The 57,671-nt window shown below is 56.3% G+C and carries 45 protein-coding genes and 1 pseudogene (1 of these 46 running past the window's edge); 22 read left to right on the forward strand and 24 right to left on the reverse strand.

All coding sequences use genetic code 11. The features are described 5' to 3' along the window. Positions 1-289: 289 nt before the first annotated feature. The 4 genes from hemG to pepQ are packed head-to-tail and all read right to left on the reverse strand — an operon-like array spanning position 290 to position 4,284. A complete protein-coding gene (hemG, locus tag C3451_RS18935) occupies positions 290-835 on the reverse strand; it encodes a menaquinone-dependent protoporphyrinogen IX dehydrogenase (protein WP_063139149.1) in 546 nt (181 codons plus the stop codon). A 10-nt stretch (positions 836-845) separates the two neighbouring features. Beyond that, on the reverse strand, positions 846-2,297 hold the full coding sequence (gene trkH, locus C3451_RS18940; RefSeq protein WP_022649737.1) for a Trk system potassium transporter TrkH: 1,452 nt from the start codon (positions 2,295-2,297) through the stop codon (positions 846-848). Between the two features lie 41 nt (positions 2,298-2,338). Then, positions 2,339-2,953 carry an IMPACT family protein gene (locus C3451_RS18945; RefSeq protein ID WP_015572737.1) on the reverse strand — a complete coding sequence of 205 codons (615 nt, stop codon included), beginning with the start codon at positions 2,951-2,953 and terminating at the stop codon, positions 2,339-2,341. Then, a complete protein-coding gene (gene pepQ, locus C3451_RS18950; RefSeq protein ID WP_022649738.1) occupies positions 2,953-4,284 on the reverse strand; it encodes a Xaa-Pro dipeptidase in 1,332 nt (443 codons plus the stop codon). Before pepQ ends, C3451_RS18945 begins: the two co-directional genes overlap by 1 nt. 190 nt (positions 4,285-4,474) lie before the next feature. Here pepQ and fadB point away from each other — a divergent pair, with 190 nt between their 5' ends. Then, positions 4,475-6,664: a fatty acid oxidation complex subunit alpha FadB gene (gene fadB, locus C3451_RS18960; protein ID WP_023307160.1), complete on the forward strand. Its 2,190-nt coding sequence runs from the start codon at positions 4,475-4,477 to the stop codon at positions 6,662-6,664. Positions 6,665-6,673: 9 nt separating this feature from the next. Continuing rightward, positions 6,674-7,837 carry an acetyl-CoA C-acyltransferase FadA gene (gene fadA / locus C3451_RS18965; RefSeq protein WP_063139151.1) on the forward strand — a complete coding sequence of 388 codons (1,164 nt, stop codon included), beginning with the start codon at positions 6,674-6,676 and terminating at the stop codon, positions 7,835-7,837. A gap of 189 nt (positions 7,838-8,026) precedes the next feature. Here fadA and glyS read toward each other — a convergent pair whose 3' ends face one another. From glyS to C3451_RS18980, 3 genes are all read right to left on the reverse strand, one after another. Continuing rightward, positions 8,027-10,096: a glycine--tRNA ligase subunit beta gene (gene glyS / locus C3451_RS18970; RefSeq protein WP_022649741.1), complete on the reverse strand. Its 2,070-nt coding sequence runs from the start codon at positions 10,094-10,096 to the stop codon at positions 8,027-8,029. 9 nt (positions 10,097-10,105) lie between these two features. Beyond that, a complete protein-coding gene (glyQ, locus tag C3451_RS18975; RefSeq protein WP_003860141.1) occupies positions 10,106-11,017 on the reverse strand; it encodes a glycine--tRNA ligase subunit alpha in 912 nt (303 codons plus the stop codon). A gap of 160 nt (positions 11,018-11,177) precedes the next feature. After that, entirely contained in the window at positions 11,178-11,483 is a 306-nt protein-coding gene (locus tag C3451_RS18980) for a YsaB family lipoprotein (protein WP_017693801.1), read from the reverse strand. A gap of 184 nt (positions 11,484-11,667) precedes the next feature. Here C3451_RS18980 and C3451_RS18985 point away from each other — a divergent pair, with 184 nt between their 5' ends. After that, the gene (locus tag C3451_RS18985; protein WP_045622141.1) at positions 11,668-12,663 is read left to right on the forward strand and encodes an acyltransferase; all 996 of its coding nucleotides are present in this window, start codon (positions 11,668-11,670) and stop codon (positions 12,661-12,663) included. Between the two features lie 52 nt (positions 12,664-12,715). Here C3451_RS18985 and xylB read toward each other — a convergent pair whose 3' ends face one another. Then, on the reverse strand, positions 12,716-14,170 hold the full coding sequence (gene xylB / locus C3451_RS18990) for a xylulokinase (RefSeq protein ID WP_045622143.1): 1,455 nt from the start codon (positions 14,168-14,170) through the stop codon (positions 12,716-12,718). Between the two features lie 59 nt (positions 14,171-14,229). Further along, the gene (gene xylA / locus C3451_RS18995) at positions 14,230-15,552 is read right to left on the reverse strand and encodes a xylose isomerase (RefSeq protein WP_045622160.1); all 1,323 of its coding nucleotides are present in this window, start codon (positions 15,550-15,552) and stop codon (positions 14,230-14,232) included. 371 nt (positions 15,553-15,923) lie between these two features. Here xylA and xylF point away from each other — a divergent pair, with 371 nt between their 5' ends. The 4 genes from xylF (at position 15,924) to xylR (ending at position 20,902) form a co-directional block, all read left to right on the forward strand. Next, positions 15,924-16,916 carry a D-xylose ABC transporter substrate-binding protein gene (gene xylF, locus C3451_RS19005; RefSeq protein ID WP_022649746.1) on the forward strand — a complete coding sequence of 331 codons (993 nt, stop codon included), beginning with the start codon at positions 15,924-15,926 and terminating at the stop codon, positions 16,914-16,916. Between the two features lie 72 nt (positions 16,917-16,988). Next, positions 16,989-18,530, forward strand: a complete 1,542-nt coding sequence (locus C3451_RS19010) for a xylose ABC transporter ATP-binding protein (RefSeq protein WP_045622145.1) — start codon at positions 16,989-16,991, stop codon at positions 18,528-18,530. Further along, positions 18,508-19,689: a xylose ABC transporter permease XylH gene (gene xylH / locus C3451_RS19015; protein ID WP_063139152.1), complete on the forward strand. Its 1,182-nt coding sequence runs from the start codon at positions 18,508-18,510 to the stop codon at positions 19,687-19,689. The genes C3451_RS19010 and xylH overlap by 23 nt, the downstream gene beginning before the upstream one ends. A gap of 34 nt (positions 19,690-19,723) precedes the next feature. After that, positions 19,724-20,902 (forward strand): D-xylose utilization transcriptional activator XylR, encoded by a 1,179-nt coding sequence (xylR, locus tag C3451_RS19020; protein ID WP_038416899.1) that lies wholly within the window; start codon positions 19,724-19,726, stop codon positions 20,900-20,902. Positions 20,903-20,937: 35 nt separating this feature from the next. Here the strand turns inward: xylR and C3451_RS19025 are convergent, their stop codons facing one another. Next, entirely contained in the window at positions 20,938-21,762 is an 825-nt protein-coding gene (locus C3451_RS19025; RefSeq protein ID WP_072050127.1) for a protein bax, read from the reverse strand. A gap of 313 nt (positions 21,763-22,075) precedes the next feature. Here C3451_RS19025 and C3451_RS19030 point away from each other — a divergent pair, with 313 nt between their 5' ends. Next, the gene (locus C3451_RS19030) at positions 22,076-24,106 is read left to right on the forward strand and encodes an alpha-amylase (RefSeq protein WP_045622148.1); all 2,031 of its coding nucleotides are present in this window, start codon (positions 22,076-22,078) and stop codon (positions 24,104-24,106) included. A gap of 242 nt (positions 24,107-24,348) precedes the next feature. After that, positions 24,349-25,602 carry a valine--pyruvate transaminase gene (avtA, locus tag C3451_RS19035; RefSeq protein WP_045622149.1) on the forward strand — a complete coding sequence of 418 codons (1,254 nt, stop codon included), beginning with the start codon at positions 24,349-24,351 and terminating at the stop codon, positions 25,600-25,602. 7 nt (positions 25,603-25,609) lie between these two features. Here the strand turns inward: avtA and C3451_RS19040 are convergent, their stop codons facing one another. Both C3451_RS19040 and C3451_RS19045 read right to left on the reverse strand, forming a co-directional pair. Beyond that, complete coding sequence (locus C3451_RS19040) at positions 25,610-26,065, reverse strand: 4Fe-4S dicluster domain-containing protein (RefSeq protein ID WP_045309001.1); 456 nt, start codon at positions 26,063-26,065, stop codon at positions 25,610-25,612. A 93-nt stretch (positions 26,066-26,158) separates the two neighbouring features. Beyond that, positions 26,159-26,977 (reverse strand): helix-turn-helix domain-containing protein, encoded by an 819-nt coding sequence (locus C3451_RS19045; RefSeq protein WP_045622150.1) that lies wholly within the window; start codon positions 26,975-26,977, stop codon positions 26,159-26,161. A gap of 225 nt (positions 26,978-27,202) precedes the next feature. Between C3451_RS19045 and C3451_RS19050 the strand changes: the two genes are divergently transcribed. Together C3451_RS19050 and C3451_RS19055 are read left to right on the forward strand one after the other, a co-directional pair. Beyond that, entirely contained in the window at positions 27,203-28,603 is a 1,401-nt protein-coding gene (locus C3451_RS19050; RefSeq protein WP_022649754.1) for an MFS transporter, read from the forward strand. A gap of 10 nt (positions 28,604-28,613) precedes the next feature. After that, positions 28,614-30,563 (forward strand): glycoside hydrolase family 127 protein, encoded by a 1,950-nt coding sequence (locus C3451_RS19055; protein ID WP_045622152.1) that lies wholly within the window; start codon positions 28,614-28,616, stop codon positions 30,561-30,563. Positions 30,564-30,695: 132 nt separating this feature from the next. On the opposite strand, the gene aldB is transcribed toward C3451_RS19055, so the two are convergent. Next, entirely contained in the window at positions 30,696-32,234 is a 1,539-nt protein-coding gene (gene aldB, locus C3451_RS19060; RefSeq protein ID WP_045308994.1) for an aldehyde dehydrogenase AldB, read from the reverse strand. Positions 32,235-32,400: 166 nt separating this feature from the next. Here aldB and C3451_RS19065 point away from each other — a divergent pair, with 166 nt between their 5' ends. Then, positions 32,401-33,285 carry an ROK family protein gene (locus C3451_RS19065; protein WP_022649757.1) on the forward strand — a complete coding sequence of 295 codons (885 nt, stop codon included), beginning with the start codon at positions 32,401-32,403 and terminating at the stop codon, positions 33,283-33,285. A 3-nt stretch (positions 33,286-33,288) separates the two neighbouring features. On the opposite strand, the gene selB is transcribed toward C3451_RS19065, so the two are convergent. The 3 genes from selB to C3451_RS19080 form a co-directional block, all read right to left on the reverse strand. Then, complete coding sequence (gene selB / locus C3451_RS19070; protein ID WP_045622153.1) at positions 33,289-35,127, reverse strand: selenocysteine-specific translation elongation factor; 1,839 nt, start codon at positions 35,125-35,127, stop codon at positions 33,289-33,291. Beyond that, positions 35,124-36,509, reverse strand: a complete 1,386-nt coding sequence (gene selA / locus C3451_RS19075; protein WP_045622155.1) for an L-seryl-tRNA(Sec) selenium transferase — start codon at positions 36,507-36,509, stop codon at positions 35,124-35,126. The genes selB and selA overlap by 4 nt, the downstream gene beginning before the upstream one ends. A 103-nt stretch (positions 36,510-36,612) precedes the next feature. After that, the gene (locus C3451_RS19080) at positions 36,613-37,221 is read right to left on the reverse strand and encodes a glutathione S-transferase (RefSeq protein WP_015572763.1); all 609 of its coding nucleotides are present in this window, start codon (positions 37,219-37,221) and stop codon (positions 36,613-36,615) included. Positions 37,222-37,657: 436 nt separating this feature from the next. Between C3451_RS19080 and C3451_RS19085 the strand changes: the two genes are divergently transcribed. The 4 genes from C3451_RS19085 to C3451_RS19100 all read left to right on the forward strand — a co-directional run bounded on the left by C3451_RS19085 (position 37,658) and on the right by C3451_RS19100 (position 41,824). Further along, positions 37,658-39,565: a PTS mannitol transporter subunit IICBA gene (locus C3451_RS19085; protein ID WP_022649761.1), complete on the forward strand. Its 1,908-nt coding sequence runs from the start codon at positions 37,658-37,660 to the stop codon at positions 39,563-39,565. 87 nt (positions 39,566-39,652) lie between these two features. After that, positions 39,653-40,816 carry a mannitol-1-phosphate 5-dehydrogenase gene (mtlD, locus tag C3451_RS19090; protein WP_080339279.1) on the forward strand — a complete coding sequence of 388 codons (1,164 nt, stop codon included), beginning with the start codon at positions 39,653-39,655 and terminating at the stop codon, positions 40,814-40,816. Then, positions 40,813-41,403 (forward strand): mannitol operon repressor MtlR, encoded by a 591-nt coding sequence (gene mtlR / locus C3451_RS19095; protein WP_023298873.1) that lies wholly within the window; start codon positions 40,813-40,815, stop codon positions 41,401-41,403. Before mtlD ends, mtlR begins: the two co-directional genes overlap by 4 nt. 58 nt (positions 41,404-41,461) lie before the next feature. Then, positions 41,462-41,824, forward strand: a complete 363-nt coding sequence (locus C3451_RS19100; protein ID WP_022649764.1) for a YibL family ribosome-associated protein — start codon at positions 41,462-41,464, stop codon at positions 41,822-41,824. A 31-nt stretch (positions 41,825-41,855) separates the two neighbouring features. On the opposite strand, the gene C3451_RS19105 is transcribed toward C3451_RS19100, so the two are convergent. The 5 genes and pseudogenes from C3451_RS19105 to C3451_RS19120 all read right to left on the reverse strand — a co-directional run bounded on the left by C3451_RS19105 (position 41,856) and on the right by C3451_RS19120 (position 46,731). Continuing rightward, positions 41,856-42,950, reverse strand: coding sequence for a fimbrial protein (locus C3451_RS19105; protein ID WP_045622158.1), 1,095 nt, complete (start codon positions 42,948-42,950; stop codon positions 41,856-41,858). Positions 42,951-42,959: 9 nt separating this feature from the next. Further along, entirely contained in the window at positions 42,960-43,259 is a 300-nt protein-coding gene (locus C3451_RS24610; protein WP_240034219.1) for a FimD/PapC C-terminal domain-containing protein, read from the reverse strand. Next, positions 43,257-45,488 (reverse strand): annotated as a pseudogene (locus C3451_RS19110) (fimbria/pilus outer membrane usher protein); the annotation flags it as partial. The pseudogene C3451_RS19110 and the gene C3451_RS24610, both read right to left, overlap by 3 nt. Continuing rightward, positions 45,445-46,119, reverse strand: a complete 675-nt coding sequence (locus tag C3451_RS19115) for a molecular chaperone (RefSeq protein ID WP_022649767.1) — start codon at positions 46,117-46,119, stop codon at positions 45,445-45,447. The pseudogene C3451_RS19110 and the gene C3451_RS19115, both read right to left, overlap by 44 nt. Before the next feature lie 30 nt (positions 46,120-46,149). Further along, a complete protein-coding gene (locus C3451_RS19120; protein WP_003860173.1) occupies positions 46,150-46,731 on the reverse strand; it encodes a fimbrial protein in 582 nt (193 codons plus the stop codon). A gap of 1,099 nt (positions 46,732-47,830) precedes the next feature. Here C3451_RS19120 and lldP point away from each other — a divergent pair. From lldP to trmL, 5 genes are all read left to right on the forward strand, one after another. Then, positions 47,831-49,486: an L-lactate permease gene (lldP, locus tag C3451_RS19125; RefSeq protein ID WP_022649769.1), complete on the forward strand. Its 1,656-nt coding sequence runs from the start codon at positions 47,831-47,833 to the stop codon at positions 49,484-49,486. Continuing rightward, the gene (gene lldR / locus C3451_RS19130) at positions 49,483-50,256 is read left to right on the forward strand and encodes a transcriptional regulator LldR (protein ID WP_023298877.1); all 774 of its coding nucleotides are present in this window, start codon (positions 49,483-49,485) and stop codon (positions 50,254-50,256) included. The genes lldP and lldR overlap by 4 nt, the downstream gene beginning before the upstream one ends. Further along, positions 50,253-51,440 (forward strand): FMN-dependent L-lactate dehydrogenase LldD, encoded by a 1,188-nt coding sequence (gene lldD / locus C3451_RS19135; RefSeq protein ID WP_022649770.1) that lies wholly within the window; start codon positions 50,253-50,255, stop codon positions 51,438-51,440. The genes lldR and lldD overlap by 4 nt, the downstream gene beginning before the upstream one ends. Before the next feature lie 180 nt (positions 51,441-51,620). Next, positions 51,621-52,961 carry an aromatic acid/H+ symport family MFS transporter gene (locus C3451_RS19140; protein WP_022649771.1) on the forward strand — a complete coding sequence of 447 codons (1,341 nt, stop codon included), beginning with the start codon at positions 51,621-51,623 and terminating at the stop codon, positions 52,959-52,961. Between the two features lie 46 nt (positions 52,962-53,007). Next, positions 53,008-53,481, forward strand: a complete 474-nt coding sequence (gene trmL / locus C3451_RS19145; protein WP_022649772.1) for a tRNA (uridine(34)/cytosine(34)/5-carboxymethylaminomethyluridine(34)-2'-O)-methyltransferase TrmL — start codon at positions 53,008-53,010, stop codon at positions 53,479-53,481. A gap of 36 nt (positions 53,482-53,517) precedes the next feature. On the opposite strand, the gene ilvC is transcribed toward trmL, so the two are convergent. Continuing rightward, positions 53,518-54,993 (reverse strand): ketol-acid reductoisomerase, encoded by a 1,476-nt coding sequence (gene ilvC, locus C3451_RS19150; RefSeq protein WP_022649773.1) that lies wholly within the window; start codon positions 54,991-54,993, stop codon positions 53,518-53,520. A gap of 152 nt (positions 54,994-55,145) precedes the next feature. On the opposite strand from ilvC, the gene ilvY reads away from it, so the two are divergent. Continuing rightward, positions 55,146-56,036: an HTH-type transcriptional activator IlvY gene (gene ilvY / locus C3451_RS19155; RefSeq protein WP_017382574.1), complete on the forward strand. Its 891-nt coding sequence runs from the start codon at positions 55,146-55,148 to the stop codon at positions 56,034-56,036. A 45-nt stretch (positions 56,037-56,081) separates the two neighbouring features. On the opposite strand, the gene ilvA is transcribed toward ilvY, so the two are convergent. Beyond that, positions 56,082-57,626 carry a threonine ammonia-lyase, biosynthetic gene (gene ilvA, locus C3451_RS19160; protein ID WP_100148853.1) on the reverse strand — a complete coding sequence of 515 codons (1,545 nt, stop codon included), beginning with the start codon at positions 57,624-57,626 and terminating at the stop codon, positions 56,082-56,084. 2 nt (positions 57,627-57,628) lie between these two features. Then, positions 57,629-57,671: the final stretch of a dihydroxy-acid dehydratase gene (gene ilvD, locus C3451_RS19165; RefSeq protein ID WP_022649775.1), read on the reverse strand. It continues 1,808 nt past the right edge of the window; the window shows 43 of its 1,851 coding nt (coding positions 1,809-1,851); its start codon lies beyond the right edge, outside the window — the gene reads right to left on this strand; the stop codon is at positions 57,629-57,631.

The raw sequence follows: 57,671 nt of genomic DNA on the forward strand, positions 1-57,671 counted from the left end.
TTCATTTTTCGTCCGAGGACGTTAAGAATCCATGTCACTTTGAGTGCCCACACAGATTGTCTGATAAATTGTTAAAGAGCAGTGCCGCTACGTTTTCGCTGCGGCGCGGGGTGTGCATATTACGCTTTCCCGCTTCAGAGTCAAGCGTTTATTTTGCTTTTCTCTGCTGACCCGGCGGCTTGCGTGCCGTTGTTCCGTGTCAGTGGAGGCGCATTATAGGGAGTTCTTCTGAAGTGACAAGCACTAAATACAAAAAACTTTTCGTTCGCTCACTTTTCAAACTCAACGCTTATTTAAACCGCGAATCGTCCGTTAAACGTGCAATTTCACGGGCAAAACTGGCCACTTGATCCCAGTCGGTATAAACCACTTCTTTACGCGTATCCGTTTCCCCGCCCGTCATCTTCATGATCAGGCGGATCATAAAGCGGTCATACCAGCGGTAACGCGGGTAACGCAGCGCGCCCGCAAAGACAGAACAGATATCGGGCTGCCATGGCGAGCTCAGCAAAAACTTACGCGTATAGCTGTTAGTCTGCGGTGTACGCTTCTCTGCTTTACGGGCAACCAGGTTGACCGAGTAAAACGCGCCGGGCAGCTTAGCGAGCTCCGCCGTATGCTTTTTCACAAAGCGATCCAGCGCCGGATGGAAATGACCGTAACGAATTGAAGCGCCAATGACCACACGGTCGTAATCCTGCCAGGCAATCTGTTCAGTGCGATTCAGGTTCACCACATCAGAATAAATGCCCAGCTCTTTGAGTTCAGAAGCCAGATATGAAGCAATCTCACGCGTTTGCCCATCACGCGTTGAGAATAGAATTAACGTTTTCACCAATGTCTCCTTACTCACGCCAGAATGTTGGGGTAAACAGCACCAGCAGCGTAAAGACCTCAAGACGACCAAACAGCATATTGGCGATTAAGATCCACTTTGCCACCGGGTTCATACTGGCGAAATTATCCGCCACGACACCCAGCCCCGGCCCCAGGTTGTTTAACGTTGCCACCACAGAGGCGAAGGCAGAGAAATCATCCACGCCCGTGGCGATAATCGCCAGCATACTGACAATAAAGACCAGCGCATAAGCAGAGAAGAATCCCCACACCGCTTCGAGGATACGCTCCGGCAGTGCACGATTGCCCAGCTTGATGCTGTAAACCGCATTCGGGTGGACGAGACGTTTAAGTTCACGGTTCCCCTGCTTGAACAGCAGCAGAATACGGATCACCTTCAGGCCGCCGCCCGTCGACCCGGCACAGCCGCCGATAAACGCAGAGCACAACAGCAGCACCGGCAGGAACAGCGGCCAACGCGCAATACTGTCCGTGGTGAAACCGGCGGTTGTCGCCATCGATACCACCTGGAAGAAGGCCTGGTTCAGGGTCGTGACCGCCGAGTTATAGACATCGTGGAACCATAGTACCAGGGTACAGATGATCACCAGGGTCAACTGGACGCCAATAAACATCCGGAATTCCGGGTCGCGCCAGTACACCTTCAGGCTCCGGCCGCTAAGCAACGAGAAGTGTAGACCGTAATTACAGCCTGAGATCAGCAAAAAGATGGCAATGATGGTATTGATCGTCGGGCTGTCGAAGTACCCAACGCTGGCATCGTGGGTGGAGAACCCGCCGATAGCGATAGTGGCAAAGCTGTGCCCGATGGCATCAAACGCAGGCATCCCGGCAAACCACAGCGCCAGCGCGCAGGCCACCGTCAGCAGGACATAAATAAGCCAAAGGGTTTTCGCCGTCTCCGCAATACGCGGGCGCATCTTGTTATCTTTCAACGGGCCAGGCATTTCAGCCCGGTAAAGCTGCATCCCCCCGACGCCCAGAATCGGCAGGATAGCCACCGCCAGCACGATGATCCCCATACCGCCGAACCACTGGAGCATCTGCCGGTAAAAGAGAATTGCATGCGGGAGTGAATCCAGCCCCACAAGCGTGGTGGCCCCGGTGGTCGTTAATCCGGAGAACGATTCAAAAAACGCATCCGTGACGGTGAGATTCGGTTGTTCAGAGAAGATAAACGGCAATGCACCCACGCTTCCCAGTACCGTCCAGAACAGGACCACGATCAGAAAACCCTCCCGGGATTTCAGTTCACCTTTCTCACGGCGGTTTGGCCACCACAGCAGGGAGCCAATCGTCAGCGCGACAAAAAAGGTTTGCGTAAATGCACGCCCCGCGCCGTCCCGGTAGATAAGCGCCACCAGTCCGGGAATGATCATTGTCCCGGAGAAAAGTATGACCAGCAATCCAACGATTCGGGTAATGGCACGAAAATGCATCTCTGCCGCTTCCTTAGGTATTCAAAATTGTGAGGTGGGGATTATTCTTCAATCGGCAGTAATTGCAATGAACCGCGACTAAAATCAGCGAGTTTTGCTGAAAAAGCAGCCAGTTCCGCCTGAGGAAGCGCCACGCGTAATTGCACCATTGCCTGATAATCACTGTGTGCGATGACGCCGTTAAACTGTTTAAGCAGTGCTTCGATACCCGATAGCTGGGCGTAATCGCATAACAAAGTATATTCCGTAAGTGGCGTTTTGCGGGTTGTTATCAGCAGATTAAGCGCCTGCTGGACACCCCCTCCGTAGGCTTTAACCAGCCCTCCGGTGCCTAACAAAATGCCCCCGTAGTAGCGGACCACGACGGCGGTGATTTCACCCACGCCGCTGCCCATCAACTGGGATAGCATCGGTTTTCCGGCCGTACCCGCCGGTTCACCGTCGTCAGAAAACCCGAGCTGCTGTGAGTCGTCTGGCGGCCCTGCGACCCACGCCACACAGTGATGGCGGGCATCGGGGTGCTGCGCGCGGACGGACTCGACGAACGCCTTCGCCGCCTCCACGCCGTCAGTATGCGCCAACAGCGTGATAAAGCGGCTTTTCTTGATTTCCTCAACAAAGGTGACCGGCTCGGCCGGTATCAGCCAGCTTTCCATCAGGCCAGCTTCAGATCTCGCGTCATGTTCTCAATGCTGTTCTCGTGAATAACCACGTTATCTTCGATACGAATGCCGCCAAACGGCTTCAGCGCTTCAATTTTCTCCCAGTTGAAGTGCTTGCTGAACTGCCCTTCCCGCCACGGCGCCAGGAGGGATTCAATAAAGTAGATACCCGGCTCAATGGTCAATACCATACGCGGCGCCAGAACGCGGGTGCAGCGCAGATAAGGATATTTAGACGGTGCCGCCAGGTGCGTACCGGTGTCATCCTGCATAAAGCCTGCGACGTCATGAACCTGTAAACCCAGCGGGTGGCCGATACCGTGCGGCATAAATGGCCCGGTCAAATCGTTCTCAACCATCGCCTCTTCGCTCATGTCTTTGACAATCTGATGCTTACGCAGCAGTTTAGCGATGCGCTGATGGAACTGGATGTGATAATCCACGTAGCTGGTTCCGGCCTTCATGGTGCCAATCAGCGCCAGCTGTTCGTCGTTCACGTCTTTGATCAATTGCGCAAAATCAGTATCCGCATTCGCCGCCCAGGTACGGGTCAGGTCTGCCGCATAGCCATTGTACTCAGCCCCCGCGTCCAGCAGGAAGCTGCGCATCTCAGCCGGAACCTGATGATCCAGTTTGGTGTAGTGCAGAACCGAGGCATGTTCATTCAGCGCCACGATGTTGCTGTACGGCACGTCGGTATCGCGGTGGCCGGTCGCCGTCAGGTAGGCCTGATTGATATCGAACTCGCTCATACCGGACTGGAACGCTTCGTGCGCCGCACGGTGGCCATTCACCGCCGTTTTTTGCGCTTCACGCATGCAGTAAAGTTCGTAGTCGGTCTTGTAGGCGCGATAGTAGTGCAGATAATCCAGCACGCCTTTCGGGTTGAGTTTATCTGCCGGAATATCCAGACCCAGCGCACGCTCAGGAACCGGACCAATGTAGCCGATGTTCCCACGCGCCGCTGGCAACTGGCTGCCAATGCCGTCTGCTTTTGGCAGCGCAATCACGTCAATTTCTTCGGTCCAGAATGAGGTCGGCAGCGGCTCCACGTTGTGCCAGTAATCGACCGGCAGGTAGAACCACAGTTTCGGCTTGTTCACGCCATCCACCAGCAGCCAGCAATTTGGAACCTGCGTGACAGGCACCCAGGCTTTAAACTGCGGGTTAACCTTGAAGGGATAAGCGTGGTCATCAAGAAAAGTATTCATCAGCTCGCCGGAGTGGATCAGCAGGGCATCCAGCTTGAAGCGGGCCAGTACATCGCGGGTACGTTCCTGTAGGGTAACGATATGATTTTTATAAAGCGAAGCCAGTGAGTCCATCATTCTTCCTTTCGTTTTTTTGACCTCAAGTCATCGCATCTTAGCACACCTCACTCCGGCTGCGTGATTTCCACCGACCGTGATCAGCGCAGCAATTTCTTAATGACTAATTTGCATTTTATTAACATAAATTCCACACTCCGTTTCATCTGGTATGACCAGATCCAATTGCTGGATTCAGGAGACCGACATGCTCTACAAAGGCGACACCCTGTACGTAGACTGGCTGGAAGATGGCATTGCCGAACTGGTGTTCGATGCCCCCGGCTCAGTGAACAAGCTTGATACCGCGACGGTGGCCAGTCTTGGCCAGGCGCTGGATGTACTTGAAAAGCAATCAGATTTGAAAGGGCTGCTGCTGCGCTCCAACAAAGCGGCCTTTATCGTTGGCGCGGATATCACCGAATTCCTGTCGCTGTTCCTGGTGCCCGAAGAACAGCTGAGCCAGTGGCTGCACTTTGCGAACAGCGTCTTTAATCGTCTGGAAGATCTGCCTGTCCCGACCCTTTCTGCCGTTAACGGTTACGCGCTGGGCGGCGGCTGCGAATGCGTGTTAGCCACTGATTACCGTCTGGCGACCCCAGACCTGCGCATCGGCCTGCCGGAAACCAAACTGGGCATTATGCCGGGCTTTGGTGGCTCGGTGCGTATGCCGCGCATGTTGGGTGCCGACAGCGCGCTGGAAATCATTGCCGCAGGTAAAGATGTCGGCGCGGAACAGGCGCAGAAAATCGGTCTGGTGGACGGCGTGGTTAAGCCTGAAAAACTGATTGAAGGCGCTGTAGCCATTCTGCGTCAGGCGATTAACGGCGATCTCGACTGGAAAGCCAAACGTCAGCCAAAGCTGGAGCCGTTGAAGCTCAGCAAAATTGAAGCCACCATGAGCTTCACCATCGCCAAGGGCATGGTGATGCAGACGGCGGGTAAACACTACCCGGCGCCGATCACGGCGGTGAAAACCATTGAAGCGGCAGCCCGTCTGGGCCGTGATGAAGCCCTGAAGCTGGAAAACCAGAGCTTTGTCCCGCTGGCGCACACCAACGAAGCCCGCGCGCTGGTTGGTATCTTCCTTAACGATCAGTTCGTGAAGGGCAAAGCCAAACAACTCACCAAAAACGTTGAAACGCCAAAACACGCGGCGGTACTCGGCGCGGGCATTATGGGTGGCGGCATCGCCTACCAGTCTGCATGGAAAGGCGTGCCGGTAGTGATGAAAGACATCAACGAGAAATCCCTGACGCTGGGCATGACCGAAGCGGCCAAGCTGCTGAATAAACAGCTTGAGCGCGGCAAAATTGACGGTCTGAAGCTTGCAGGCGTGATCTCCACCATCCAGCCAGTACTGGAATACAGCGGTTTCGACCGTGTGGACGTGGTGGTTGAAGCGGTCGTCGAGAACCCGAAAGTGAAAAAAGCGGTGCTGGCCGAAACCGAAGACAAGGTACGTCCGGAAACCGTGCTGGCCTCTAACACCTCCACCATTCCTATCAGCGAACTGGCGAGCGTGCTGAAGCGTCCGGAAAACTTCTGCGGGATGCACTTCTTTAACCCGGTGCATCGCATGCCGCTGGTCGAAGTGATCCGTGGGGAAAAAACCTCCGACGAAACCATCGCCAAAGTGGTGGCGTGGGCGAGCAAGATGGGCAAAACGCCAATCGTCGTTAACGACTGCCCGGGCTTCTTCGTTAACCGCGTGCTGTTCCCGTACTTCGCCGGTTTCAGCCAGCTGCTGCGCGACGGCGCAGACTTCCGCAAAATCGACAAAGTGATGGAAAAACAGTTCGGCTGGCCGATGGGCCCGGCGTACCTGCTGGACGTTGTCGGCATCGACACTGCCCATCACGCGCAGGCGGTGATGGCGGCGGGCTTCCCGCAGCGCATGCAGAAAGATTATCGCGACGCCATTGACGCCCTGTTCGACGCCAACCGCTTTGGGCAGAAAAACGGTCTGGGCTTCTGGCGCTATAAAGAAGACAGCAAAGGCAAACCGAAGAAAGAAGAAGATCCGGCGGTGGATGGCCTGCTGGCCGACGTCAGTCAGCCAAAACGCGACTTCACTGACGATGAGATCATCGCCCGGATGATGATCCCGATGATCAACGAAGTAGTGCGTTGCCTCGAAGAAGGCATTATCGCCAGCCCGGCAGAAGCGGATATGGCGCTGGTGTATGGCCTCGGCTTCCCTCCGTTCCACGGCGGCGCGTTCCGTTGGCTGGATACGCTCGGCAGCGCTCGCTATCTCGATATGGCTCAGCAATATCAGCACCTCGGTCCGCTTTATGAGGTGCCGGAAGGTCTGCGTAACAAAGCGCGCCATAACGAACCCTACTATCCAGCAGTTGAGCCAGCCCGTCCGGTTGGCACGCTGAAAACGGCTTAAGGAGTCACAATGGAAAAGGTTGTCATTGTTGATGCAATTCGCACCCCGATGGGCCGTTCAAAAGGCGGTGCATTCCGTAACGTGCGTGCGGAAGATCTCTCGGCGCACCTGATGCGTAGCCTGCTGGCGCGTAACCCGGCGCTGGACCCTGCTGCGCTGGACGATATTTACTGGGGCTGCGTCCAGCAGACGCTGGAGCAGGGTTTCAACATCGCCCGTAACGCGTCTCTGCTGGCGGAGATCCCGCATTCGGTTCCGGCGGTCACCGTCAACCGTCTTTGCGGTTCGTCGATGCAGGCGCTGCACGACGCAGCACGGATGATCATGACCGGCGATGCGCAGGCCTGTCTGGTGGGCGGCGTGGAGCACATGGGCCACGTGCCGATGAGCCACGGGGTCGATTTCCATCCGGGCATGAGCCGCAACGTGGCGAAAGCCGCCGGTATGATGGGCCTGACCGCCGAGATGCTCTCCCGTCTGCACGGCATCAGCCGTGAAATGCAGGATGCCTTTGCCGCGCGCTCGCATGCCCGCGCCTGGGCCGCCACGCAGTCTGGTGCCTTTAAGAATGAGATCATCCCAACCGGCGGTCACGACGCAGACGGCGTACTGAAGCAGTTCAGCTACGACGAAGTTATCCGTCCTGAAACCACTGTTGAAGCGCTTTCTACCCTGCGTCCGGCGTTTGATCCGGTCACCGGCACGGTAACGGCGGGCACCTCGTCTGCCCTGTCCGACGGTGCCGCCGCCATGTTAGTGATGAGCGAAAGCCGCGCCCGCGAATTAGGCCTGACGCCACGCGCCCGCGTGCGTTCGATGGCAGTCGTGGGCTGCGATCCTTCCATCATGGGTTACGGTCCGGTCCCGGCGTCAAAACTGGCGCTGAAAAAAGCGGGGCTGAGCGCAAGTGATATCGACCTTTTCGAGATGAATGAAGCGTTCGCCGCGCAGATCCTGCCGTGCATTAAAGATCTGGGGCTGATGGATCAGATCGACGAGAAGATTAACCTCAATGGCGGCGCGATAGCCCTCGGTCACCCGATGGGCTGCTCCGGGGCGCGTATCAGCACCACGCTGATCAACCTGATGGAACGCAAAGATGCCCAGTTCGGACTGGCGACGATGTGTATCGGGTTGGGTCAGGGGATCGCGACGGTGTTTGAGAGAGTGTAAATGTAAATAAGGAAAAGTATCTTAAAGCCAATGACGTCAGAACAAGGCGGCAAGCGAGCGAATCCCGATGAGCTTACATTAGTAAGTGATTCGGGTGAACGAGCGCAGCCAACGCAGTTATGGCGCCATTGGCGAAGAGAGACAGTTTAGTTGCCGTTCTTCCCGCCTGTCAGGGGCGGGTTTTTTACATTATTGCAGCAGCGAAATATCCGCCACGCGCAGGAACAGCTCACGCAGTTTCTCAAGCATCGAGAGACGGTTAATACGCAGCTCTTTATCTTCCACGTTCACCATCACCTTCTCGAAGAAGGCATCGATGACGTCACGTAGCTCCGCCAGCTCCACCAGTGCTTCCTGGTAGCGACCTTCCGCGAAATACGGCTCCAGCTTGTCGCGCAGCACCACAACCTGCATCGCCAGAGAAATCTCTTCCGGCTCTTTCAGGGTTGCAGCGTTTACGCGTTCGTTCAGCGTCTCGTCGGATTTCGCGAGGATGTTGGATACACGCTTGTTGGCCGCGGCCAGCGCAGACGCCGCTTCCAGCGTACGGAAGTGGGATACCGCCTTCATACGCGCATCGAAATCTGCCGGACGGGTCGGACGACGCGCCAGCACCGCCTGAATGGTATCAACGGAGTAACCTTCGTCCTGATACCACGCGCGGAAACGACCGAGCATAAAGTCGATAACATCATCCACAACCTTCGCGTTGGTCAGCTTATCGCCGTACAGACGGACCGCTTCTTCGGTCAGCGTTTGCAGATCGAGATTGAGGTTCTTCTCTACGATGATGCGCAGCACGCCCAGCGCAGCACGACGCAGCGCAAACGGGTCTTTGTCGCCTTTCGGATGCTGACCGATACCGAAGATACCCGCCAGGGTGTCCATCTTATCGGCAATCGCCACGGCGCAGGCAACCGGGTTAGACGGCAGATCGTCACCGGCAAAGCGCGGCTGATACTGCTCGTTCAGGGCCACAGCCACGTCTTCCGCTTCGCCGTCATGACGCGCGTAGTGCATGCCCATCACGCCCTGGGTGTCGGTAAATTCGAACACCATGTTGGTCATCAGGTCGCACTTGGAGAGCAGGCCCGCGCGGGTAGCGTGGTTAACGTCGGCGCCAATTTCACGGGCAATCCAGCCGGACAGCTCCGCGATACGGTCAGTCTTGTCGCGCAGCGTACCCAGCTGCTGCTGGAACAGTACGGTTTGCAGACGCGGCAGGTTATCTTCCAGACGTTTTTTACGGTCGGTGTTGAAGAAGAACTCGGCGTCCGCCAGACGTGGACGCACCACTTTCTCGTTACCGGAGATAATCTGGCTCGGATCTTTCGATTCGATGTTCGCGACGAAGATGAAGTTTGGCAGCAGCTGGCCGTCGTTGGCGTAAACCGGGAAGTACTTTTGGTCACCCTTCATGGTGTACACCAGCGCTTCAGCCGGAACGGCCAGGAATTTCTCTTCGAATTTCGCGGTCAGCACAACCGGCCATTCGACCAGAGAGGTCACTTCTTCCAGCAGGCTATCGCTCAGATCGGCATTACCGCCAATTTTGCGCGCCGCTTCTTCGGCGTCAGCTTTGATTTTGGCTTTACGCTGTTCGTAGTCAGCAATGACCTTACCGCGCTCCAGCAGGATCTGCGGGTACTGATCAGCATTGTCGATGGTGAACTCCGGCTCGCCCATAAAGCGGTGGCCGCGGATCACGCGATCGGACGCCACGCCCAGAATGGTCGCCGGAATAACGGTATCGCCCAGCAGCAGGGTCACGGTGTGAACCGGACGCACAAAGTGAACGTCAGACGCGCCCCAGCGCATCAGCTTAGGAATCGGCAGCTTAGCCAGCGAGGTCGCAATCATATCTGGCAGCAGCGCTTCCGCGCTTTCGCCTTTCACATGGGCACGATACAGCAGCCATTCACCTTTGTCGGTGGTCAGACGTTCGGCCTGATCGACGGTGATACCGCAGCCGCGCGCCCAGCCTTCAGCCGCTTTGCTCGGCTTGCCTTCCGCGTCGAACGCCTGGGCAATGGCCGGGCCACGTTTTTCAACTTCGCGATCCGGCTGAGACGCCGCCAGATTTGCCACTTTCAGCGCCAGACGACGCGGTGCAGCAAACCACTCAATTTTACCGTGCGCCAGGCCAGCGTTATCCAGCTCAGCAGTGACGTTCGCAGCGAAAGATTCAGCCAGGCTGCGCAGGGCTTTTGGTGGCAGCTCTTCAGTGCCGATTTCCACCAGGAAAGTTTTCTCAGACATGGCCGCCTCTTATTTGTTTCGGTTGCACATCGGGAAGCCAAGGGCTTCACGGGACGCGTAGTAAGCTTCAGCAACGGCTTTGGTCAGGGTACGAATACGCAGAATGTAGCGCTGACGTTCAGTCACGGAGATCGCTTTGCGGGCATCCAGCAGGTTGAAGCTGTGGGCAGCCTTCAGAATACGCTCGTAGGCAGGCAGAGGCAGCGGAGTCTCCAGCGCCAGCAGCTGCTGGGCTTCTTTCTCGTACTGCTCGAAGCAGGTGAACAGGAAGTCCACGTCCGCGTATTCGAAGTTATAGGTGGATTGCTCCACTTCGTTCTGATGGAACACGTCGCCGTAGGTGGTTTTACCCAGCGGGCCGTCGCTCCAGACCAGGTCGTAAACGCTGTCTACGCCCTGAATGTACATGGCCAGACGTTCCAGACCATAGGTGATTTCGCCGGTGATCGGTTTACATTCCAGACCGCCAACCTGCTGGAAGTAGGTGAACTGGGTCACTTCCATGCCGTTCAGCCACACTTCCCAACCCAGACCCCAGGCACCCAGCGTTGGGTTTTCCCAGTTATCTTCCACGAAACGAATGTCGTGAATGGTCGGATCCATACCCAGCTCTTTCAGTGACCCGAGGTACAGTTCCTGAATGTTGTCGGGTGATGGCTTAATCACCACCTGGAACTGATAGTAGTGCTGCAAACGGTTCGGGTTTTCGCCGTAACGGCCATCGGTCGGACGACGGGATGGCTGAACATAGGCGGTCGCCATCGGCTCTGGACCTAACGCGCGCAGGCTGGTCATCGGGTGTGAGGTGCCTGCGCCAACTTCCATGTCCAAAGGTTGAACAATGGTGCAGCCCTGACGAGCCCAGTAATCCTGTAAGGTCAGGATCAGGCCCTGGAAGGTCTTGGTATCAAACTTTTGCATAGTATTTCGTGCTGGATACGTGTGGTTTTAAATGGAAGGGATCAGTATACCCGCTGGCTGCAAGATATACAGTACGAAACGGGGTTGTTTAGGGAAAATTGGGGAATAAGCCCTACAGCCAGAACCTGCGAAGGCTCTGGTTGCTGCTTATACGAGCAATTTAGCGCATTGAGAGATGTAAAAACTGGCCGTCTGCATCAAAAGAGCAGACAAAGCCCTCTTTACGCGCCGTATAGCCTTTTAGCTCATAGCTGCCCTGAAAGCGTTCGAAACCGTTAATATGAATTTTCTGTGCTTCGGAATTATAGCGGTGAGCCGCCTGATCCCTGCACAGCTGTTCCATATTTAGGGAACGCTCCGGGCTCATTTTCCCCTGCTGCGCTTTTTGGACAGGTATCTCCTCAGAAGCACTGCATCCTGTTAATAAGAGCAGCAGAAAGAGTGACACCCCACGCTTCATCATCATTTTTATTACCGCCCTGGTCAGTGGCTGTTATTTTTAGTAGCAACACGTTTATAGATTAATGTTCAACATTCTGCGAATCTCGCCAGCTCCCGACAAGACAGCCTGGCTAAACTCAGAATTTTCCAAGGGAAAAGTTTTACGCAATCGCAGTCACACTTTCTTTATCAGGAATACAGAGGAACTGATGCAGTCAAAAATTAACTGGATTGATAACCTGCGGGGAATAGCCTGTCTGATGGTGGTGATGATCCACACTACGACCTGGTATGTCACGAACGCGCACAGTATCAGCCCTGTTAACTGGGATGTCGCCAATATTCTGAACTCAGCCTCACGCGTGAGCGTCCCGCTGTTCTTTATGATTTCCGGTTTTCTCTTTTTTGGCGAGCGTAGCGCGCAGCCGAGACATTTCATCCGTATTGTATCCTGTTTGCTGTTTTACAGCGCCATTTCGCTGCTCTATATCATCCTGTTCACTTCAATTAACGCTGAACGTTCCCTGCTCAATTTGTTGCAAAAACCGGTGTTCTATCATCTGTGGTTTTTCTTCGCGATAATGGTTATCTATCTGGTTTCGCCGTTAATTCAGGTAAAAAACGTTAGCGGTAAAATGCTGCTGGCCTTGATGGTAATAATCGGGATCGTGGCAAACCCGAATACCGTCTCACAGAAAATTGATGGCTTTGAATGGCTGCCCGTTAACCTCTATATCAACGGCGATACGTTTTATTACGTGCTGTACGGCATGCTGGGGCGCGCCATCGGCACGATGGAGACGCAAAAGCGAGGAATAAACTGGCTTTGCGCGGCAGCATTTATCGCCGGTGTGTTTATTATCTCTCGAGGGACGCTGCACGAGCTGCAATGGCGCGGAAACTTTGCCGATACCTGGTATCTCTACTGCGGGCCGATGGTCTTTATCTGCGCGGTTTCGCTGCTGACCCTGTTTAAAAACACCCTGAATGCCCGCCCGCTTCCGGTGCTGGGGTTTATCTCTCGCCACTCGCTGGGCATTTACGGTTTTCACGCGCTGGTGATCCACGCCCTGCGCACCCGCGGCGTTGAGCTTAAAAGCTGGCCGGTGCTGGATATTGTCTGGATATTTACCGTTACGCTGGTTGTCAGCCTGCTGCTCTCAATGCTGCTGCAACGCATCGATACACGCAGGTTTGTGAGCTAACCCGGTTGAAGGCTGGCAGGCCGGGTAAGCGTTAGCGCCACCCGGCTCCTGTTTATGACATTAGCGGTAAAAGCTGCTGATAGATTTTGCGGAAAACGTCTCGTCTTTCAGCGTAGCGAGCATGATTTTTCGCATCAGGACGATGCTGCTGTTCAAGCGGCAGCTGGGGCAAAAGCTGGGGCAGTGGTTTATCCCGGTTCAGCGCAATTTGCGCAAGCCGTGCCGCACCGAGCGCCGGACCAACATCTCCCCCAGTACGATAGTCCAGCTGCAACCCGCTAATATCGGAAAGCATTTGCCGCCAGTAGCTGCTTCGTGCCCCGCCGCCAATTAACGTAATGCTGGATGGCGTCAGGCCACAGTCATGCACGACATCCATGCCGTCCGCCAGCGCATAGCCGACCCCTTCAAGCACCGCGCGTGCCAGCTCTGCCGGGCCGTGCTGATGGGTAAGGCCGAAGAAGACCCCTTTCGCTTCCGGGTTGTTATGCGGCGTCCGCTCGCCTGAAAGGTACGGTAAAAACCAGACCGCACCGGCAGTATCATCCGCCTGCTGTGCCGCTGCGATAAGCGCCGGGACGTCCGCCATTCCGGTCAGCTTTGCCGCCCAGTCGAGGCAGGATGCCGCGCTCAGCATCACCGACATCAAATGCCATTTACCCGGCAACGCGTGGCAGAAGCTGTGTACGGCGCTTTCAGGGTTACTACGATAGCCGTCACTGACGGCAAAATAGACGCCGGAAGTGCCGAGCGAGAGCATGGCCTGTCCTGTCTCCACCATCCCCACGCCTACCGCACCCGCCGCATTATCGCCGCAGCCGGCAACGACAGGTACGGCTGGCATATTCCAGCGTTCAGCAACAGAAGGCTGCAAAGCGCCCGTGATATCACTGCCTTCAAACAGCGCAGGCATATGATCGCGCGTCAGCTGGCAGGCATCCAGCATCGCTTCGCTCCAGTCCCGTTTCGCCACGTCGAGCCACATCGTGCCCGCGGCGTCAGACATGTCGCTGGCAAAATCCCCCGTCATGCGAAAACGCAGGTAGTCTTTCGGCAACAGAACCTTCGCCACCTGACGAAAAATCTCAGGCTCATGGCGCTGCACCCACAGGAGTTTTGGCGCGGTAAAACCGGGCATCATCAGATTGCCCGTAATCTCGCGGGACGCAGGCACACGCTCCTCAAGGATCGCGCACTCTTCCGCACAGCGGCCATCGTTCCAGAGAATAGCCGGGCGCAGAACGCGATGCTGGCTATCCAGCAGCGTGGCGCCATGCATTTGCCCGGCAATGCCCAGCGCTTTCACGTCGCGCAGGCTGTGCTGCTCACCTAAGGCTTTCATCGCGCGGTCCGTCGCCTGCCACCACTGCTCCGGATCTTGTTCCGACCAAAGTGGCTGCGGGCGTGAAACCTGCAACTTTTCAGTCTGCGTGGCTAACACATCGCCCTGCTCGCTTAACAGGATGGCTTTCACCCCCGACGTGCCAAGATCGATCCCGATATACATGTGGTGACTCCTTTGACAGAAATGCCCGGCGGCGCTGCGCTTACCGGGCATGAATGCTGTTATTTATCGAACAGGTAGTGATTGACCAGGTTTTCCAGCAGTTCCTGATGGCCGCTCTGATGCTGCGGTGCCAACTGATGCTGTTCAGCGTACTTCGCGATCTCCGCAAGCGATAACTGACCTTTCAAAATTTGCTGGCCCAGCTCACTGTTCCAGCCGCTGTAGCGCTTCGCCACGCGCTTATCCAGCTCACCGTCTTCAATCATACGGGCCGCCACCTTCAGCGCCAGCGCCATGGTGTCCATCGCGCCAATATGCCCGTAGAACAGATCGTATTTGTCGGTGCTCTGGCGACGCACTTTGGCGTCGAAGTTCAGGCCGCCGGTGGTGAAACCGCCCGCTTTGATGATTTCGTACATCACCAGCGCATTCTCTTCGACGCTGTTCGGGAACTGGTCGGTATCCCAGCCCAGCTGCGGATCGCCGCGGTTCGCATCCACCGATCCGAAGATGCCCAGCGCAATCGCAGAGGCGATTTCGTGATGGAACGAGTGGCCCGCCAGCGTGGCGTGGTTAGCCTCAATGTTCACTTTGATCTCTTTTTCCAGACCAAACTGCTTCAGGAAGCCATACACGGTGGCGACATCGTAGTCGTACTGATGCTTGGTTGGCTCCTGTGGTTTTGGCTCAATCAGCAGCGTACCGCGGAAGCCGATTTTGTGCTTGTGGTCCACAACCATCTGCATAAAGCGGCCAATCTGCTCACGCTCCTGGCGCAGGTCAGTATTCAGCAGCGTTTCATAGCCTTCACGACCGCCCCAGAGAACGTAGTTCTCACCGCCCAGCTGATGCGTGGCGTTCATCGCAGTCACGACCTGGGTTGCCGCCCAGCTGAAGACTTCCGGGTCCGGGTTGGTTGACGCGCCCGCGCCATAGCGAGGGTTGGTAAAGCAGTTAGCCGTACCCCAGAGCAGCTTCACGCCGCTTTGCTGCTGTTTTTCAGCCAGCACGTCGACCATCTGCGCAAAATTGTTCAGATACTCTTTCAGCGACGCCCCTTCCGGCGACACGTCCACATCGTGGAAACAGTAGTACGGCACGTTCAGCTTATGGAAGAACTCGAACGCGACGTCGGCTTTACGCTTCGCCAGCTCAATGGCCTCGCCCGGCTGTTGCCATGGACGGTCAAAAGAGCCCACGCCGAACATATCGGCACCGTTCCAGCAGAAGGTGTGCCAGTAGCAGGCGGCAAAGCGCAAGTGATCTTCCATGCGCTTACCCAGCACCAGCTCATCCGGGTTGTAGTGACGAAATGCTAAAGGATTGGTCGTTTTCGTGCCTTCGAAACGAACGCGATCGAGTTGGTCGAAATAAGCTTGCATATTGAGCTCCATAATCAGGGTATGCGGCGTGGTCTTGCTTCTGGAGTAATAGTGAATAGACATTGGAGGTTGCTCAATTACGTTATTTCACACTGCTATTGAGAGAATGCGCAATTGTGCGCTGGCTCGCAAAATAATGTGCAGACAAACTATTTTTCGGCGCGCATTCCAGAATCAAATGTAATTAATAGGTTACGCTTTTTAAAATCCGATCGCGGTCATAAATTCAGAAATAAACCAAATATCGTAATGAGAAGATAAAAATCTGTAATTGCCAGCAGGCCTTTCCACGTTAAAAATTTGCTGCGTCTCAGCAGTGAATGTTTCTTTTATCTCAGCTACACATACCCCTACAAAAAGGCCTAATAATTATGAAGATAAAGAACCTGACCCTAACGCTCTGCACTACTCTCCTGCTTGCAAGCTTTGCCGGCCACGCCAAAGAAGTCAAAATCGGCATGGCGATTGATGACTTACGCCTGGAGCGCTGGCAAAAAGATCGCGATATCTTTGTTAAAAAAGCGGAATCTCTCGGTGCGGAGGTGTTCGTTCAGTCCGCTAACGGCAACGAAGAGACGCAAATGTCGCAAATTGAGAATATGATCAACCGTGGCGTCGATGTGCTGGTCATTATCCCGTATAACGGCCAGGTATTAAGCAACGTGGTGAAAGAAGCAAAACAGGAAGGCATAAAAGTCCTGGCTTATGACCGCATGATTAATAATGCGGATATTGATTATTATATTTCGTTCGACAATGAAAAGGTGGGTGAATTACAGGCTAAAAGCTTGATCGCAAAAGTGCCTCAAGGGAATTATTTCCTGATGGGCGGCTCGCCTGTGGATAACAACGCCAAACTGTTCCGTCAGGGACAAATGAAAGTGCTGAAGCCGTATATCGACGAGGGCAAAATTAAAGTCGTCGGCGATCAGTGGGCTGACGGCTGGTTACCGGAAAACGCGCTGAAAATTATGGAAAACGCGTTGACCGCAAATAACAACAAAATCGATGCAGTGGTGGCCTCTAACGACGCCACTGCGGGGGGCGCCATTCAGGCGCTGAGCGCGCAGGGTCTGGCCGGGAAAGTCGCTATTTCCGGACAGGACGCCGACCTTGCGGGTGTAAAACGCATTATCGCGGGTACCCAGACTATGACGGTCTATAAGCCCATTACCGAGCTTGCCAATACGGCCGCCGAAATTGCCGTTGAGCTGGGAAATGGCCAGCAACCTAAAGCAGACGCGACGTTAAATAACGGCCTGAAAGACGTGCCAGCTCGCCTGCTTACCCCTATCGAAGTCAACAAAGAGAATATTGACGCCACGGTGGTGAAAGACGGTTTCCATAAGAAGAGTGAACTGTAATCCAGCGCAGCCCCTGCCCGGCGGGGGCGCATCGACCTGCCCTGTTCATCTGTCGGGCTATGCGGAGCAGTTATGTCTTATTTACTTGAAATGAAAAGCATCACCAAAGCCTTCGGGGCGGTGAAAGCGGTCGACAACGTAAGCCTGCGGCTGAACCCCGGCGAAGTGATGTCGCTGTGCGGCGAAAACGGCTCGGGGAAATCCACGCTGATGAAGGTGCTGTGCGGGATCTATCCGCACGGCAGCTACGAGGGCGAAATCGTCTTTGCCGGTGAGGTGCTTCAGGCCACGCACATTCGTGATACCGAACGTAAAGGCATCGCTATCATTCACCAGGAGCTGGCACTGGTGAAGCACCTTACCGTGCTGGAAAATATCTTTCTTGGGGCCGAACTCTCGCGCCACGGCGTACTGGATTACGACACCATGACGCTGCGCTGCGAAAAACTGCTGGCCCAGGTGAGTCTCGCTATCTCACCGGATACGCGCGTGGGCGACTTAGGTTTGGGCCAGCAGCAACTGGTGGAGATCGCCAAGGCGCTAAATAAACAGGTACGCCTGCTGATCCTCGACGAGCCAACCGCCTCGCTCACCGAACAGGAAACCGCCGTTCTGCTCCATATCATCCGCGACCTGCAAAACCACGGTATCGCCTGCATCTATATTTCGCACAAGCTCAATGAGGTGAAAGCTATTTCCGACACCATCTGCGTCATCCGCGACGGGCAGCACATTGGCACGCGTGAAGCAGAAGGCATGAGCGAAGATGACATCATCACCATGATGGTGGGTCGCGAGCTCACCGCACTGTATCCCAACGAACCACACACCATAGGCGAAGAACTCCTGCGCGTGGAAAACCTGACGGCGTGGCATCCCGTTAACCGCCACATCAAGCGCGTGGATAACCTCTCCTTCTCGCTGCACCGCGGCGAAATTCTCGGTATTGCGGGTTTAGTGGGTGCCGGAAGAACCGAGGCCGTGCAGTGTCTGTTTGGCGTCTGGCCGGGGCGCTGGGAAGGCAAAATTTATATCGACGGTCAGCCGGTAAAAATTGACAACTGCCAGCAGGCCATTGCCAAAGGTATTGCCATGGTGCCCGAAGACCGCAAAAAAGACGGCATCGTGCCGGTCATGGCGGTGGGAAAAAATATCACGCTGGCGGCGCTCAGCCAGTTTTCCGGCGCGCTGAGCAGCCTGGATGATGCCGCAGAACAGCAGTGTATTCTTCAGTCACTTGCCAGGCTCAAGGTGAAAACCTCCTCGCCGGAACTGGCGATAGGTCGCCTGAGCGGCGGCAACCAGCAGAAAGCGATTCTGGCGCGCTGCCTGTTGCTTAATCCGCGCATTTTAATTCTGGACGAACCCACGCGCGGGATCGATATCGGCGCGAAGTATGAAATCTACAAGCTGATCAACCAGCTTGTGCAGCAAGGGATTGCCGTCATTGTTATCTCGTCCGAATTGCCTGAAGTGCTGGGGCTGAGCGACCGCGTGCTGGTCATGCATGAAGGGAAACTCAAAGCCAACCTGAACAACCAGAACCTGACGCAAGAGCAGGTGATGGAAGCTGCCTTAAGGAGCGAACGCCATGTCGAAAAGCAACCCGTCTGATATCAAAGTCGCTGTTCCGACGCCCGGTGCGTTCGCAGGACTTAAATCGCTGAATCTGCAAGTTTTTGTAATGATTGCCGCCATTATCGTCATCATGTTGTTCTTTACCTGGATGACCGATGGCTCCTATTTGAGCGCACGTAACGTCTCTAACCTGCTGCGTCAGACCGCCATCACCGGGATCCTGGCGGTGGGGATGGTCTTTGTGATTATCTCAGCGGAAATTGACCTGTCGGTAGGGTCGATGATGGGTCTGCTCGGCGGCGTGGCGGCAATTTTTGACGTCTGGCTCGGCTGGCCGCTGCCGCTGACGATTGCGGTCACGCTGGTACTGGGTCTGCTGCTGGGTGCGTGGAACGGCTGGTGGGTGGCCTACCGTAAAGTCCCGTCGTTTATTGTCACCTTAGCAGGGATGCTGGCCTTCCGCGGTATTCTGATTGGGATCACCAACGGCACTACCGTCTCCCCGACCAGCGCCTCGATGTCCCAGATTGGCCAAAGCTACCTCTCTGATGGCGTCGGTTTTACGATCGGCGTGGTTGGGCTGATGGCGTTTGTCACGTGGCAATGGCGAGGACGCATGCGTCGCCAGGCGCTGGGGCTGGCCTCGCCTGCCTCAACCTCGGTTGTCGGCCGTCAGGCGCTTACTGCGGTGATTGTGCTGGGGGCCATCTGGCTGCTAAACGATTATCGCGGTGTCCCAACGCCCGTTCTGCTGCTGGCGCTGTTGCTGTTAGGTGGGATGTTTATGGCCACACGTACCGCATTCGGTCGCCGTATTTATGCTATCGGCGGCAATCTTGAAGCCGCGCGTTTATCTGGTATCAACGTCGAGCGCACCAAACTCGCCGTCTTTGCCATCAACGGCCTGATGGTAGCCATCGCGGGGCTGATCCTCAGCTCGCGACTGGGTGCGGGTTCCCCGTCTGCCGGTAATATTGCCGAGCTGGACGCCATCGCCGCCTGCGTGATTGGCGGGACCAGCCTCGCCGGAGGTATTGGCAGCGTGGCGGGGGCGGTGATGGGCGCATTTATTATGGCTTCGCTGGATAACGGGATGAGTATGATGGACGTGCCGACGTTTTGGCAGTATATCGTCAAAGGGGCCATTCTTTTGCTGGCAGTCTGGATGGACTCTGCCACCAAGCGGCGCGCCTGAGAACCGTATCGTGACTAATTTGGGAAAGTGAGCCATGTTTGAAAAGCGTCACCGCATTACGTTGTTATTCAATGCCAACAAAGCCTATGACCGTCAGGTGGTTGAGGGGGTTGGTGAATATTTGCAGGCGTCGCAATCCGAATGGGATATTTTCATCGAAGAAGATTTCCGTACCCGTCTGGAGAACATCAAAGACTGGCTGGGAGACGGGGTTATCGCTGACTTTGACGACCCCGTGATTGAACAGTTGCTGAGTGGCGTCGACGTACCTATCGTGGGCGTTGGCGGCTCTTACCATTCAGCGGAACATTACCCCCCCGTTCACTACATCGCCACGGATAACCATGCCCTGGTTGAGACCGCCTTCCTCCATTTAAAGGAGAAAGGCGTCCATCGTTTTGCGTTTTACGGATTGCCCGCCACCAGCGGAAAGCGCTGGGCGATGGAGCGTGAGTATGCCTTCTGCCAGCTGGTTGCCCAGGAGAAGTATCGCGGCGTCGTTTATCAGGGGCTGGAAACCGCGCCAGAAAACTGGCAGCACGCACAGAATCGCCTGGCTGACTGGCTGCAAACGCTGCCGCCCCAGACAGGGATTATCGCCGTGACGGACGCCCGCGCCCGCCACGTATTACAGGTGTGCGAACATTTGCATATTCCGGTGCCTGAAAAGCTGTGCGTGATTGGTATTGATAACGAAGAGCTTACGCGCTATCTGTCGCGCGTGGCGCTCTCATCCGTGGCGCAGGGTACCCGTCAGATGGGCTATCAGGCCGCGAAGCTGCTGCACAGACTGTTAGACAACGAATCCCTGCCGCTCCAGCGTCTGCTGGTTCCGCCCGTTCGCGTGGTCGAGCGTCGCTCAACTGACTACCGTTCCTTAAACGATCCGGCCGTGATTCAGGCGATGCACTACATTCGCAATCATGCCTGCAAAGGGATTAAGGTCGATCAGGTGCTGGATTCGGTCGGCATTTCACGTTCGAATCTGGAGAAGCGGTTTAAAGAGGAAGTCGGTGAGACGATCCACGCCGTGATCCATGCGGAAAAGCTGGAGAAAGCGCGAAGTCTGCTGATCTCCACCTCGCTGTCGATCAACGAGATTTCACAGATGTGCGGCTACCCGTCGCTTCAGTATTTCTATTCGGTGTTCAGGAAAGAGTATGACACCACGCCGAAGGAGTACCGGGAACGGTACAGTGAAGTCCTGCTCTAGAAAAAAGAACGCCTTCCAGTGGAAGGCGTTTTTCATTACATATGTGCGGCAATCAGACGCTGGTTATCCTGGTACATTGAGAACAGGTAGTTGTTGTAGCGCTGTCCCTGGGTGGAATAACCTTTCAGCTTGTGGATCATCGCCGTGGCCGTCACTTCCTGATCCGCCTTACGCAGCTGCGCGCGTGACTTACGGAACGAAGAGTAGGCCGGGTGGGTGTTCAGATTCACCACATAGGCATTCACGGAATCTTTCACCGATTCAAACTGTGAATAGCCCTTCACCTTGCCGGGTGCATTAGTACAACGACCTTTTGCGCATTTCATGCCAAACAGATTGTTGTTGTTGCGCGCCAGCTTCGAGGTGCCCCAACCGCTTTCGGCGGCGGCCATTGTCGCGACCATACTGCCTGGAATAATGTCCACACGCTCTAACAGAGTGTTCCACGGCACACGACGCGTGTTCCCGCTCCACTTCACTTTATAGCGTTTGGCGATGTCTTTCAGGCGAGTGCGCTCAGACGGCGACCAGCGGCTATCGTACTGTTTGGCGATCAGCCAGTTACGATCCGCAGTAATCGCGGCATTTTGACTTTTAATGTAAGGCATTACCGTCCGGAGAAACGCTTTTTTCCTTGGTGTCCCGGAAGGGTATTTTCGCAAATCAGGAAGTGAACTACTCTTTGCACTATTGCGAGAATACTCTTGTTTACTGCTAACCTTACTGCTTGTCGTATTTATTACGTGGGCTTTCTTACTCGTTGTATCCGTGTGCGTCTTTGCAAGCACCTCACCTGAAAATGCCATGGTGAGTAACATGAGTATCGCGGCCCCATATCGTCGAATGGGAGTCGATATCATTAGGTCTCCTGGTCGGATATAAGCATTCCAACACCTTATTTTCTTCAAAATTTGAGAGCGGAATCTCAAATCGTACCAAAAATAGTCTTCAAGAGCACGTCTATAAATAGTCCAATTCCGAAACTATGTCATCCGGAACATGCTCATTAAAGCACCAACACTGGAAAAATGTGCGCGATATCGCAGATAACTGCCTAATTTTGCGCGGGATCACTCATCCCTTCGCGTCCTCCTGGCAGAAAGCCTCAGAGGAGGAGTTTTTCCCCTGAGCCGAATGGCACACTGGTCAAAAATGCCGCGACAGGAAAATGGAATGAAACGCACTGCATTAGCTGTTCTGATGTTACCCGCATTCGCGCATGCCGACTGGTCATCGCCGGGATTTGACGCATTCAACGCTGAAGGTACCGGCGTCTTTACCAGCCAGGCAACGCTTGCGAAGGGTACCCGTCCACTGACGTTGAGTCTTGACAACGCGTGCTGGCAGCCGACAAAGGCCATTAAGCTCAACGAGATGCTGTCGCTCAAACCGTGCGAAGGCACGCCACCGCAGTGGCGGTTATTCCGTGACGGCGTTTATCAGATGCGTATTGATACGCGCTCTGGAACGCCGACGCTGATGCTGACGGTACAAAGTGCGGCGCCACAGCCTGTCGCAAACGTTACCCGCCAGTGCCCGAAGTGGGACGGCAAACCGCTCACGATCGACGTCGTTAACACGTTCCCGGAAGGCACGGTGGTGCGTGATTTTTACAGCAAACAGACCGCGACCGTTCAAAATGGCAAAGTGACTCTTCAGCCAGCCGCCAACAGCAATGGCCTGCTGCTGCTTGAGCGCGCCGAAACGGACAAACCCGCGCCGTTCAGCTGGCAAAACGCCACCGTCTATTTCGTGCTGACCGATCGCTTCGTGAATGGCGACCCCACCAACGACAACAGCTATGGCCGCCATAAAGATGGTATGCAGGAGATAGGTACTTTCCACGGCGGCGATCTGAAAGGGCTTACCAGCAAACTGGATTACCTTCAGCAACTGGGCGTGAATGCGCTCTGGATAAGCTCCCCGCTGGAGCAGATCCACGGCTGGGTTGGCGGCGGCACCAAAGGGGATTTCCCCCACTACGCGTATCACGGTTATTACACCCAGGACTGGACGAAACTCGACGCCAACATGGGCAACGAAGATGATTTACGCCAGCTTGTCGACGACGCGCACAGGCGCGGTATCCGCGTCCTGTTTGACGTTGTCATGAACCACGCGGGCTATGCGACGCTTGCAGATATGCAGCAATATCAGTTTGGCGCACTCTATTTACAGGGAGATGAGCTGAAAAAAACGCTCGGCGAACGCTGGACTGACTGGAAGCCAGGCGCGGGTCAAAGCTGGCACAGCTTCAACGATTACATCAACTTCAGTGACAAAGCCGCATGGGAAAAATGGTGGGGTAAAAAATGGATCCGTACCGATATCGGTGATTACGACAACCCGGGCTTTGACGACTTGACCATGTCCCTGGCCTTCCTGCCGGATCTGAAAACGGAATCAAAAACCCCGTCAGGTTTGCCGAACTTTTATCAACACAAGCCCGACACCAACGCGAAAGTGATGACGAATTTCACGCAGCGAGATTACCTGACCCACTGGCTTAGCCAGTGGGTACGTGACTACGGCATCGACGGTTTCCGGGTCGATACCGCCAAACACGTTGAGCATGAAGCCTGGCAGCAACTGAAAGACCAGGCCAGCCAGGCGCTGGCCGCGTGGAAGGCAGCCAACCCGGACAAAAAACTCGACGATGCGCCGTTCTGGATGACCGGTGAATCCTGGGGCCACGGCGTGATGCACAGCGATTATTACCGCTACGGCTTCGATGCGATGATCAACTTTGACTATCAGGAGCAGGCGGCGAAAGCAGTGGACTGTCTGGCAGATATGGATTTGACCTGGCAGCAAATGGCAGAAAAGCTGCAAAGTTTTAACGTGCTGAGCTATCTCTCCTCCCACGATACGCGTCTGTTCCGTGAAGGGGGTCAGCGCGCCGCTGAGTTACTGCTGCTGGCGCCGGGAAGCGTGCAGATCTATTACGGCGATGAATCAGAGCGTCCATTTGGTCCGACGGGCTCCGATCCGCTACAGGGAACCCGTTCGGATATGAACTGGCAGGACGTCACGGGTAAACAGGCGTTAACTGTCGCCCACTGGCAGCTTCTGGGGCAGTTCCGCGCCCGTCATCCGGCTGTGGGTGAAGGCAAGCAAACAACGCTGTCAGTGAAAGAAGGCTACGGCTTTGTGCGCGAGCACAAGGGCGATAAGGTGATGGTGGTGTGGGCGGGTAATCAGTAGAACAGCCCCCTCACCCTAACCCTCTCCCCTAAGGGGCTAGGGGATTGCACGGTGCGGTCTTTCACCCTCGCCCCTTTGGGGAGAGGGTCGGGGTGAGGGGTACATTCATCAGAAGGATTCACTGCAATAATCCCTCTCCACCATACAAAACAACAAATCCGACCACATCCGCCGATTTGCACCAACACGGTGCTGGCGTTATGGTTACTGCCTTTCATATTAAGCCCGACAGATCACCTGCTATGACGTTTTCACAATTCGGCGACAAATTTACCCGCCATTCAGGCATTACCCGCCTGATGGAGGACCTCAACGACGGGCTGCGCACCCCAGGCGCTATCATGCTTGGCGGCGGAAACCCGGCTCAAATTCCGGAGATGAACACCTACTTCCAGACGCTGCTGGCAGACATGCTGGAAAACGGTAAAGCAACCGATGCGCTATGTAATTACGACGGCCCTCAGGGTAAAACAGAACTACTGACGCTTCTGGCGGCAATGCTGCGGGAAGCGCTGGGTTGGGATATCGAACCACAGAACATTGCACTGACAAACGGCAGTCAGAGCGCGTTTTTCTACTTATTCAATCTGTTCGCCGGACGCCGCGCCGACGGCACCACGAAAAAAGTGCTGTTCCCGCTGGCACCGGAGTATATCGGCTATGCCGATGCCGGCCTCGAAGAAGACCTGTTTGTTTCCGCACGTCCGAATATCGAGTTGTTGCCAGAGGGCCAGTTCAAATATCACGTCGATTTTGAACATCTGCATATCGGTGAAGAGACGGGCATGATCTGCGTATCTCGTCCCACCAACCCGACGGGGAACGTGATCACCGACGACGAGCTGATGAAGCTGGATGTGCTGGCGAATCAGCACGGCATCCCGCTGGTGATCGATAACGCCTATGGCGTACCGTTCCCGGGTATCATCTTCAGCGAAGCGCGTCCGCTGTGGAACCCGAACATCATCCTCTGCATGAGCCTCTCCAAGCTGGGCCTGCCGGGCAGCCGCTGCGGCATTATCATTGCTAACGAGAAAATCATCACCGCCATTACCAACATGAACGGCATTATCAGCCTTTCCCCTGGCGGCATCGGCCCGGCGATGATGTGCGAGATGATCAGGCGTAACGACCTGCTGCGCCTGTCAAATGAGGTGATCAAGCCGTTTTACTCTCAGCGCGTTCAGGAAACTATCGCCATCCTTCGCCGCTACTTACCGGAGGAACGCTGCCTGATCCATAAACCGGAAGGGGCAATTTTCCTGTGGCTGTGGTTTAAGGATCTGCCCATTACGACAGAGCTGCTTTATCAGCGTCTGAAAAAGCGTGGCGTGCTGATGGTGCCGGGGGATTACTTCTTCCCGGGACTGGATAAACCGTGGCCGCATACGCACCAGTGCATGCGCATGAACTACGTCCCGGACCCGGAAAAAATCGAAGCGGGTGTGAAAATTCTCGCCGAAGAGATTGAGAACGCCTGGCGCGAGGCCGGTTAATAAAACCTCAGGCCAGATTACGCAGCCGTTCCACGCGTAGTCTGGCGGGGTCTATGCAGCGCAGCGCGTGGGTGGGACAGGCTTCGACGCAGGCGGGACCGCCCTCGCGATGCATGCACAAATCACATTTCAGCGCCTGAACGCGATCTCCCACAACCCGAACCTGCATTGCCCCGAACGGGCACGCCACCATACAGCTTTTGCAGCCGATACAGCGAGCCTGCTCAACGAGCCAGGCTCCCGCAGCACGGTGAATGGCCCCCGTCGGGCAGACATTCGCGCAGGGCGCATCTTCACACTGGTGGCAGCCCACGGCCGTGGTGAAGGTTCCCCCCTTAACCACGCGGATACGTGACGTAAATGCTTCTGGCGTGGCGCTGCTTTGATGCGACATCATGCACGCCACCTCACAGGTGCGGCACCCGATACATTTTTCAGGATCCGTCAGAATAAATCGGTTCATCAGTTATGCCTCGCGTGCATTAAAACCCGGTTCTGAGCACATCATACATAACGTCCGAGGCAGCGAAGGTGTGATGGGTCAAAGAGGATGCGCTCATCCGGAATTAATATGCTCTTTACAGTACCGCCGTTTCCAGACGGCGGGCGTTAACCCGGTATGTTTCGAGAATATCTGCCGGAAATAACCCACGTCATTAAAACCGCACCGGGTGGCCACTTCAGTTAATGAGGCCGCATCGTTCAGCAACAATTTTTCAGCGGCCCTGACGCGCTGGCGGTGTATTGCCTCCGTCAGGGTTAAATGAAACGTCCGGCGAAATACTCGCCCCAGGTAATCTGCGTTGCAGTGCAGCTCTTTCGCCAGCTGTGAAGTGGATATGGGCAAATGAAAGTGAGTGCGGATAAGTTGTTTGGCCTTCCACGCCATTGCTGCGCCCGCATCATCCGCTTTATCTTCATATCCCGGCGAGAGCGATATCTGCTGCAAAATTAACAGCAAAATTATCTCCAGCGCCTGGCTACGCTGTAATTTTTCCTGCTCGCTTAAAAACTGACGGAATAACGCAATAACATATTGCGGATCCCGCACGCTACAGTGTTGCTCAATCGACAATAGCGTCGCACCTGGCAACGCAGGCAAGCCTTCATCCACCTCAAAATGCAGCCAGTAAAATTTGAGATCGCCCGGAAAATCTTCCACGCCGACATGCCGCCGCTTCGGCCAAAGTAATAAACTCTCGCCGGCGTTTACCTCAAACAGCGTATTTTCCTCCTGGATCGTTAATGTCCCTTTTTCGACAAAGATTATCTCCCACGAAGATAATTTTCGTGCGGGATGACGACCCACGCCCCGGGAGATAAATAACCCGCCATTTTGAACCTTAATCGGAAGTGCTATGGATAATTCAAGCATGGATATTCAATTTCCCGCTTTTATGGTGGCTAATATTGCGTTTATTGTTTGATTATTAATAAATATCAGCAGAACAGCTCGATCAAACTCACAGTTTTACCATCAGGTCGGAATCGTCACCTTTTTATACTTTTCCCTTCCCTTGTTGGTCTGCCCGTTGAATGCAGAATAAATGGGGTACCTTGCACAAATACGATAAAAAATCGTTTATCGAGGAGTTACCCCATGACTTCCACACCGATTACAGACGCAGAAGTTGCAAAACAGGCAGCCGATGACCGACTGTCAGTCCGCGAGAAAATTGGCTACGGCCTGGGCGACGCGGGCGGCACGGTAATTACCTGCCTGATCATGAACTTCTTGACCTTTTTCTATACCGATGTATTTGGCCTGACGCCCGCGCTGGTGGGCACGCTGTTTATTGCTCTTCGGGTATTTGACGCGATTTCCGATCCGGTGATGGGCGTGATTGCCGACCGCACGCAGAGCCGCTGGGGGCGTTTTCGTCCGTGGCAGCTGTGGGTCGCGCTTCCCATCGGGATCGTCGGCGTGCTGACCTTCACCGTCCCGGACGCCAGCATGGGCGTGAAAATCGCCTGGGCGTTCGGCACCTATTTGCTGTTGTCCGTAGGCTATACCGCCATCAACGTGCCGTATTGCGCGCTGATCAACACCATGACCACCCGCCACAACGAGGTAATATCCTGCCAGTCCTGGCGCTTCGTACTGTGCGGCGTGGCGGGCTTTCTGGTCTCCGTTGGCCTGCCGTGGCTGGTGTCAGAGCTGGGACAGGGCAATACCGCCCGGGGTTATCAGCTGGGCGTCGGCGTACTGTGCGCCATCGCTGTGGTGATGTTCTTGTGCTGCTTCTTCTGGGTGCGCGAGCGCGTCCCGCTTGCGCTGATGGGGAAATTCACCCTGCGCGAGCACCTGGCGGGCCTGCGTAAAAACGATCAGCTGCTGCTGATGCTGGTGATGTCGTTTCTGCTGATCAACGTCTTCAACATTCGCGGCGGCGGGTACATGTACTTCATCACCTACGTGCTTCAGGGCAGCACGGCGTACACCTCGCTGTTTTTCACCATGGTGACCTTTGCCGCCATTCTGGGCGCGGTGATCGTCAACCCGCTGTCGCGGCGGATTGATACCGTCAAACTCTACTACTACACCAACCTGGTACTCGCTGCGCTTGCTATGGGAATGTGGTTCCTGCCAGGTGGCCCGGCGCACCAGACGCTCTGGCTTATCGTGATTTTAAGTAACGGCGTGATCCTGGGCTTCACCCTGCCGCTTCACTTCTCGCTAATGGCCTTTGCCGATGACTACGGCGAATGGAAAACCGGCGTTCGCTCCTCGGGGATGAATTTCGCCTTCAATCTATTTTTCATCAAGCTCGCGTGGGCATCCAGCGCCGGGATCATCAGCCTGGTGTTTATTGCCGTGGCCTATCAGCCAGGCGCGGGCAACCAGACACCCGCCTCATTGCAGGGCATCACCGCCATGGAGACGCTGCTCCCTGCCCTTTTCCACCTGCTGCTGGCGGTCGCTATCCGCTGGTGCAGGCTTAACAATCCCGTGATGTCGCGCATTGCAACCGATTTGCGCCAGCGTCATGTACAGTCCTGAGGAGAACGATATGACCATAATGGAAGCCGACCTGCATCAGCTGAAAATCAACGACCCGTTTCTTGGTCAGTACCAACGGCTGGTCCGCGATGTGGTAATCCCCTACCAGTGGGATGCGCTTAACGATCGCGTGGCGGAGGCTGAACCCAGCCACGCCATCGCCAACTTCCGTATCGCGGCCGGTCTGGAACAGGGGGAGTTCTACGGGATGGTCTTTCAGGACAGCGACGTGGCGAAATGGCTCGAAGCCGTGGCGTGGTCGCTGTGCCAGAAGCCGGATGCCGAACTGGAAAAAACCGCCGACGAGGTGATCGAGCTGGTCGCAGCGGCGCAGTGTGAAGATGGCTATCTCAATACCTATTTCACGGTGAAAGCACCGGCCGAGCGCTGGACCAATCTGGCCGAGTGCCACGAACTGTACTGCGCCGGGCATATGATTGAAGCGGGCGTGGCGTATTTCCAGGGAACCGGAAAGCGCCGCCTGCTGGACGTGGTGTGCAGGCTGGCGGATCATATCGACAGCGTGTTTGGCCCGGGCGAAAACCAGCTGCACGGCTATCCGGGCCACCCGGAAATCGAGCTGGCGCTGATGCGGCTGTACGACGTCACGCAGGAGCCACGCTATCTCAATCTGGTGAAATACTTTATTGAGGAACGCGGCACACAGCCTCACTTCTACGATATCGAATATGAGAAGCGCGGCAGAACGTCATACTGGAACACCTATGGCCCGGCGTGGATGGTCAAGGACAAAGCCTACAGCCAGGCGCATCAGCCCCTTGCCGAACAACAAACGGCCATCGGCCATGCCGTGCGTTTTGTCTATCTGATGGCGGGCATGGCGCATCTGGCGCGCCTGAGCAACGACGAAGGGAAACGTCAGGATTGCCTGCGGCTGTGGAACAACATGGCACAGCGCCAGCTGTACATCACCGGCGGGATTGGCTCGCAAAGCAGCGGCGAGGCATTCAGCAGCGATTACGATCTGCCCAACGATACGGTCTATGCCGAAAGCTGCGCCTCCATCGGCCTGATGATGTTTGCCCGCCGGATGCTTGAGATGGAGGCGGACGGCCACTACGCCGACGTGATGGAGCGCGCACTATACAACACGGTGCTGGGTGGCATGGCGCTGGACGGTAAGCATTTCTTTTATGTGAATCCGCTGGAAGTGCACCCGAAAACACTGGCCTTTAACCATATCTATGACCACGTGAAACCGGTGCGCCAGCGCTGGTTCGGCTGCGCCTGTTGCCCGCCGAATATTGCGCGCGTGCTGACCTCGCTGGGGCACTATATTTTTACCGTTCGCCCGGACGCGCTGTTGATCAACCTGTACGTGGGAAACGATGTCGCCATTCCGGTGGGGGAAAACACCCTCCAGCTGCGTATTAGCGGAAACTATCCGTGGCATGAGCAGGTGAAAATCGAGATAACCTCACCAGTTCCGGTGACTCACACGCTGGCCCTGAGGCTGCCGGACTGGTGTGCGGAACCGGCTGTTTCGCTCAATGGTCAAGCCATTACAGGCGAGGTCTCCCGTGGATACTTATACCTCAACCGCAACTGGCAGGAAGGCGACACGCTGACGCTGACGTTACCGATGCCGGTCCGCCGCGTGTACGGCAACCCGCAGGTGCGCCAGCAGGCGGGGAAAGTCGTATTGCAGCGTGGGCCGCTGGTTTACTGCCTGGAAGAAGCCGATAACGGCGCAAATCTGCATAACCTTTCTTTGCCGCAAGACAGCGCGTTTAGGGTATTTGAAGGCAAAGGCATTTTCGCGCACAAGATGCTGATACAGGCGGAAGGGATCGGGTGTCAGGCGAAGGACACTGATGCCCTGTGGCAGTACGACCACTCGCCGGTAGAACGTCAGCCCCAGACGCTGACCTTTATTCCGTGGTTCAGCTGGGCAAACCGGGGAGAAGGGGAAATGCGGATATGGGTGGATGAAGGCTGAATAACTGCGGCCTGTTGCCCTCACCCCAGCCCTCTCCCACGGGAGAGGTAGTAAAAAGTAGGCCGGGTAAGGCGAAGCCGCCACCCGGCTTTAACCCGGCTCAGGCCGCCCGGGACGGCCTGAGCCGGGAGATTAAAACAGCCCCAGCGGTTTATCGGAGTAGCTGACTAACAGACATTTCGTTTGCTGGTAGTGCTCTAGCATCATTTTATGGGTTTCGCGCCCGATGCCCGACTGTTTGTAGCCGCCAAACGCCGCATGAGCCGGATAGGCGTGATAGCAGTTTGTCCATACGCGTCCGGCCTGAATGCCGCGGCCCATTTTATAGGCCAGATTACCGTTACGGCTCCAGACGCCCGCCCCCAGGCCATACTGCGTGTCGTTCGCGAGCTCCAGCGCCTCGTCCATGGTTTTAAACGTGGTGACGGCCAGCACCGGTCCAAAAATTTCCTCCTGAAAAACGCGCATGTTGTTCTTACCGAACAGGATAGTCGGCTCAAGGTAGTAGCCCTCCTGCAAATCGCCGCCCAGCACCTTACGACGACCGCCGGTCAACACATCAGCCCCCTCTTTTTTACCGATATCAATATAGTTGAGGATGGTTTCCAGCTGGCCATGCGATACCTGCGCCCCCATCTGGGTAACGTTATCCAGCGGATTACCGCTGCGAATCGACTCCACGCGCCGGATCGCCCGCTCCATAAAGCGCTCATAAATGGATTCCTGCACCAGCGCGCGGCTCGGACAGGTGCAGACTTCGCCCTGGTTAAACGCAAACAGCGCAAACCCTTCCAGCGCTTTGTCGAAGAAGGCGTCCTCTTCATCCATCACGTCGGCAAAGAAGATGTTCGGCGATTTCCCGCCCAACTCCAGGGTGACCGGAATGATGTTCTGGGTCGCGTACTGCATAATCTGCTGACCCACTTCCGTTGAGCCGGTAAACGCCACTTTGGCGATACGCTTTGAAGTAGCCAGATATTCGCCGATCTCTCCCCCGGCCCCGTTGACCACGTTAATGACCCCCGGCGGCAACAGGTCGCCAATTACCTCCATCAGCAGCAGTACCGAAAGCGGCGTTAAGCGTGCAGGTTTCAGCACAACGCAGTTACCCGCCGCCAGCGCGGGCGCCATTTTCCAGCTCGCCATCAGCAGCGGGAAGTTCCACGGAATAATTTGCCCCACCACGCCGAGCGGCTCGTGGAAGTGATACGCCACGGTATCTTTGTCAACTTCACTTATTCCCCCCTCCTGGGCACGGATGCAGGACGCAAAATAGCGGAAATGGTCGATCGCCAGCGGCACGTCCGCCGCCATGGTTTCGCGGATCGGCTTGCCGTTGTCCCACGTTTCTGCGGTCGCCAGCAGCTCCAGATTCTGCTCCATCCGATCGGCGATTTTGAACAACATGGCCGCTCTGTCCTGAACGGACATTTGCCCCCACTTATCTTTCGCCTTATGCGCCGCATCCAGCGCTAAATCGATATCCCGCTTGCCCGAACTGGCAATTTCACACAGCGGCTGGCCGGTAACGGGCGTCAGGTTGGAATAGTATTCACCGTCGACGGGCGCCACCCAGTCGCCGCCGATAAAGTTGTCATAGCGGGGCTTCAGCTTAAGGGGAAAACCATACTCGCCAGGCTGGATACGCGATGAGGGAGGATTGTTTGTCATGACCGTCTCCTTGCTGTTGTTGTACAACAAGGGTAGTTCCGGCTGATGATTTTCTCGCCAGCGGGTAGCGGGTTTACGAGCCGCATCACGGATTACCGTACTTTACGTTTCGTTTCTGCCGCCGCAGCCATACTTAATAGCTCAAGGGCTCATGAGGAACGATGCAATGCAGCTATTTATCGGCTTTGACGTGGGTGGAACCCACATCAAACACGGCGTAATTAATGAAAACGGCGAAGAACTGACATCCGATGAATATGATACGCCGGACGATGAAAGCACCTTCAAAGAGAAGTGGAAAACGGTAGTGGATAAGTACTGCCAGGAGCACGAGATCGCCAGTATTGGCGTGAGTTTTCCAGGACATATCAATCACCATACTGGCGAAGCGGCCAAAGCCGGGGCGCTGGACTATCTTGACGGCGAAAACCTGTGCGAACTGTTCGCACAGCTGACCGATCTCCCCGTGACAATCGAAAACGATGCCAATTGCGCGGCGCTGGGCGAGCGCTGGCAGGGCGCGGGCAAGGACTATGAGCATTTCGTCTGCATCACCATCGGCACCGGCATCGGCGGCGGTATCGTCATGGAGGGCGATCTCTACCGCGGGTCGCACTACCGGGCGGGTGAGTTTGGCGTGCTGCCCGTAGGCAATGAGGGCGAGCCGATGCATGAAGTGGCGTCCGCCAGTGGCCTGATGAAAGCCTGCCGCCGCGCGCTGGCCGTGTCGGAAGATGAGATGCCTGATGGTGAGGAGCTGTTTAAACGCATGGACAGCGACGTGCATCTGCGCGAAGCCATTGAAGCGTGGGCGCATTGTCTGTCGCGCGGTATTTACAGCGTGATCTCTATGTTTGATCCGCAGGCGGTGCTGATTGGCGGCGGCATTAGTGAGCAGGAGAAAATCTATCTCCTGCTGGATAAATATTTACAGCGATTCGAGGAGTGGGAAGCGCTCCGGGTGCCCATCCTTCCCTGCGAGCTGGGTAACCAGGCGGGAAGGCTGGGCGCGGTCTGGCTGGCTAAGCAGAAGCAGGCGCGCAGCGCTTAACGCTTACGGAAATAACTGCGCGTCGCGTAGCACATGGTCATTGCCACGACGACGCGTAAACCCGATGCGGTTGAAATACTCCAGGATCTGAATCGCCAGTTTGCGTCCTACGTTCAGCCGATCGCGGAAGTCTGCGGCGCAGGTTGATCCGCGCGCCTGATCCAGCTCCCGGATCAGGTTCGCAAACGCAACGATCCGATCGTTGCGGTAATAACGATCTTTCACGATCGCCACAATCATGCCCTGCTGCGCCGCATGCCGCAGTACCTGACGCATCAGCTGCTCATCGGTATTGGTTTCACGCGCCAGATCGCGCACCCACCAGGGTTCATCGCCAAACAGCGCCGCCACTTTTTGCCAGACCGCGTCCTGCTCAGCGGTAAAACCGGCCTTGTGTTCCGGCAGATGCAGCCAGCCGTGATGGCTTGCGATCGCGCCGCTGGCGCGCATGTTTTCAATCAGCAGCAGCACCAGCGCGTCGTCTTCCATCGGCAACGCCATGCGCCGCAGACGTTCACGGCCCGGGCCTGGCTCATCCTGATGCTGTTCATGGTAGGTGGCCAGCGTGCTCAGCACCTTGCGCTGCCAGCGCGCCGCCACCGGCGCGTTCAGCAGGCTGTTACCGGCCTGAATAAAACCTGGCTCCTGCGTCAGAAGCCGCAATCCTTCGCCGCTGAGCTGGCGCGCCCAGGCGAACGCAGCCAGATCCACCGCACCACGTTCAAGGTGGATATCTAACGCAGACTTGTCGTCACGAGCCTGGGCCAGCGAGGCCAGCCACGCTAAATACTCGGGCTTACGCTTGCCGCGACGGGGCGGATTCAGCATCACCACGCGGGCGCCCGCCAGGGTTTCGCGCGCGGAGATGTCGCGCAGAACCAGGCGGTCGTTATCCGCCAGCCAGAGCGGGGAGTCGAACACCAGTTCGGCGAGATCGTTTTCCAGCAGCGACACGCGTCCGGTGATGTGGCTGGCCGCGTGATGGATATGCAGCGGCTGCCACTGGGTCAGCGGCGTGTGGGTCTGTAGAGAAACGATAATCCGTTCAGAAGGCTCCGGCGGCGCGTCGGCCAGCAGCCAGTCGCCGCGGTTAAGCTGGTCTTTTTCGGCATCACCAGCAATATTCAGCGCGATACGCTGCCCGGCATGGGCCTGTTCCACCGGCTGGTTTTGCGCGTGAAGCCCGCGCACGCGCATCGGTTTGTTCACGCCCGTCAGCCACAGGGTATCGCCCACGTTAACTTCGCCACTCAGCGCGGTACCGGTCACCACCAGCCCAGCCCCTTTCACGGTAAACGCCCTGTCGATCGCCAGACGGAAGCGGTGATGGCTGGCATGCTCACGAGACGGGATCTGCTGCAAATGGTCGCGAAGAGCGTCGACACCGCGGCCTTCTGTCGCCACGGTGACAAACAGAGCGGCATCCTTAAAACCATATTCACTCAGCGCCGCCAGCACCTCTTCACGCACCTCGTTGATACGCACCTCATCCACACGGTCCGCTTTGGTGAGGGCGACGGTCAACTGCGGGTTTCCCGTCAGTTGGAGGATCGCCAGATGCTCGCGCGTTTGCGCCATCACCCCGTCATCGCACGCGACAACCAGTAGAGCGTGATCGATCCCGCCCACGCCCGCGAGCATATTGGAAAGAAACTTCTCGTGGCCGGGCACGTCGATAAAGCCCAGCACGCGACCGTCGGGTTGCGGCCAGTAGGCGTAACCCAGGTCAATGGTCATGCCGCGCTTTTTCTCTTCCGGCAGGCGATCGGCATTCACGCCCGTAATGGCCTGCAATAACGTGGTTTTGCCGTGGTCAACGTGACCGGCGGTGGCAATAATCATTTCAACATCATCTCCAGAAACCGCACTTCATCTTCCAGACAGCGTAAATCCAGCCACATGCGCCCCTCACCGATCCGGCCAATCACCGGCGTCGGTAATGCGCGCCAGCGCGCCGACAGCGCCTCAAGCTGGCTTCCGCGTCCGTCGCGCGGGGTGAACGTCAGCGCTTCGCTCGGTAACCTGTCCACCGGCAGCGAGCCGCTGCCAATTTGCGACAGGCAAGGCTCGATACGAACGTCAAACTCAGGGTAATGAGGAGCGACCTGCGGCAGTAGCGCTTCCGCCCGCGCGCGAACAGAGGCTTCATCACGGCTCAGCAAACGCAACGTGGGCAGGCGGTCAGCCAGTTTCTCCGGGTGGAGATAGAGCCGCAGCGTGGCTTCCAGCGCGGCCAGCGTCATTTTATCGGCACGCAGGGCGCGCTTCAGTGGGTGCTGCTGTAGCTGCGCAATCAGTTCGCGCTTGCCGACGATAATCCCCGCCTGCGGCCCGCCCAGCAGTTTGTCGCCGGAGAAACTGACCAGGCTTACGCCCGCAGCAACCATTTCCTGCACCATTGGCTCTTTCGGCAGACCGTACTGGCGCATATCCACCAGCGACCCGCTGCCGAGATCGGCAATCACCGGCACGTTTAGCTCGCGCCCGATGGCGGCCAGTTCGGCCTCTTCCACCGTTTTGGTGAATCCCTCAATGTGGTAATTACTGGTATGCACTTTCATCAGCAGGGCAGTGTTTTCATTCACCGCCGCGCGATAATCTTTTGCATGGGTACGGTTGGTTGTGCCCACTTCATGCAGCGTGCAGCCCGCCTGGCGCATGACATCCGGAATACGAAACGCCCCGCCGATCTCCACCAGCTCGCCGCGAGAGACGACAACCTCTTTTCCGCTCGCGGTGGCCGCCAGCATTAACAGCACCGCCGCCGCGTTGTTATTCACAATGCAGGCATCTTCCGCGCCGGTGATCTGGCAGAGAAGATCCGCCAGTGCGCGATCGCGATGCCCGCGCCCGGCGCCGTCCAGATCGTACTCCAGCGTCACCGGCGAGCGCATGGCCCGGGTGACGGCCTCTATTGCTTCTTCTGCCTGCTGTGCCCGGCCCAGATTGGTGTGCAGAACCGTGCCCGTCAGGTTAATAACCGGGCGCAACGCGCTTTGCGCGTGCTTGCTCAGCCTCCATTCAACTTCCTGCGCCCATGCCTCGCACCAGCCGGGTAGCGCGTTTTCAGCCTGAATATGGCGACGCGCATCGTCCTGAAGCTGGCGTAGCATGTCGACCGTTGCAGTATGGCCAAACTGCTCCAGCACCGCAGTGATGCGCGGATCACGAAGCAGACGATCGGTAGCGGGGATCTGGCTGTAGAGGGAATGATGAGTAGTCATGAATGCGCCTGGCGAGTAAATATCTTCCCCCCTCCCGACGGGAGAGGGAGTTAACATGTGGGGGGATTGTACCGCCTCCCGCCAGGAAGTGTTATAACCCGCATCAAGCCTTTGGTGGTTCAGTCCGGGCGAAACTTTCGCGCTGGAAGAGCGTCTCCGCCAGTTTGACCAGCAGCGGACGATCCACGCACCAGCCCGGCGAGACGCGGCGGAAATTAAGGTAGCCAATGGCGCAGGCGATGGCGATCGTCGCCAGATTCAGGCTATCGCTCTGAATTTTCCCGTCGCGGATCAGCTGTTCGCACATATCCAGGCTGCGGCTGATTTTTTCGCGCTGGCGCAGCAGCTCATTTTCTGACTGCTGGGCGGCGGGCCTTGCCTGCTCGCGTACGGACGTTAATGCCGCATCCATAATGCCATCCGCCAGGGCTTCAATTTGCTTCATCGCCAGCGCTGCTTTTGGATCCGCCGGCAGCATGGCTGGCGCAACGCCAAGCAGCTCGATGTACTCCGCAATGATCGGGGAATCAAACCAGTAGTCGCCCTCGTCCGTTACCAGCGCCGGGACTTTCCCCAGCGGGTTGTACTGCGCAACGCCGTTCTCTGCGTTGTACGGTTGTTCATTTACGAATTCAAATTCAATCCCTTTCTCCAGCAGGAGAATCGAAATCTTACGCACGAAAGGACTGGTATAACTGCCGATGAGTTTCATTGCTTATCCTTAATGCCCATAAAGAGGTCAGTATGGATCAAGCCGTGAAAAAAGGCAGGTGTACGTATCGCATTCCTGCCGTGAGGGGATACGGGAGAAATCTGCATAAAAATATTTTGTGAATCAAATCACAATCTGGAAACAAACAGCCAACTTAACATTGTGATATTAATCACAAAACAGACCTCATTTTGGCGTAATTCTGAGCAATGTATTTTTTTTACACACCCATTATGTGATCGCGATCACTCCATTAATATCCTCACCCCCTACATTCATGTGATTCAGATCACACAAAATTCCGCTGTCTGGACAGTTGAACGATTCAGTGCCAGATTTCACAGCATCAGAACAGGGCCCGGCTACCTCTGCCGCCGCACATTAACGATAAACCTCGGGCCACAAGCCTAAGCGTAAACATAAGAAGGGGTGTTTTATGTCATCCGATTTCAAGATCAAAGTGCAAAGCTTTGGTCGTTTCCTCAGCAACATGGTGATGCCAAATATCGGCGCGTTTATCGCGTGGGGTATTATCACCGCATTATTTATTCCGACAGGGTGGTTGCCTAACGAAACGCTGGCGAAACTTGTTGGCCCAATGATTACGTACCTGCTGCCGCTGCTCATCGGTTATACCGGTGGTCGTCTGGTGGGCGGTGACCGTGGTGGTGTCGTGGGTGCCATCACAACCATGGGGGTAATTGTCGGTGCGGATATGCCGATGTTCCTCGGTGCGATGATTGCCGGTCCTCTGGGCGGCTGGGCGATCAAGAAATTTGACGTCTGGGTTGATGGCAAGATCAAATCCGGCTTCGAAATGCTGGTGAACAACTTCTCCGCGGGCATCATCGGGATGATCCTCGCGATTCTGGCGTTCCTCGGCATTGGCCCTGCGGTTGAAGTGCTCTCCAAGCTGCTGGCGGCGGGCGTTAACTTCATGGTGGCGCACGACATGCTGCCGCTGGCGTCTATCTTCGTTGAACCGGCGAAAATCCTGTTCCTGAACAACGCCATCAACCACGGTATCTTCTCACCGCTGGGTATTCAGCAGTCACACGATCTCGGCAAGTCCATCTTCTTCCTGATTGAAGCGAACCCGGGTCCTGGTATGGGCGTTCTGCTGGCGTACATGTTCTTTGGTCGCGGCAGCGCGAAACAGTCTGCTGGCGGCGCGGCGATCATTCACTTCCTGGGCGGTATTCACGAAATTTACTTCCCGTATGTGCTGATGAACCCACGTCTGATCCTGGCCGTTATCCTTGGCGGTATGACCGGCGTGTTCACCCTGAGCGTACTGGGCGGTGGTCTGGTGTCTCCTGCTTCTCCAGGCTCTATTCTGGCGGTGCTGGCGATGACCCCGAAAGGCGCCTACTTCGCGAACATCGCGGCGATCTGTGCGGCCATGGCCGTCTCCTTCGTGGTCTCCGCTATCCTGCTGAAAACCAGCAAGGTGAAAGAAGACGACGATATCGAAGCGGCAACCCGTCGTATGCATGACATGAAAGCCGAATCCAAAGGCGCAACGCCGCTGGCGGCGGGTGATGTCTCTAACGACCTGAGCCACGTGCGTAAAATTATCGTGGCCTGTGATGCCGGTATGGGTTCCAGCGCAATGGGTGCGGGCGTGCTGCGTAAGAAAGTGCAGGATGCGGGTCTGACCAACATCTCCGTGACCAACAGCGCGATTAACAACCTGCCGCCGGACGTTGACCTGGTGATCACGCACCGCGATCTGACCGAGCGCGCTATGCGTCAGGTGCCGCAGGCGCAGCACATTTCCCTGACCAACTTCCTCGACAGCGGCCTGTACACCAGCCTGACAGAACGTCTGGTTGCGGCCCAGCGCCATGAAGATAACGAAGTGAAAGTGCGCACCAGCCTGCAAGACAGCTTCGACGAGAGCAACGCGCATCTGTTCAAACTGGGCGCAGAAAACATCTTCCTTGGCCGCACGGCGACCAATAAAGAAGAGGCCATTCGCTTCGCCGGTGAGCAGCTGGTGAAAGGCGGCTACGTTCAGCCGGAATACGTTGAGGCGATGCTGGAGCGTGAAAAGCTGACCCCAACCTACCTGGGTGAATCCATCGCGGTTCCACACGGTACGGTGGAAGCCAAAGACCGCGTGCTGAAAACCGGCGTGGTGTTCTGTCAGTATCCTGACGGCGTGCGCTTCGGTGAAGAAGAGGACGACATCGCCCGTCTGGTGATTGGTATCGCCGCTCGCAATAACGAGCATATCCAGGTGATTACCAGCCTGACCAACGCGCTGGATGACGAAACGGTTATTGAGCGTCTGGCCAATACCACCAGCGTTGAAGAAGTTCTGGCTCTGCTTAACAAGTAACAGCGCCTCTTCCCTCTCCCCCCGGGGAGAGGGCTAGGGTGAGGGGGAAAACGTTCCTCACCCCAGCCCTCTCGGGTAAAAACATTGATGAAGGTTAACACTATGAAAGCATTACATTTTGGCGCAGGTAATATCGGACGTGGCTTTATCGGTAAACTGCTGGCAGACGCAGGCATTACCCTGACATTCGCCGATGTGAATCATGTGGTTCTGGATGCCCTGAATGCCCATCATAGCTATCAGGTTCACGTAGTGGGTGAAAACGAACAGGTTGAAACGGTCTCTGGCGTCAACGCGGTAAGCAGCATTGGCGACGACGTGATTGACCTCATCGCGAGCGTTGATCTGGTCACCACAGCCGTGGGTCCGGTGGTGCTTGAGCGTATCGCCCCGGCGATCGCGAAAGGCCTGGCGAAGCGTAAAGCACAAGGCGTTGAAACGCCGCTGAACATCATCGCCTGTGAAAACATGGTGCGCGGCACCACGCAGCTGAAAGGCCACGTTCTGGCCGCTGTGGCTGAGGAAGATAAAGCCTGGGTTGAAGCGCACGTTGGTTTTGTGGATTCCGCCGTTGACCGCATCGTTCCGCCATCAGAATCCGCCACCAACGACCCGCTGGAAGTGACGGTGGAAACCTTCAGCGAATGGATCGTTGATAAAACTCAGTTTAAAGGCGCGCTACCGACCATTCCGGGAATGGAATTAACCGATAATCTGATGGCATTTGTCGAACGTAAACTCTTCACGCTGAACACCGGGCATGCTATAACCGCGTACCTCGGGAAATTGGCCGGTCATCAGACGATTCGTGACGCGATCCTCGATGAGAACATCCGTGCGGTGGTCAAAGGGGCAATGGAAGAGAGCGGCGCGGTGCTGATCAAACGCTACGGTTTTGATGCTGATAAACACGCAGCATACATCCAGAAAATCCTCGGTCGTTTTGAAAACCCGTATCTGAAAGATGACGTTGAGCGCGTGGGTCGTCAGCCGCTGCGTAAACTAAGCGCGGGCGACCGCCTGATTAAACCGCTGCTGGGCACGCTGGAATACGGCCTGCCGCACGCTAACCTGGTGAAGGGCATCGCTGCCGCCATGCACTACCGCAGCGAGCAGGATCCGCAGGCGATTGAGCTGGCTCAGCTGATTGATGACAAAGGCGCGCAGGCTGCGCTGGCGCAGATCTCCGGTCTGGATGCCAACAGTGACGTAGTTGCGGAGGCGGTCAGCGCATACAACGCAACCAAATGATGCAGAGTCCGGCGCAGGTTAGCCTGCGCCCGAATAACAGATTGTCAGATATGCAGGCAATAATGGAACAAACCCAGGCCTTTGAAAATCGTGTGCTTGAGCGTCTGAATGCTGGCAAAACCGTACGAAGTTTCCTGATCGCCGCCGTCGAGCTGTTAACCGAGGCGGTGAACATTCTGGTGCTTCAGGTGTTTCGCAAAGACGACTACGCGGTAAAGTATGCTGTAGAACCGTTACTTGACGGAGACGGACCGCTGGGCGATTTATCGGTACGGCTGAAGCTGATCTACGGTCTTGGCGTGCTCAACCGTCAGGAGTATGAAGACGCCGAGCTGTTAATGGCGCTGCGCGAAGAGCTCAATCATGACGGCAATGAGTACACCTTCACCGATGATGAGATCCTGGGGCCCTTCGGCGAATTGCACTGCGTAGCCGCGCTCCCTCCCGCACCTCAGTTTGATGACAGCGACCCTGAGCTGTACATGATGCAAAAGCTGCGTTATCAACAAGTTGTCCGCTCCACCATGGTACTTTCCCTGACTGAGCTGATTTCTAAAATCAGCTTAAAAAAAGCGTTTCAGAAGTAAGCCCGCACACATTGGTGTATCCTTCCCTGTAAATTCCCCGTTTTCAGAGTTATTTGTCATGAAAGAAGTCGAAAAGAACGAAATTAAACGCCTGAGCGACCGTCTGGATCTGATCCGCCATCAGATGGCTGGCCTCTCCCTTGTTGATTCCGCCGAGAAATATGCCGAGCTGGAAAAAGAGTCCGTGAAGCTGGAGGCGGAAATTGAGCGCCTGCGCGATGTGAAAGGCCAGAAGCTGAGTAAAGAGGCGCAGAAGCTGATGAACATGCCGCATCGCCGCGCGATCACCAAAAAAGAGCAGGCCGACATGGGCAAGCTGAAGAAAAGCGTCCGTGGCCTGGTGGTGGTGCACCCGATGACTGAGCTTGGCCGCGAAATGGGCCTGAAAGAGATGACGGGTTTTAGTAAGACCGCGTTCTGATCGCTCTCCCCTGCCGCTGCGCAGGGGAAACTCAGTTGTAAATCAGGTTAAACGTGGCCATCGCATCCGCTTTTCCCGCCGTTACGTTCTCTTCCGTCTGAATGTAATGCGCATCAAACCAGAAGGTCTGCGTCTGGTTATCCCCCACCTGGCCAAGCGCTGACACCTGCGGGGTGTTCCACGATACCACCTGCCCCTGAACCGAACCGGTATTGTCACCGTAAAGCAGTTCGATCCCGACACCGCTGGCGCTATCCTCCTGCTTCGTCAACGCCAGCGCCCGATCGTTGCCCGGCGTGGTATCGCCAAAGAAACCCATCTTAACCGCCGTGTTATTTTCACAGGTCACCGGAATGCTGAAGCGTCCGCCTCCGGCGCGGGAGCCGATGCCGTGAAATTCACGCTGGCTCACGCTCCCCATGGGAACAAGAATGCTGCGAGAGCCCACTGAGCAGCTGGTACGCCTGACGGTGAAGCTGGCGAGATGGATCTGTACCGGTGTCGCCACGTTGGTGGCGCTGGCTTGATTTTCTCCCGCCTGCAATATCAGCGATCCGACATTTTGCTCCTGGGAATTGGCGTTATCGTCAGGCATGGCGCTGGTCGTCGGGATTTTGTAGAACACCACCCAGAACTGCATTTTGTACGTTGAGGCGCTGGCAAAGGCGGGGTTTTGCGATGCGTCGCAAATGCGCCGGGACTCATTGCCATTCACCTGACTTGTGCCGTCAATATAGCGTATCGCATCGGCGCCGCAGTACTGCTGCTCGCGAAACCCGAGCGCGTAGCCGATGCCGTCAATCTGGGTTTTGTAGACGTGCCGCGACGCACCGTCTTCCCCCACCACGGTGCCGACGGGGTTATCCAGCTCGACAAATCCGATACTACGCCAGGGGTCACTACCGCCATCACAGTTGTAGAAGTCTTGCCCGGTAGACTGTATCGGCGCGGAAACCGGCGTCCAATCCGCGGTGCCGGGAGCATATCCAATGGCGTAGGGTACCTGGACAACCCACTGATCGCGCGTGGTGCGGCAGGGCGAGGCCTGAGCGTGCGCATGAAAACTCAGCATGCCAAAAAGCGAAAGAAGGCTCAGATAGAAAAACCAGTGAATAAAGTGACGCATGATATTCCTCTAGTGGCACTCAAGAGACAGCGTAGCGATGCCGGGGGCCATATGAGCTTTCCCCAGTCTGAAAGGTGTCTGGCATTGCTGCTGCTCCCCGTTTTCATACCAGGTGACGCGCAGGGTGCCGCGCTCGGGTACTCCGCTCAGGTAGGCCTGACCGCCGTCAGCGACCATGCTTCGGTTTGCAGAATGGCGGTTCTGCTCCACCACTTCAGCCTGCGCGCCAAACGGCAACGGTTCGCCGTGGTAGCGCAGGGAAAACAGAACGCGATAACCAATGTGGGTTGTGTAATTGGCCAGCACCACCGCGCCGCTGGTGGGAATGAGCGTCAGACCGCTTTGCTCAATGTCGACGTTCTCACCCAGCGTCGCCGTATCAAGGCTGACGGTATTTTTGCGATACGCCGAGAGCGTTGGCATGACCGCATAGCCGCGGCTGTCGGTATGGATCCCGTTATAGCCCTTCGGCTCAACGTTCGCCGCGCCGGGCACGCGCAGCAGGGCGACGGTATCGCCCAGCGGCTGGCTAAGCGTGACGCCATACTGCGTGGCGATAACGCCTCCGGCGAGTCCAAGACTCGCGTTGCTACCGTTTCGGCTGTGGTCATAACCGAGGCTGACGTTGCCGTAGCCACCGTTGTATTGCAGCGCCAGGCTGGTGCTGTCGGCCTCTCCCTCACTGGTCTTACTCTGCTGAACGCTGTAATTCAGGTTGCGGTTCGCCAGCGCGCTGCCGTTGAGTGACACCTGCTGCGTGGTCATCCCACGATTGTTGTGGTTGGCGTAGTAACTGACCGAACTGCCCGGCAGCCAGTTGCCAAGCGGAACATTGACGTTAAACGACACGGTGCGATCGGGATGCTGCTCAAGCGCTGAGTCGGTGTAGTCATACCCCGCGCCCCAGGAAATACCCCGCCAGCTGGTGTACCAGCCGATGTGGATGGTTTTATCCTGCCCGGACGTATGCCAGTAATCCTGCATCTATGCCGAGACGCTGAGGCTGCCGAACTGACCCAGCGTCTGTGAAAAAGTGACCTGCGAGCGGCTACGGCGATTATTGAGTTGCAGCTGTTGGCTGTCAGACTGATTCAGTTCACTAAATTCGTAGTAATTGCGCGAGGCATAGCGATAGCTCGCCAGGTTGAAAGCGGTGCCGGTAGCGCTGAAATCTTTCTGGTACTGAATGCGCCACGCCTGCCCCATCGCGCTTTTGCCGTCGGGTAAACGGCTTTTTGCCAGCGTATCGTCAATACCCAGCGAGCCAAATGCGCCAAACCCTCTGCCTACGCCAATTGCACCGGCCTGATAGTTGCTCGCCGTACGAAAGCCGCCATACACCGTCATCCTGGAGACCAGACCGTAGAAGAAAGCGCCTTCAACAAATTCGGGCGAACGCGCATCACCGGAGCCGGAGTGAAATCGTCCTGCATTGAGACTGTATTTCAGGCTGCCCTGGCGTCGCATAAACGGCACCGCAGAGTAGGGCTGGGTAAAGACGCGCGTTGAGCCGTCACTTTCCGTGACCGTAACCTGTAGATCGCCACTTTGTGCGCCCGGGAACAGATCGTTAATGATAAATGGCCCGGCGGCCACCCAGGTTTCATAGATCACATAGCCATTTTGCGAAACGGAGACTTTAGCGAAGCTGTGTGCGACGCCGCGGATGGTTGGTGCGAAGCCGCGCTGGCTGTCGGGCAACATGCTTTCGCTTGATGAGAGCTGTACCCCGCGAAACGCCACGCTATCGAAGACGTCGCCTGTGGTCCAGGCATCACCGATCCGTAGCTGGCTGTTAAGACGGCGAATATCCCTGGTCAGCCAGCTACTTTGCGACTGAAAATGGTCGCCGCCCGCGTCGCTGTAGCTCCAGGCCGAGGTGTTACGCAGCCGCCACGCCCCCAGATTAATGCCGTTACGCAGGCTCAGATAGCTGGATGTCGTGACCCCGCTCTGATGACGGGCCTGACCGCCCGACAGACTGTAATCAGTAAATGCCGCCGGGATACCATCGTCCCACTGCGACTGCGGCACGTAGCCACGGCAGCGGTGTTTCATTGCCGCCTGCGGCAGGCTGAGAAAGAGACGCTGCTGGTTGAAATCATAAGAAGTTCGCGCTGCCGGAATAAAATCCTCGAGGTGCGTGAACGTTTCTCCCTCCTGCAACCGGGAGAATGCAGGAATGGCCCCTATATTTACGCCAAGCGCTTCCAGCAGCGATACGCTAAAAACGGGTTGCAGGCTGCCTTTCTCATTGACGAAGGTGATCTCCTGATGCCGCTCCTCGCGTCCGTTAATCTCCAGCGTCACGAGCCAGGTGCCTGGCATCTGCCCGCCCTTTTCAGAGAAATAGTGCAGATCCGCCGTTTTCTGTTCAGTAGAGGAAAGCTCCAGCGCGGCGGGATCAAAGTAATCCTCGGCCATCCCCGTGCGGCTGAAGCTAAGCAGCAACACCGAAAGCGGCGCGTAACGAAACAGGCGAAAAGGCATGGTCTTAAAGAGGCTGGGTGTGGGTGGCGGTGATGGCACCAAAATCATTAATAGCCGACCAGCTTACGCCCCCGGAGGCGGACACAGGCCATTCCCGGGTTTCCCCTGGACCGATCATGCCCGGCTGCTCAATTTTATGCCCGCCAACGGTCAGCCGATAAAAAGAGACGTAGTATGGCGTCGGGTTAGCGGCCTTAAGCCCTTTTCCCGTTCGCGAAAACGTTATTTTCTGCCAGGCCGTGGCGGCGTCCCCTTTCAGGTTGTCCGGGCGGTAGAAGATTTTAAATTTCGATTTGACGTTTACCTGTAATTCGTTGCTGCTCTCTTTTGGCTTTGGCGCTATCGCTTTAATATCGAGCCAGAATACAGATTCACGATCTGTGGGCAGCGGAGCGCCGGTATATTGAATACGCAGCGTGTTGGTCTGCTCCGGATCAAGTCTGAACAGAGGTGGTGTGACAATAAATGGCGCAGCGTTATTTTTATCCGGCCCATCGCCTTCAACCCACGACTGAATAAGATAGGGAACCGCACTTTCCATATTAGAAACAGAAAATGCCACCTCCTTGCTGTTTTGCGGGTATACGATCCGTGTTCCCCCCATTACAACGCCAGCGGAAACTGACGCAGAACTAACCATTAATGCAGTGAGCATAATATACGATAAACGTTTCATCATTATTATCTCTGGAGGTGGCTGACAGTGAAATCAGTTATAAACCATCAGGAAGTTGGATACGGCGTTAACATCGCCGGCGTTGATTTCCGTGCCATCTTTGTCAAGTGCGGCATAGAAAGTTAATTCAGCATTGCCTTCATCATCCGGTGCGGTTGTTTCAGATACCGTACCCGGTTTAATTGCCGTGCTGCGATCGCTGTTATAAAGCTTCACGCCGACACCCGTCGCCATACCTTCACCTGGCGTAACCTGAAGCAGTGTGTCATTCACCGTATCTTTGGTTCCGTCAAACAGTACCGCAACCGATTCAACCGTCTCCGGGCAGTTTTCCACGTTGATTTTGAACTCGCGCGGCGTCGTTTCGTTGTGATCGTCAAAGTAGCTTTTTGCCCACGCCCCAAGGTCTACCGTTTTGTTTTTAGAGGCCGGAGTAATATCACAGGAAATAAGGGTAATTTTCCCGGTAAAATTGATCACCCCGCCCGTACTTTGCGAACCCGCACCGGTATCCAGAGAAGCATTAACGCCAGAATCACTGCTTGCCAGTACTGATTGAGAAGATAACAGCAGCCCCGCCGCGGCAATCGCCAGCGCCACATTTTTGATTTTCATTTGGAACACTTTCCCCTCTGTAAATTAAACAGATATAGACTTGTTGTACCAGGTACAATAACCGCTATAAGGATTTAAAAACGCCACCGAAAGGTTTTTAGCAGAATGGGTGACGCGACCTTATAGAATAAAGCAGGGTCCATCCCATGGTGATAATCCGTATATTTTCAGAAGGCCATACACAGATATCCTTCAACTGAGGAATGACTTCTGGCCGAAAATAACACTGAATACGTTGTGGTTAGTAATAAATTTAAAATCTTCTGTTACGTTGCTTCTGAATAAATAGTAAATCAAATGCCTTTTAACGTCTACGCATTGAAAAGCAATATGCCGCGTCTGTAAACACTCAGAAATTAACACTCAACTAACAAATTTAACCCCTTTCGATTGCCATAATAATTATTAATCTGCTTTTAATACCGCAACTAAATTACAAGAGAGTCAACTGATCATTGTTTGATCAATTTATTTCAGAATATTATTAGCCCAAAAATGTCTGTTCAGCGCAAAATTCTTACCCTTTATCCTGAAAAACAACACTTGAACAGGATATTTCTTTATCGATCATCAATTGATCGTTTGTAATACACTGTTAAAATCTATATGTGAAATTTACCTTAATTAAAATTTTTTGCTACAGCTTAGATTTCGCATTTTTAACCAAAAAAAATTTTTATTTATAGGAAATATATCACTCTGCTCACACATATACAGCTTCTCAAAAACACAAATAAAACAAACAAACCTCATTAAATTCACGAAACATTATCACCTCTCCTTTTTATATAACCTCTTTTACGCGCCGTATCTGCTTAAAAGGCGAATGTAAGGCTCTCCACCTGACCACCGCTCCCAACGCACACGGTGATTTGATTTTGCGGGTTTGGTCCTACCAATCACGTACAAAGCTATCCATCGTTCACAATTTCGATGCTCCACTTCACAAAACAATTGCTGAATAGCAACACTTGGTTAACCATTTGTTGTCATTAACCCTACATCACAATATTGGAAGGACCACTTTTACACTAAGTGTGACGCAGAGATGAGCAGAGACTCACCCGACGAACACCTGTGTGGTCCTCAGGAGACCTGCATGAGCCTCTGGCAACAAAACTACGATCCGGCCGGAAATATCTGGCTGTCGAGCCTGATCGCATCGCTACCGATCCTGTTTTTCTTCTTTGCGCTGATTAAGCTCAAGCTGAAGGGCTACCTCGCCGCGACGTATACCGTTGCCATCGCCCTGATGGTGGCGTTGTTCTTCTACAAAATGCCGGTCGATCGCGCGCTGGCCTCCGTCGTCTATGGCTTCTTCTACGGACTGTGGCCGATTGCGTGGATCATCATCGCCGCCGTCTTTGTCTACAAAATCTCGGTCAAAACCGGGCAGTTCGACATTATTCGCTCGTCGATTCTCTCCATCACGCCGGACCAGCGTTTGCAGATGCTGATCGTCGGCTTCTCCTTCGGAGCATTTCTGGAAGGGGCGGCAGGATTCGGCGCACCGGTGGCCATCACCGCCGCCCTGCTGGTCGGTCTGGGCTTTAACCCGCTGTATGCCGCTGGCCTGTGCCTGATTGTGAATACCGCCCCGGTGGCGTTTGGCGCGATGGGCATTCCTATTCTGGTGGCGGGCCAGGTGACCGGGCTGGACAGCTTCGAGATCGGCCAGATGGTGGGCCGCCAGCTGCCGTTCCTGACCATTATCGTGCTGTTCTGGATCATGGCGATTATGGACGGCTGGCGCGGCGTGAAGGAGACCTGGCCTGCGGTGATGGTAGCGGGCGGTTCGTTCGCCATTGCCCAGTATCTCAGCTCCAACTTCCTCGGCCCGGAACTGCCGGACATCATCTCTTCCCTGGTGTCGCTGGTCTGTCTGACGCTGTTCCTGAAACGCTGGCAGCCGGTACGTATCTTCCGCTTTGCTGACATGGGCGCATCACACGTGGATCAGACGCTGGCGCGCACCGGCTATACCGCCGGACAGATTGTACGCGCATGGTCACCGTTCCTGTTCCTGACCGCCACCGTGACGCTGTGGAGCATTCCGCCGTTTAAGGCCCTGTTCGCCCCGGGCGGCGCGCTGTACGACATGGTGATTAATATCTCCGTGCCGTTCCTCGACAAGATGGTCGCTCGTATGCCGCCGGTGGTACACGACGCCACGCCGTATGCGGCAGTGTTTAAGTTCGACTGGTTCTCAGCCACCGGCACGGCGATCCTGTTTGCCGCTATCCTTTCCGTAGTGTGGCTGCGCATGAAGCCTGCCGCCGCGGTGCAGACCTTTGCGGCGACGATTAAAGAGCTGATGCTGCCGATTTACTCCATCGGCATGGTGCTGGCGTTCGCGTTTATTTCGAACTACTCCGGCCTGTCGTCGACGCTGGCGTTAGCGCTGGCGCATACCGGCCACGCGTTTACCTTCTTCTCGCCGTTCCTCGGCTGGCTGGGGGTGTTCCTGACCGGTTCAGATACGTCATCTAACGCCCTGTTTGCCGCCCTACAGGCCACAGCCGCGCAGCAGATTGGCGTCTCGGACGTGCTGCTGGTCGCCGCGAACACCACCGGCGGCGTGACCGGGAAGATGATCTCACCGCAGTCCATCGCCATTGCCTGTGCCGCGGTGGGGCTGGTAGGCAAAGAGTCGGATCTGTTCCGCTTTACCGTTAAACACAGCCTGATATTTACCTGCATGGTGGGCGTGATCACCACATTGCAGGCCTATGTCTTAACCTGGATGATTCCATGATAGTGATGCCCAGACGCCTGTCCGACGAGATTGCCACTCGCGTACGGGCGCTGATAGAAGAACAACAGCTGGAAGCGGGCATGAGATTGCCCGCCGAGCGTCAGCTTGCCGCCCAGCTTGGCGTGTCGCGCAATTCACTGCGCGAGGCGCTGGCGACGCTGGTCAGCGAAGGGGTGCTGCTGAGCCGTCGAGGCGGCGGCACCTTCGTGCGCTGGCAGCATGACGACTGGTCCGAACAAAACATCGTGCAGCCGCTTAAGACGCTGATGGAAAACGACCCGGACTACAGCTTTGACATCCTCGAAGCGCGCCACGCCATCGAAACCAGCACCGCGTGGCATGCGGCGATGCGGGCAACCGAGGCCGACAAAGAGAAGCTCAAAGCCTGCTTTGAGGCCACGCAAAGCAGCGATCCGGACATCGCCTCCCAGGCGGACGTGCGTTTTCACCTCGCGATTGCCGAGGCCTCGCACAACGTGGTTCTGCTGCAAACCATGCGCGGGTTCTTCGACCTGCTGCAATCCTCCGTGAAGCAGAGCCGCCAGCGCATGTATCTGGTGCCGCCGGTATTTGCCCAACTGACCGAACAGCACGAGGCGGTGCTCAACGCCATTCTGGCCGGTGATGCCGAGGCCGCGCGCAAGGCGATGATGGCGCATCTCGGCTTCGTGCATACCACCATTAAACGATTCGATGAAGATCAGGCCCGACAGGCGCGTATTACCCGTCTGCCTGGCGAGAGTGATATTTCCAGGGAGAACAAAGCATGATTATTTCCGCAGCCAGTGACTATCGCGCCGCGGCACAGCGCATTTTGCCGCCATTCCTGTTCCACTACATTGACGGCGGGGCGTACGCCGAATATACCCTGCGCCGCAACGTGGAGGACCTGTCGGAAGTGGCCCTGCGCCAGCGCGTGCTGAAGAATATGTCTGACCTGAGCCTTGAGACGAAGCTGTTTAACGAGACGCTCTCCATGCCGGTGGCGCTTGCGCCCGTCGGCTTATGCGGCATGTATGCCCGCCGGGGCGAAGTGCAGGCCGCCGCCGCCGCAGATGCCAAAGGCATTCCGTTTACCCTTTCCACCGTGTCCGTCTGCCCGATTGAAGAGGTCGCCCCGACCATCAAGCGCCCGATGTGGTTCCAGCTCTACGTCCTGCGCGATCGCGGCTTTATGCGTAACGCGCTGGAGCGCGCCAAAGCGGCAGGCTGCTCAACGCTGGTCTTTACCGTCGATATGCCGACGCCCGGCGCACGCTACCGTGATGCGCACTCCGGCATGAGCGGTCCGAACGCCGCGATGCGCCGCTACTGGCAGGCGGTGACGCACCCGCAGTGGGCGTGGGATGTCGGCGTGAATGGCCGTCCGCACGATCTGGGCAATATTTCGGCCTACCTGGGTAAACCGACCGGGCTGGAAGATTACATCGGCTGGCTGGCGAACAACTTCGATCCATCCATCTCCTGGAAAGACCTGGAGTGGATCCGCGAATTCTGGGACGGCCCGATGGTGATCAAAGGGATCCTCGATCCGGAAGATGCCCGCGACGCGGTGCGTTTTGGCGCCGATGGGATCGTGGTCTCTAACCATGGTGGCCGCCAGCTTGACGGGGTGCTCTCCTCCGCCCGCGCCCTGCCAGCCATTGCCGATGCGGTGAAAGGCGATATTGCGATTCTGGCCGACAGCGGCATCCGTAACGGGCTGGACGTGGTGCGCATGATTGCCCTGGGCGCAGACAGTGTGCTGCTGGGCCGTGCTTACCTGTACGCGCTGGCCACCAGCGGCCAGGCGGGCGTGGCGAATCTGCTGAACCTGATCGAGAAAGAGATGAAGGTGGCGATGACCCTGACCGGTGCGAAAACAATCGGTGAAATCAGCAAAGACTCTCTGGTGCAGGAGCTCAGTAAGCTGCCTGCGGCGCTGGCCCCCCTTTCTCAGGGAAACGCGGCCTGATCTCCCCCGGTTAGCCTCCCCTTCTTCCGCGCCCGGCTTTACCCTCGGGCGCTTTTTTTGTTGAAAATAACACCTGCGTAACATTCTGGATAAGAAAATTTGACATGCCCCGCCCCTCCGCAATTGTATAGACAAGCAAATACAAGAACACAAAAACAACATCACATCGGAGGGGAACGTATGACGTATTCAGGTCGGGTGGATATTCAGCAAGTGATCGATGAGAGTCCTTTTTCAGGGTTTCACTGGCTTCTTATTGTGCTGGGCTTTCTGGTGCTGGCGATCGATGGTTTCGATACCGCCGCGATGGGTTACATTGCGCCTACGCTGTCGGCGGAGTGGGGAATACATAAACAGGATCTGGGGCCGGTGTTGAGTGCGGCGCTACTGGGGCTGTCGCTGGGAGCTCTTATTGCAGGTCCGGTATCGGACCGTATGGGACGCAAGCGCGTACTGGTCTTTTCATGCCTGTTCTTCGGCCTGGCGAGCCTGGGCACGGCCTGGGCGCAAAGTCTGAATACCCTGACGCTGTGGCGATTTCTGACCGGTCTCGGGCTGGGCGCCGCGATGCCTAACGCCATCACGCTGATCTCAGAGTTTGCCCCCCAGCGCTGCCGCGCCATGGCAATTAACACCATGTACTGCGGCTTTCCGCTGGGTGCGGCGGGCGGCGGGGCGATCTCGTCCTGGCTTATCCCTCACCATGGCTGGCGAAGCGTGCTGCTGACCGGCGCGATTGCGCCGCTGATTTTAACGGTGCTGCTGGCGCTGCTGTTGCCGGAGTCGGTGAAGTTTCTGGTGCAGCGCGGAAAAGACGTCGCGCAGGTTCGCCGCATCGCCAGCCGGTTCGCCCGCAGCACGCTGGATAGCGTCACGGGCTTTTTCCTGGCGGAGGAGAAGGTCGCGTCGAAAAAAGGCAGCGTGTCGCAGCTGTTTTCCATGCCCTGGCTGCCTGGCACCCTGATGCTGTGGGTCACCTACTTTATGGGACTGGTGATTTATTACGTCCTGCTGAGCTGGATGCCAACGCTGATGCAGGGGATGGGGTATGCGCTGGCGGAATCCGCCTGGCTCACCTCGCTGTTCACCTTCGGCGGCACCGCTGGCATTCTGCTCGCGGGCTGGATGATGGACCGCTGGGAAGCGCACAAGGTGGTCGCGTGTGGTTTCGTGCTGACGATGGGCCTGATTCTTTTACTCGGCATTGAGCATAATCATATCGCCCTGTTTGGCGGGTTAATCTTCCTGATGGGGATCGCGATGAACGGCGCGCAGTCGGGGATGCAGACCCTGGCCGCCACCTTTTACCCTACCGAGTGCCGCGCGACGGGTATCGCCTGGATGCAGGGGATCGGCCGCTTCGGCGGCGTGGCGGGCACCATGACCAGCGCCCAGCTTCTTTCCATGCAGTGGCAGGCGGACAGTATTTTGATGATCCTCAGCGTGCCTGCTCTCGTGGCCGCGGCGGCAACCGTCTACAAAATGCTGTATAGCCGCTCGCAGGAGCCGGGCGTCGCCTAGTCCCTCTCTTTTCTGCTATTCTGCCCCCCGCAATTAAGGGGGCAGCATGCTTAACATCGTCTTATTCGAACCAGAAATCCCACCCAATACCGGCAATATCATCCGCCTGTGCGCCAACACCGGTTTTCGTCTGCACATCATTGAGCCGATGGGCTTTACGTGGGACGACAAACGTCTGCGCCGCGCGGGGCTGGACTACCATGAGTTTACTGCCGTCGTTCGTCATCACGATTACGCCGCGTTTCTGGACGCAGAGAAGCCGCAGCGCATGTTCGCCCTGACCACCAAAGGCACGCCAGCGCACAGTGCCGTAAGCTATCAGGACGGAGATTATCTGATGTTTGGTCCGGAAACCCGCGGCCTGCCGGCCACCATTCTGGATGCCCTGCCCGCTGAGCAAAAAATTCGTATTCCGATGATGCCGGACAGCCGCAGCATGAACCTGTCGAATGCGGTGTCGGTGGTGGTGTATGAGGCGTGGCGCCAGCTGGGTTATCCCGGCGCGATACTGCGTAGCTAAAACAGTTCGGGTGGCTTGCGCCACCCGATTGTCTTTTTAGTCTGCTACTGCGATACGTTTCATATCGGTCATGTAGCCACGCAGTTTCTGGCCCACTTTCTCGATTTCGTGGCTGCGAATCGCTTCGTTTACGTCACGCAGCTGCGCGTTATCAACCGCACCTTCCGCAATCGCTTTACCCAGATCGCCTGCTTGCAGGGTAGTCATGAACTCTTTCAGCAGCGGTACGCAGGCGTAAGAGAACAGATAGTTACCGTACTCGGCGGTATCGGAGATCACCACGTTCATCTCATACAGACGCTTACGGGCGATGGTGTTTGCGATCAGCGGCAGCTCGTGCAGCGATTCATAGTACGCAGATTCTTCAATGATGCCGGAATCCACCATGGTTTCGAACGCCAGCTCAACGCCCGCTTTCACCATCGCGATCATCAGTACGCCTTTATCGAAGTACTCCTGCTCGCTGATTTTACCCTCGAACTGTGGTGCCGTTTCGAACGCGGTTTTACCGGTCTCTTCGCGCCAGGTCAGCAGTTTCTTATCGTCATTCGCCCAGTCCGCCATCATGCCGGAAGAGAACTCGCCGGAGATGATGTCGTCCATGTGTTTCTGGAACAGCGGTGCCATGATGGTTTTCAGCTGTTCAGAGAGTGCGAACGCGCGCAGTTTTGCCGGATTGGACAGACGGTCCATCATCAGCGTAATGCCGCCCTGCTTCAGCGCTTCGGTGATGGTTTCCCAGCCGAACTGAATCAGTTTTTCCGCGTATGCCGGGTCGGTGCCCTCTTCCACCAGCTTGTCGAAGCACAGCAGAGAACCCGCCTGGAGCATGCCGCACAGAATGGTCTGCTCGCCCATCAGGTCAGATTTCACTTCCGCAACGAAGGAAGATTCCAGTACGCCCGCACGATGGCCTCCGGTGGCCGCTGCCCAGGCTTTGGCAATCGCCATGCCTTCGCCTTTCGGATCGTTTTCCGGGTGAACGGCGATCAGCGTCGGTACGCCGAAACCACGTTTGTACTCTTCGCGCACTTCGGTGCCCGGGCACTTCGGTGCCACCATCACTACGGTGATGTCTTTACGGATCTGCTCGCCCACTTCAACGATGTTGAAGCCGTGGGAGTAACCCAGCGCAGCGCCGTCTTTCATCAGCGGCTGTACGGAACGCACAACGTCTGAGTGCTGCTTGTCTGGCGTCAGGTTAACCACCAGGTCCGCCTGCGGGATCAGCTCTTCGTAGGTACCTACTTTGAAGCCGTTTTCGGTCGCTTTACGCCAGGAAGCGCGCTTCTCGGCAATCGCTTCTTTGCGCAGGGCGTAGGAGATATCCAGCCCGGAGTCACGCATGTTCAGACCCTGGTTCAGACCCTGTGCGCCACAGCCAACAATGACCACTTTTTTACCCTGAAGGTAGCTCGCGCCATCGGCAAATTCATCGCGCGCCATGAAGCGGCATTTGCCCAGCTGCGCCAGCTGCTGGCGCAAGTTCAGTGTATTAAAGTAGTTAGCCATGGGTGATACCTCGTGATGTTGTGTGTCTTATTGTTCGGTTCGCGTTTCAGCGAGAATGTACCCACATTACAACAGGAAATTTATTGCGGAAATTGATATATTCACAACGTCACATTGCAATTTATGCAATGTAAAAAGAGGGAGTGGAATCGGTGGATTTACGCGATCTGAAAATGTTCCTGCATCTGGCGGAAAGCCGTCACTTTGGCCGCAGCGCCCGGGCGATGCACGTCAGCCCTTCCACGCTGTCGCGCCAGATCCAGCGCCTTGAGGAAGACCTCGGCCAGCCGCTGTTCGTGCGCGATAACCGCACCGTCACCCTCACGGAAGCCGGTGAAGAGCTGCGCATCTTTGCCCAGCAAACCTTGTTGCAGTACCAGCAGCTGCGGCACACCATCGACCAGCAGGGGCCGTCGCTGTCCGGCGAGCTGCATATTTTCTGCTCCGTGACCGCCGCCTACAGCCATCTTCCCCCCATTCTCGACCGCTTCCGCGCGGAACATCCGTCGGTTGAAATTAAGCTCACCACCGGCGATGCCGCCGACGCGATGGAAAAAGTGGTCACGGGCGAAGCGGATCTCGCGATTGCCGGGAAGCCGGAAACCCTGCCGGGCGCGGTAGCGTTCTCGATGCTGGAGAATCTGGCGGTAGTACTGATTGCCCCGGCGCTGCCCTGCCCGGTGCGCAACCAGGTCTCGGTGGAGAAACCGGACTGGTCGACGGTGCCGTTTATCATGGCCGATCAGGGGCCGGTGCGCCGCCGCATTGAGCTGTGGTTCCGCCGCCAGAAAATCAGCAACCCGTCGATTTACGCCACGGTCGGCGGCCATGAGGCGATGGTGTCGATGGTGGCGCTCGGCTGCGGCGTGGCGCTGCTGCCAGAAGTGGTGCTGGAAAACAGCCCGGAGCCAGTGCGCAATCGCGTGATGATTTTAGAACGCAGCGACGAAAAAACGCCGTTCGAGCTTGGCGTGTGCGCACAAAAAAAGCGGCTGCATGAGCCGCTTATTGATGCGTTCTGGAAGATATTGCCGAACCACTAAAGCCGGGTGGCGCTGCGCTTACCCGTCCTACACGCAGCTCAACCCTTAGCCCGCGAGGAAGAAGCGGAACGCCGGGTTGTGGGTTTCGTCATGGCACTCATAGCCCAGCTCGTTCAGGCGCGTTTCGAAATCCGGCTCGTGCTCGCCCAGCTCGAACGCCGCCAGCACGCGGCCGTAGTCGGTGCCGTGGCTGCGGTAGTGGAACAGAGAAATGTTCCAGTGGGTGCCCAGCGTGTGCAGGAACTTGAGCAACGCGCCCGGCGATTCCGGGAACTCGAAGCTGAACAGGCGTTCCTTGAGCGGCTTGGATGGACGGCCGCCGACCATGTAACGCACGTGCAGCTTCGCCATTTCGTCGTCGGAGAGATCGACCACGCTGTAGCCGCCGTCATGCAGCAGGCTGAGGATCTCTTTGCGCTCCTCCACGCCACGGCTCAGACGCACGCCGACAAAAATGCACGCATCTTTGGCATCGGCAAAGCGGTAGTTGAACTCCGTTACCGAACGGCCGCCCAGCAGCTGGCAAAACTTCAGGAAGCTGCCCTTCTCTTCCGGAATGGTCACCGCCAGCAGGGCTTCACGCTGCTCGCCCAGCTCACAGCGTTCGGACACGTAGCGCAGGCCGTGGAAGTTCACATTGGCGCCGGAAAGCACGTGCGCCAGACGCTCGCCGCGAATGTTGTGCTGGGCGATGTATTTCTTCATCCCCGCCAGCGCCAGCGCGCCGGACGGCTCCGCCACCGCACGCACATCCTCGAAGAGATCTTTCATCGCCGCGCAGATAGCGTCGCTGTCGACGGTGACGATATCGTCGAGATACTCCTGGCACAGACGGAACGTTTCATCGCCAATGCGCTTCACCGCCACGCCCTCGGCGAACAGCCCGACGCGCGGCAGATCCACCGGATGTCCGGCGTCCAGCGCCGCCTTCAGGCAAGCGGAGTCTTCCGCTTCAACCGCAATCACTTTGATCTGCGGCATTAGCTGTTTGATCAGCACCGCCACACCAGCGGCTAAGCCACCGCCGCCCACCGGAACGAAAACGCGGTCGAGATGGGCATCCTGCTGCAACAGTTCCAGCGCCAGCGTACCCTGCCCGGCAATCACCATCGGGTGATCGAACGGCGGGACCCAGGTGAAACCCTGCTGCTGCGCCAGCTCAATCGCTTTGGCTTTCGCTTCGTCAAAATTCGCGCCGTGGAGCAGCACTTCCCCGCCAAAACCGCGCACCGCGTCGACTTTGATATCCGCCGTGGCAACCGGCATCACGATCAGCGCTTTCAGCCCTAAACGGGCCGCGGAGAACGCTACGCCCTGCGCGTGGTTGCCCGCCGACGCGGTAATGACGCCGCGCGCTTTCTGCTCATCCGTCAGCCCGGCCATCATCGCGTAGGCGCCGCGCAGCTTGAAGCTGTGCACCGGCTGCCTGTCTTCGCGCTTCACCAGAATGACGTTGTCGAGGCGCGAGGAGAGTTTGTCCATTTTTTGCAGGGGCGTGACCTGCACGGCTTCATAGACCGGCGCGCGCAGCACCGCTCTCAGGTATTCCGCCCCCTCGGGGGCGGCGGATAAGGGTTGTGACTCGGCCATCATTAGCCCCCAAGTTTAGATTTATCGCGCACCGCGCCTTTATCT

This window comes from Enterobacter sp. 301B (assembly GCF_003850715.1).
In the GTDB taxonomy this organism is placed as follows: Bacteria; Pseudomonadota; Gammaproteobacteria; order Enterobacterales; family Enterobacteriaceae; genus Enterobacter; species Enterobacter intestinihominis.

Bases quoted from the DNA above. Each gene is read 5' to 3' on its own strand.
- C3451_RS19085 (WP_022649761.1), top strand. From the start codon at position 37,658: ATGTCATCCGATTTCAAGATCAAAGTGCAAAGCTTTGGTCGTTTCCTC.
- lldD (WP_022649770.1), top strand. From the start codon at position 50,253: ATGATTATTTCCGCAGCCAGTGACTATCGCGCCGCGGCACAGCGCATT.
- fadA (WP_063139151.1), top strand. From the start codon at position 6,674: ATGGAAAAGGTTGTCATTGTTGATGCAATTCGCACCCCGATGGGCCGT.
- C3451_RS19100 (WP_022649764.1), top strand. From the start codon at position 41,462: ATGAAAGAAGTCGAAAAGAACGAAATTAAACGCCTGAGCGACCGTCTG.
- mtlR (WP_023298873.1), top strand. From the start codon at position 40,813: ATGATGCAGAGTCCGGCGCAGGTTAGCCTGCGCCCGAATAACAGATTG.
- C3451_RS19120 (WP_003860173.1), bottom strand. From the start codon at position 46,731: ATGAAAATCAAAAATGTGGCGCTGGCGATTGCCGCGGCGGGGCTGCTG.
- C3451_RS19080 (WP_015572763.1), bottom strand. From the start codon at position 37,221: ATGAAACTCATCGGCAGTTATACCAGTCCTTTCGTGCGTAAGATTTCG.
- C3451_RS19115 (WP_022649767.1), bottom strand. From the start codon at position 46,119: ATGATGAAACGTTTATCGTATATTATGCTCACTGCATTAATGGTTAGT.
- C3451_RS19045 (WP_045622150.1), bottom strand. From the start codon at position 26,977: ATGCTTGAATTATCCATAGCACTTCCGATTAAGGTTCAAAATGGCGGG.
- C3451_RS18985 (WP_045622141.1), top strand. From the start codon at position 11,668: ATGCAGTCAAAAATTAACTGGATTGATAACCTGCGGGGAATAGCCTGT.
- lldP (WP_022649769.1), top strand. From the start codon at position 47,831: ATGAGCCTCTGGCAACAAAACTACGATCCGGCCGGAAATATCTGGCTG.
- selA (WP_045622155.1), bottom strand. From the start codon at position 36,509: ATGACTACTCATCATTCCCTCTACAGCCAGATCCCCGCTACCGATCGT.
- aldB (WP_045308994.1), bottom strand. From the start codon at position 32,234: ATGACAAACAATCCTCCCTCATCGCGTATCCAGCCTGGCGAGTATGGT.
- ilvC (WP_022649773.1), bottom strand. From the start codon at position 54,993: ATGGCTAACTACTTTAATACACTGAACTTGCGCCAGCAGCTGGCGCAG.
- C3451_RS18945 (WP_015572737.1), bottom strand. From the start codon at position 2,953: ATGGAAAGCTGGCTGATACCGGCCGAGCCGGTCACCTTTGTTGAGGAA.
- C3451_RS19040 (WP_045309001.1), bottom strand. From the start codon at position 26,065: ATGAACCGATTTATTCTGACGGATCCTGAAAAATGTATCGGGTGCCGC.
- mtlD (WP_080339279.1), top strand. From the start codon at position 39,653: ATGAAGGTTAACACTATGAAAGCATTACATTTTGGCGCAGGTAATATC.
- C3451_RS19010 (WP_045622145.1), top strand. From the start codon at position 16,989: ATGTCTTATTTACTTGAAATGAAAAGCATCACCAAAGCCTTCGGGGCG.
- fadB (WP_023307160.1), top strand. From the start codon at position 4,475: ATGCTCTACAAAGGCGACACCCTGTACGTAGACTGGCTGGAAGATGGC.
- lldR (WP_023298877.1), top strand. From the start codon at position 49,483: ATGATAGTGATGCCCAGACGCCTGTCCGACGAGATTGCCACTCGCGTA.
- trkH (WP_022649737.1), bottom strand. From the start codon at position 2,297: ATGCATTTTCGTGCCATTACCCGAATCGTTGGATTGCTGGTCATACTT.
- C3451_RS19140 (WP_022649771.1), top strand. From the start codon at position 51,621: ATGACGTATTCAGGTCGGGTGGATATTCAGCAAGTGATCGATGAGAGT.
- C3451_RS19025 (WP_072050127.1), bottom strand. From the start codon at position 21,762: ATGATATCGACTCCCATTCGACGATATGGGGCCGCGATACTCATGTTA.
- xylB (WP_045622143.1), bottom strand. From the start codon at position 14,170: ATGTATATCGGGATCGATCTTGGCACGTCGGGGGTGAAAGCCATCCTG.
- C3451_RS19065 (WP_022649757.1), top strand. From the start codon at position 32,401: ATGCAGCTATTTATCGGCTTTGACGTGGGTGGAACCCACATCAAACAC.
- C3451_RS19030 (WP_045622148.1), top strand. From the start codon at position 22,076: ATGAAACGCACTGCATTAGCTGTTCTGATGTTACCCGCATTCGCGCAT.
- trmL (WP_022649772.1), top strand. From the start codon at position 53,008: ATGCTTAACATCGTCTTATTCGAACCAGAAATCCCACCCAATACCGGC.
- C3451_RS19050 (WP_022649754.1), top strand. From the start codon at position 27,203: ATGACTTCCACACCGATTACAGACGCAGAAGTTGCAAAACAGGCAGCC.
- C3451_RS19055 (WP_045622152.1), top strand. From the start codon at position 28,614: ATGACCATAATGGAAGCCGACCTGCATCAGCTGAAAATCAACGACCCG.
- C3451_RS18980 (WP_017693801.1), bottom strand. From the start codon at position 11,483: ATGATGATGAAGCGTGGGGTGTCACTCTTTCTGCTGCTCTTATTAACA.
- xylF (WP_022649746.1), top strand. From the start codon at position 15,924: ATGAAGATAAAGAACCTGACCCTAACGCTCTGCACTACTCTCCTGCTT.
- avtA (WP_045622149.1), top strand. From the start codon at position 24,349: ATGACGTTTTCACAATTCGGCGACAAATTTACCCGCCATTCAGGCATT.
- C3451_RS19105 (WP_045622158.1), bottom strand. From the start codon at position 42,950: ATGCGTCACTTTATTCACTGGTTTTTCTATCTGAGCCTTCTTTCGCTT.
- xylR (WP_038416899.1), top strand. From the start codon at position 19,724: ATGTTTGAAAAGCGTCACCGCATTACGTTGTTATTCAATGCCAACAAA.
- glyQ (WP_003860141.1), bottom strand. From the start codon at position 11,017: ATGCAAAAGTTTGATACCAAGACCTTCCAGGGCCTGATCCTGACCTTA.
- selB (WP_045622153.1), bottom strand. From the start codon at position 35,127: ATGATTATTGCCACCGCCGGTCACGTTGACCACGGCAAAACCACGTTA.
- xylA (WP_045622160.1), bottom strand. From the start codon at position 15,552: ATGCAAGCTTATTTCGACCAACTCGATCGCGTTCGTTTCGAAGGCACG.
- ilvA (WP_100148853.1), bottom strand. From the start codon at position 57,626: ATGGCCGAGTCACAACCCTTATCCGCCGCCCCCGAGGGGGCGGAATAC.
- pepQ (WP_022649738.1), bottom strand. From the start codon at position 4,284: ATGGACTCACTGGCTTCGCTTTATAAAAATCATATCGTTACCCTACAG.
- glyS (WP_022649741.1), bottom strand. From the start codon at position 10,096: ATGTCTGAGAAAACTTTCCTGGTGGAAATCGGCACTGAAGAGCTGCCA.
- xylH (WP_063139152.1), top strand. From the start codon at position 18,508: ATGTCGAAAAGCAACCCGTCTGATATCAAAGTCGCTGTTCCGACGCCC.